At 53.8% G+C, this 57,671-nt stretch carries 49 protein-coding genes and 1 riboswitch (1 of these 50 running past the window's edge); of the genes, 9 read left to right on the plus strand and 40 right to left on the minus strand.

Annotated features, from left to right (window positions below; genetic code table 11):
• From tnpA to IDH45_RS03610, 3 genes are all read right to left on the minus strand, one after another.
• The coding region (tnpA, locus tag IDH45_RS03600; protein WP_190924784.1) for an IS200/IS605 family transposase at positions 1 to 215 on the minus strand (215 nt) is incomplete at its 3' end.
• Between the two features lie 210 nt (positions 216 to 425).
• Positions 426 to 2,675 (minus strand): DEAD/DEAH box helicase, encoded by a 2,250-nt coding sequence (locus IDH45_RS03605; protein ID WP_190925398.1) that lies wholly within the window; start codon positions 2,673 to 2,675, stop codon positions 426 to 428.
• A gap of 445 nt (positions 2,676 to 3,120) precedes the next feature.
• A complete protein-coding gene (locus tag IDH45_RS03610) occupies positions 3,121 to 3,327 on the minus strand; it encodes a hypothetical protein (protein WP_190924786.1) in 207 nt (68 codons plus the stop codon).
• 371 nt (positions 3,328 to 3,698) lie between these two features.
• Between IDH45_RS03610 and sufU the strand changes: the two genes are divergently transcribed.
• Complete coding sequence (gene sufU, locus IDH45_RS03615) at positions 3,699 to 4,133, plus strand: Fe-S cluster assembly sulfur transfer protein SufU (protein ID WP_190924788.1); 435 nt, start codon at positions 3,699 to 3,701, stop codon at positions 4,131 to 4,133.
• 107 nt (positions 4,134 to 4,240) lie between these two features.
• Here the strand turns inward: sufU and IDH45_RS03620 are convergent, their stop codons facing one another.
• Together IDH45_RS03620 and IDH45_RS03625 are read right to left on the minus strand one after the other, a co-directional pair.
• Entirely contained in the window at positions 4,241 to 4,933 is a 693-nt protein-coding gene (locus IDH45_RS03620; RefSeq protein WP_190924790.1) for an LrgB family protein, read from the minus strand.
• A complete protein-coding gene (locus tag IDH45_RS03625) occupies positions 4,930 to 5,274 on the minus strand; it encodes a CidA/LrgA family protein (protein WP_190924792.1) in 345 nt (114 codons plus the stop codon). The genes IDH45_RS03620 and IDH45_RS03625 overlap by 4 nt, the downstream gene beginning before the upstream one ends.
• 95 nt (positions 5,275 to 5,369) lie before the next feature.
• On the opposite strand from IDH45_RS03625, the gene IDH45_RS03630 reads away from it, so the two are divergent.
• Both IDH45_RS03630 and IDH45_RS03635 read left to right on the plus strand, forming a co-directional pair.
• Positions 5,370 to 5,684, plus strand: a complete 315-nt coding sequence (locus IDH45_RS03630) for a heavy metal-binding domain-containing protein (protein WP_190924794.1) — start codon at positions 5,370 to 5,372, stop codon at positions 5,682 to 5,684.
• A 306-nt stretch (positions 5,685 to 5,990) separates the two neighbouring features.
• The gene (locus IDH45_RS03635) at positions 5,991 to 7,901 is read left to right on the plus strand and encodes a sensor histidine kinase (protein WP_190924795.1); all 1,911 of its coding nucleotides are present in this window, start codon (positions 5,991 to 5,993) and stop codon (positions 7,899 to 7,901) included.
• On the opposite strand, the gene IDH45_RS03640 is transcribed toward IDH45_RS03635, so the two are convergent.
• The 4 genes from IDH45_RS03640 to murC form a co-directional block, all read right to left on the minus strand.
• On the minus strand, positions 7,902 to 8,144 hold the full coding sequence (locus tag IDH45_RS03640) for an NHLP leader peptide family RiPP precursor (RefSeq protein ID WP_190924797.1): 243 nt from the start codon (positions 8,142 to 8,144) through the stop codon (positions 7,902 to 7,904).
• Between the two features lie 78 nt (positions 8,145 to 8,222).
• Entirely contained in the window at positions 8,223 to 9,158 is a 936-nt protein-coding gene (locus tag IDH45_RS03645) for a hypothetical protein (protein ID WP_190924798.1), read from the minus strand.
• Positions 9,155 to 9,946, minus strand: coding sequence for a class I SAM-dependent methyltransferase (locus IDH45_RS03650; protein WP_190924800.1), 792 nt, complete (start codon positions 9,944 to 9,946; stop codon positions 9,155 to 9,157). Before IDH45_RS03650 ends, IDH45_RS03645 begins: the two co-directional genes overlap by 4 nt.
• Positions 9,947 to 10,080: 134 nt before the next feature.
• The gene (gene murC / locus IDH45_RS03655) at positions 10,081 to 11,379 is read right to left on the minus strand and encodes a UDP-N-acetylmuramate--L-alanine ligase (protein ID WP_190924802.1); all 1,299 of its coding nucleotides are present in this window, start codon (positions 11,377 to 11,379) and stop codon (positions 10,081 to 10,083) included.
• 241 nt (positions 11,380 to 11,620) lie between these two features.
• Here murC and tlp point away from each other — a divergent pair, with 241 nt between their 5' ends.
• Entirely contained in the window at positions 11,621 to 11,836 is a 216-nt protein-coding gene (gene tlp / locus IDH45_RS03660) for a small acid-soluble spore protein Tlp (protein ID WP_190924804.1), read from the plus strand.
• 97 nt (positions 11,837 to 11,933) lie between these two features.
• On the opposite strand, the gene rnz is transcribed toward tlp, so the two are convergent.
• Positions 11,934 to 12,851: a ribonuclease Z gene (gene rnz / locus IDH45_RS03665; protein ID WP_190924806.1), complete on the minus strand. Its 918-nt coding sequence runs from the start codon at positions 12,849 to 12,851 to the stop codon at positions 11,934 to 11,936.
• Between the two features lie 331 nt (positions 12,852 to 13,182).
• Between rnz and IDH45_RS03670 the strand changes: the two genes are divergently transcribed.
• Positions 13,183 to 13,725: a 1,2-dihydroxy-3-keto-5-methylthiopentene dioxygenase gene (locus IDH45_RS03670; protein ID WP_190924808.1), complete on the plus strand. Its 543-nt coding sequence runs from the start codon at positions 13,183 to 13,185 to the stop codon at positions 13,723 to 13,725.
• Between the two features lie 166 nt (positions 13,726 to 13,891).
• Here the strand turns inward: IDH45_RS03670 and metH are convergent, their stop codons facing one another.
• The 8 genes from metH to IDH45_RS03710 all read right to left on the minus strand — a co-directional run bounded on the left by metH (position 13,892) and on the right by IDH45_RS03710 (position 24,384).
• Positions 13,892 to 17,332 (minus strand): methionine synthase, encoded by a 3,441-nt coding sequence (gene metH, locus IDH45_RS03675; protein WP_190924810.1) that lies wholly within the window; start codon positions 17,330 to 17,332, stop codon positions 13,892 to 13,894.
• Positions 17,333 to 17,556: 224 nt separating this feature from the next.
• Entirely contained in the window at positions 17,557 to 18,354 is a 798-nt protein-coding gene (locus tag IDH45_RS03680; RefSeq protein ID WP_190924812.1) for an HAD family hydrolase, read from the minus strand.
• A gap of 25 nt (positions 18,355 to 18,379) precedes the next feature.
• Entirely contained in the window at positions 18,380 to 18,895 is a 516-nt protein-coding gene (locus IDH45_RS03685; protein ID WP_190924814.1) for a hypothetical protein, read from the minus strand.
• Positions 18,896 to 18,911: 16 nt separating this feature from the next.
• Complete coding sequence (locus IDH45_RS03690; protein WP_190924816.1) at positions 18,912 to 19,118, minus strand: DUF896 domain-containing protein; 207 nt, start codon at positions 19,116 to 19,118, stop codon at positions 18,912 to 18,914.
• A gap of 230 nt (positions 19,119 to 19,348) precedes the next feature.
• The gene (locus IDH45_RS03695; protein ID WP_190924818.1) at positions 19,349 to 19,735 is read right to left on the minus strand and encodes a LysM peptidoglycan-binding domain-containing protein; all 387 of its coding nucleotides are present in this window, start codon (positions 19,733 to 19,735) and stop codon (positions 19,349 to 19,351) included.
• 109 nt (positions 19,736 to 19,844) lie between these two features.
• On the minus strand, positions 19,845 to 22,799 hold the full coding sequence (locus tag IDH45_RS03700) for a hypothetical protein (RefSeq protein WP_190924820.1): 2,955 nt from the start codon (positions 22,797 to 22,799) through the stop codon (positions 19,845 to 19,847).
• Between the two features lie 25 nt (positions 22,800 to 22,824).
• The gene (locus tag IDH45_RS03705) at positions 22,825 to 22,968 is read right to left on the minus strand and encodes a hypothetical protein (RefSeq protein WP_190924822.1); all 144 of its coding nucleotides are present in this window, start codon (positions 22,966 to 22,968) and stop codon (positions 22,825 to 22,827) included.
• Positions 22,969 to 22,992: 24 nt separating this feature from the next.
• Positions 22,993 to 24,384 (minus strand): extracellular solute-binding protein, encoded by a 1,392-nt coding sequence (locus tag IDH45_RS03710; RefSeq protein ID WP_190924824.1) that lies wholly within the window; start codon positions 24,382 to 24,384, stop codon positions 22,993 to 22,995.
• Between the two features lie 347 nt (positions 24,385 to 24,731).
• On the opposite strand from IDH45_RS03710, the gene lexA reads away from it, so the two are divergent.
• Entirely contained in the window at positions 24,732 to 25,355 is a 624-nt protein-coding gene (gene lexA / locus IDH45_RS03715) for a transcriptional repressor LexA (RefSeq protein WP_190924826.1), read from the plus strand.
• 192 nt (positions 25,356 to 25,547) lie between these two features.
• Here lexA and IDH45_RS03720 read toward each other — a convergent pair whose 3' ends face one another.
• A complete protein-coding gene (locus IDH45_RS03720; RefSeq protein ID WP_190924827.1) occupies positions 25,548 to 26,993 on the minus strand; it encodes a hypothetical protein in 1,446 nt (481 codons plus the stop codon).
• Positions 26,994 to 27,349: 356 nt separating this feature from the next.
• Here IDH45_RS03720 and IDH45_RS03725 point away from each other — a divergent pair, with 356 nt between their 5' ends.
• Complete coding sequence (locus IDH45_RS03725; protein WP_190924829.1) at positions 27,350 to 27,607, plus strand: hypothetical protein; 258 nt, start codon at positions 27,350 to 27,352, stop codon at positions 27,605 to 27,607.
• Positions 27,608 to 27,708: 101 nt separating this feature from the next.
• Here the strand turns inward: IDH45_RS03725 and glnA are convergent, their stop codons facing one another.
• The 7 genes from glnA to IDH45_RS03760 all read right to left on the minus strand — a co-directional run bounded on the left by glnA (position 27,709) and on the right by IDH45_RS03760 (position 36,445).
• On the minus strand, positions 27,709 to 29,046 hold the full coding sequence (gene glnA / locus IDH45_RS03730) for a type I glutamate--ammonia ligase (RefSeq protein ID WP_190924831.1): 1,338 nt from the start codon (positions 29,044 to 29,046) through the stop codon (positions 27,709 to 27,711).
• 15 nt (positions 29,047 to 29,061) lie between these two features.
• On the minus strand, positions 29,062 to 29,472 hold the full coding sequence (locus IDH45_RS03735) for a MerR family transcriptional regulator (protein WP_190924832.1): 411 nt from the start codon (positions 29,470 to 29,472) through the stop codon (positions 29,062 to 29,064).
• An 80-nt stretch (positions 29,473 to 29,552) separates the two neighbouring features.
• A complete protein-coding gene (locus tag IDH45_RS03740; RefSeq protein WP_190924834.1) occupies positions 29,553 to 30,806 on the minus strand; it encodes a methionine gamma-lyase family protein in 1,254 nt (417 codons plus the stop codon).
• A gap of 2 nt (positions 30,807 to 30,808) precedes the next feature.
• Positions 30,809 to 32,125, minus strand: coding sequence for a GTPase HflX (gene hflX, locus IDH45_RS03745; RefSeq protein WP_190924836.1), 1,317 nt, complete (start codon positions 32,123 to 32,125; stop codon positions 30,809 to 30,811).
• A 79-nt stretch (positions 32,126 to 32,204) separates the two neighbouring features.
• Complete coding sequence (locus IDH45_RS03750) at positions 32,205 to 34,238, minus strand: diguanylate cyclase domain-containing protein (protein WP_190924837.1); 2,034 nt, start codon at positions 34,236 to 34,238, stop codon at positions 32,205 to 32,207.
• Positions 34,239 to 34,368: 130 nt separating this feature from the next.
• Positions 34,369 to 34,461, minus strand: a riboswitch (cyclic di-GMP riboswitch).
• 183 nt (positions 34,462 to 34,644) lie between these two features.
• Positions 34,645 to 35,310: an HAD family hydrolase gene (locus IDH45_RS03755; RefSeq protein ID WP_190924839.1), complete on the minus strand. Its 666-nt coding sequence runs from the start codon at positions 35,308 to 35,310 to the stop codon at positions 34,645 to 34,647.
• 166 nt (positions 35,311 to 35,476) lie between these two features.
• Complete coding sequence (locus tag IDH45_RS03760; protein WP_190924841.1) at positions 35,477 to 36,445, minus strand: AAA family ATPase; 969 nt, start codon at positions 36,443 to 36,445, stop codon at positions 35,477 to 35,479.
• Positions 36,446 to 36,801: 356 nt separating this feature from the next.
• Between IDH45_RS03760 and IDH45_RS03765 the strand changes: the two genes are divergently transcribed.
• Complete coding sequence (locus IDH45_RS03765; RefSeq protein ID WP_190924843.1) at positions 36,802 to 38,088, plus strand: polysaccharide deacetylase family protein; 1,287 nt, start codon at positions 36,802 to 36,804, stop codon at positions 38,086 to 38,088.
• 1 nt (position 38,089) lies between these two features.
• Here IDH45_RS03765 and IDH45_RS03770 read toward each other — a convergent pair whose 3' ends face one another.
• From IDH45_RS03770 to IDH45_RS03825, 13 genes are all read right to left on the minus strand, one after another.
• On the minus strand, positions 38,090 to 38,743 hold the full coding sequence (locus tag IDH45_RS03770; RefSeq protein ID WP_190924845.1) for a YdcF family protein: 654 nt from the start codon (positions 38,741 to 38,743) through the stop codon (positions 38,090 to 38,092).
• An 87-nt stretch (positions 38,744 to 38,830) separates the two neighbouring features.
• Positions 38,831 to 39,484 (minus strand): alpha/beta hydrolase, encoded by a 654-nt coding sequence (locus IDH45_RS03775; protein ID WP_190924847.1) that lies wholly within the window; start codon positions 39,482 to 39,484, stop codon positions 38,831 to 38,833.
• A 298-nt stretch (positions 39,485 to 39,782) separates the two neighbouring features.
• Positions 39,783 to 40,328 (minus strand): DUF402 domain-containing protein, encoded by a 546-nt coding sequence (locus tag IDH45_RS03780; RefSeq protein ID WP_190924849.1) that lies wholly within the window; start codon positions 40,326 to 40,328, stop codon positions 39,783 to 39,785.
• Positions 40,329 to 40,412: 84 nt separating this feature from the next.
• Positions 40,413 to 41,066: a peptidylprolyl isomerase gene (locus IDH45_RS03785; protein WP_190924851.1), complete on the minus strand. Its 654-nt coding sequence runs from the start codon at positions 41,064 to 41,066 to the stop codon at positions 40,413 to 40,415.
• Between the two features lie 166 nt (positions 41,067 to 41,232).
• Positions 41,233 to 42,126: an ABC transporter ATP-binding protein gene (locus IDH45_RS03790; protein ID WP_190924853.1), complete on the minus strand. Its 894-nt coding sequence runs from the start codon at positions 42,124 to 42,126 to the stop codon at positions 41,233 to 41,235.
• Between the two features lie 3 nt (positions 42,127 to 42,129).
• Positions 42,130 to 45,021: an ABC transporter permease gene (locus IDH45_RS03795; RefSeq protein WP_190924855.1), complete on the minus strand. Its 2,892-nt coding sequence runs from the start codon at positions 45,019 to 45,021 to the stop codon at positions 42,130 to 42,132.
• A 65-nt stretch (positions 45,022 to 45,086) separates the two neighbouring features.
• Positions 45,087 to 46,112: an efflux RND transporter periplasmic adaptor subunit gene (locus IDH45_RS03800; RefSeq protein WP_190924857.1), complete on the minus strand. Its 1,026-nt coding sequence runs from the start codon at positions 46,110 to 46,112 to the stop codon at positions 45,087 to 45,089.
• Positions 46,096 to 46,827, minus strand: a complete 732-nt coding sequence (locus IDH45_RS03805; protein ID WP_190924859.1) for an ABC transporter ATP-binding protein — start codon at positions 46,825 to 46,827, stop codon at positions 46,096 to 46,098. The genes IDH45_RS03800 and IDH45_RS03805 overlap by 17 nt, the downstream gene beginning before the upstream one ends.
• 952 nt (positions 46,828 to 47,779) lie before the next feature.
• Positions 47,780 to 48,397: a metallophosphoesterase family protein gene (locus tag IDH45_RS03810; protein ID WP_223836386.1), complete on the minus strand. Its 618-nt coding sequence runs from the start codon at positions 48,395 to 48,397 to the stop codon at positions 47,780 to 47,782.
• Positions 48,398 to 48,409: 12 nt separating this feature from the next.
• Positions 48,410 to 48,508 (minus strand): metallophosphatase family protein, encoded by a 99-nt coding sequence (locus IDH45_RS33825; RefSeq protein ID WP_223836364.1) that lies wholly within the window; start codon positions 48,506 to 48,508, stop codon positions 48,410 to 48,412.
• A gap of 15 nt (positions 48,509 to 48,523) precedes the next feature.
• A complete protein-coding gene (locus IDH45_RS03815) occupies positions 48,524 to 50,914 on the minus strand; it encodes a bifunctional diguanylate cyclase/phosphodiesterase (protein ID WP_190924863.1) in 2,391 nt (796 codons plus the stop codon).
• A 132-nt stretch (positions 50,915 to 51,046) separates the two neighbouring features.
• Positions 51,047 to 52,588, minus strand: coding sequence for a response regulator (locus tag IDH45_RS03820; RefSeq protein ID WP_190924865.1), 1,542 nt, complete (start codon positions 52,586 to 52,588; stop codon positions 51,047 to 51,049).
• Positions 52,589 to 52,590: 2 nt separating this feature from the next.
• Positions 52,591 to 54,333, minus strand: a complete 1,743-nt coding sequence (locus tag IDH45_RS03825; RefSeq protein ID WP_190924867.1) for a sensor histidine kinase — start codon at positions 54,331 to 54,333, stop codon at positions 52,591 to 52,593.
• Positions 54,334 to 54,541: 208 nt separating this feature from the next.
• Between IDH45_RS03825 and mgrA the strand changes: the two genes are divergently transcribed.
• Positions 54,542 to 55,531 carry an L-glyceraldehyde 3-phosphate reductase gene (gene mgrA / locus IDH45_RS03830; protein ID WP_190924869.1) on the plus strand — a complete coding sequence of 330 codons (990 nt, stop codon included), beginning with the start codon at positions 54,542 to 54,544 and terminating at the stop codon, positions 55,529 to 55,531.
• A gap of 540 nt (positions 55,532 to 56,071) precedes the next feature.
• Here the strand turns inward: mgrA and IDH45_RS03835 are convergent.
• Positions 56,072 to 57,671 carry the 3' portion of a transglycosylase domain-containing protein gene (locus tag IDH45_RS03835; RefSeq protein ID WP_190924871.1) on the minus strand. It continues 1,118 nt past the right edge of the window, so 1,600 of the gene's 2,718 nt are visible here — the last part of the coding sequence; its start codon lies off the right edge, out of view; the stop codon is at positions 56,072 to 56,074.

The raw sequence follows: 57,671 nt of genomic DNA on the forward strand, positions 1-57,671 counted from the left end.
TGCTGTGGTGTACAGTCCACTAAGAGATGAATGTGATCGGAGTCGCTTTTAATTTCAGATATAGTGAAGTTGTTATCGGATGCAATCTGAACAAGAATTTCTTTTAGTCTTACGTCGATTTCTTCCACAAGTATCTTGTGTCGGTACTTTACGCACCATACGATGTGGTACTGAATCGCATAGACGTAACCACGACCACGCTTTATTTCTGACATATAATCACCTCTGATTACAGGGTAACATATGTCAGCGTGGTTCACCTATAGAAACCTTGACATTAAAGGGATTGTTGTAATAGTCACCTAAACATGTATCGGATAGTTAACGTGGCATAAGCCACGCCCTATCCGATGTTTTCTAACTCATGACTAAAGTCACGAGTTTGCGAAAACTATGCATCAATGGGGTCATCCAACCATGACTATTCATATTACCCCCAACAATTCTATGCTTTTTTGCTTCGCATGAAAGCCTTCTATTTCCGTACCGATACACGACGGGCAGCCATCTTCGCAGGGACATTTTCGAATCAGATTTCGCGCAGACGCCTTTATTTCATCGAACCGCTTGTAGACGTCTTCGGCCAATCCGATACCGCCCGGATAATGGTCATAAATGAAAATCGTAGGCAGTTGCGTATGTTCGGCCCTTATTTGAGAAACTACGTGAATATCGCTGCGGTCACACATGACATGAATCGGGACGATATGCCTGAATACATTGGATATTCCCACTAGCAGTTGTTCCAGCGTTTTCGTCCCTAGAGTTGGGTCCACCTCTTTTAATTCGATCCAGGTCGCGCTGGTATGCAATTCTTCTTCGGGCAAGTTGATAGGACCGTACCCGATATTTTCGAAAGTGGTCAGCCGAATTTTCTTAAAAATCGTCGGCATAGCATTTACCTGGACTTCGCCGTGGTTAATGGAACCCACTCGCCTGGTTTCCGTTCTGTCAATATCTAAGACTTTAAGCTTTACTGCCAGGTTTGCGTCGGTGTAATATTCTACGTCTACTTCGCGTACAAAGGCTTTTTTATGGTCCCAGTCCAGCTTCTCGACTTGATATTGTACCCCTTCATGCAAATATATGGCTTCGTCATGCAGCAAGGTCATAGCGCTAAAGCGGTCCATCTCGCCGATAATTTTAACGTTTGCTATGTCTGACTGGTCTACGATAACTACATTTTCCTGTGCTGCCGAACGCAGGCTTACTTCGCTAGCCGGGAACGATTGATTCGCCCAGTAAAACGTATCCCCGGCCTGGTGCAGCACCTTTTGTTCTACCAGGTATTCTAAAAGATCCGCAACTTCCAGCGGCCCAAATTCTTCCCCTCTTTTCATCGGGAGTTCATAAGCCGCGCAACGTAAATGGTCCACCAGAATGATGAGATTTTCCGGGTTGATCCTGGCGGATTCCGGCGATCTGTCGAAGAAGTATTCGGGATTCTGGACGACATACTGGTCTATTGGCGTATTGCTGGCTACCATCACTACCAGGGCTTCGCCATGCCGTCTGCCAGCCCGGCCTGCTTGCTGCCAAGTACTAGCGACGCTTCCGGGATAACCTGTCATGATGCAGACTTGCAGCTGTCCGATGTCTACGCCGAGTTCTAAAGCATTCGTACTTACAACTCCAAGAATGTCGCCGCTCCTCAAGCCTTTCTCAATTTCGCGCCGCTGTTGCGGCAAATAGCCGCCCCGGTAACCTCTTATGGATTTCGATCCAATGTCATTTTTAATAAGTTCCTGTAAATGACTTAGTATGATCTCAACTCTTACCCGGCTTCGGGCAAAAACGATCGTTTGTACTTTATTCGCCAAAAATTCCTTGGCTAGGTTATTTACCGCTACTACAGCGCTTTTACGGATATTTAGCGCTTTATTGACAACTGGCGGATTGTAAAAAACAAAGTGCTTCCGTCCTCTCGGCGCGCCATTGTCGTCAATTAACCGCATCGGCTTCCCAGTTAACTGCTCCGCCAGCTCCTTCGGATTCGCAATTGTTGCGGAAGTGCAAATAAATAGGGGATTGCTGCCATAAAATTCGCAGATTCTGTTGAGCCTTCGTATCACATTTGCTACATGGCTGCCGAATACCCCCCTGTACGTATGCAATTCATCAATGACTATAAATTTTAGATTACTAAACAAGCTCACCCACTTCGTATGGTGCGGAAGTATGGCAGCGTGCAGCATATCGGGGTTAGTAATTACGATATGGCCTACTGTCCTTACAAGTTGACGTATAGCCGGGGAAGTATCGCCGTCGTAAGTAAAACTCTTAATGTCGATCCCCATTTCGGTAATGATTTCGTTTAGTTCGCTTTTTTGGTCTTGTGCCAGAGCTTTCGTCGGGAACAGGTAAAGGGCGCGGCTGCCGTCGTCTTCCGCAATCGCTTGTAGGACGGGAAGGTTATAACAGAGCGTTTTTCCCGAAGCTGTCGGGGTTACGGCTACAATATTTTCGCTTTTACGTACTGTTTCGTAGGCTGTGTATTGGTGCGTATACAGCTGTTCTATCCCCCGGTTGGTTAACGCAGCTTTTATTCTCGGGTCTACGCTGTCAGGCATAGGTTTAGATTTAGCTTCTACCGGCTCGACTTCGTGCCAATTGACTATGTTTTCATCTGCCCTTAAATCCTGGATCAGCTGCGTAAGCTGCTTCTTTTTTAACATCATGGGACACCTCTTAATTGACGCTTGCTATATCATTAAACGTAATCCACAATAGGCTCGATCGCGTGCCAATACGTAACCTGGCTCATCAGCTCAGGCGTGTTTGATTTTGTCGATCATCTCTTCGATGGAGGCACTTTACCGGTAGCCGGTTCATACGGTTTTCCTCACTTAACGTTTTATTATTAATTGTACAGAATATACGTTCGTATGACAACTGTGATTCGATGATTCACGAAGGATGACCGCCGCTCATCTATTCGGCTAAAAACGGGAGCGAACGACAAAAAACCGCCTGTTCGGCGGCGATTTGTCATTCCTAACTAAATTATCAGACTATTGCAAAAAGAATCGTATCGGCTCTTGTCATTTCCTGCGCTTTCCCGGAAAATATTATTATTTCCTCACCCGGGACGTCCATTTTTCCGGCTTCTTGCGCCAGCAGTCAGTACTCCGAGGCATCGTCGTAATCGAAACGGAACCCGTCGGATTCGCCTTTGTATCCTTCATCCGGATATTCGGCCACGCTTCCGTTCGCAAGCTTTGCCAGCACTTCCCGGTAGCTGTAAGACGCCTGTTGGTTGTCATCTTGCTCCATCGCCACTTTCAGCGCTTGCCTGATGACGGCGTAATCCCTGTTTTTGAGCTGCATAGCGGTTCCCCTCCCTGGCTGCAATCCGTAACCCATCTCCTAGTTTGTCCCCTTCGAGCAAAAACATCCGATTTTGGTTAAACTTCATTAGCCCAAGTCCCTCTCGAATCTGATAAAAATGCCGGTCCGAATGAATCCGAAAATGAAGCATACAAATAGTTGAGGAAACCGGAGTTCGTCTGCAGGGCGAATATCCGCGCAAAGGCGTATCGGAGATGCCGCTCCAAGGGTTGCATTCCTCCGGGACGGGAGGGCTTGAAGCTCGTTGTCGCCGCTCTTGCGCCGTACTTGTTTTCAACGAACCGAAATTGGTGTACAATAAAAGGAATGAGTTGTACTTATCCTGATTGTCCAAACGTGAGGTGAATCTTTTGCTGGAAAATTTATACAAACAAATCGTCATGGATCATTACAAAAATCCCCGGAATAAAGGTAAGCTCGAGGGGGAGGGCTCGATCCAGTTCCCATATAAAAACCCTACTTGCGGCGATGTTATGGTGCTGTACATGACGGTGGACGACAACCAGAAAATTAAGGACGTAAAATTTGAAGGGGAAGGCTGTTCAATCAGCATGGCGTCCTGCTCGATGATGACCGGTCTCGTGAAGGGCAAAACGTTTGCGGAAGCGCAGCATCTGATCGAAGCGTTTACCGCTATGATCAAGAACGGCGAGATCCCCGAAGACGAAGACGAGCTCGGCGACGCCTTGTCCCTATCGGGCATTCATAAGCTGAGAGCCCGCCATAATTGTTCGCTGCTCGGTTGGAACGGGCTGGATAAAGCGATGAAACAGCATACGCACTAATAGCGGACTCTCGTCCGTTACTAAAAACGGGTGACCTTTGATCCTTCGGATTGGATCGGGTCACCCGTTTTTATGCATTCCGTTATAACCGCATCCAACTTCGCTGATTACTGCAAGAACGAGTAAAGCGGAATAGCCAGCAAAGACGTTACGATTCCCGCCAGCCCCATCGCAAAACCGCCCGCGCTCCCCTGCAGCTCCGATTCCCGAATAATTCTCGCCGTCCCGATCCCATGCGACCCGGTGCCGATTGCCGTACCAATAGCCACATCGCCGCGGATACCTACGGCTCTCAGAAAACCGGGGCCGATCATGCTCCCTACCAGACCGGTTAAGACGGTCAGCACCGCTCCCAGTTCGGGAACTCCACCCAGCAGTCTGACGATTTCAATCGATATCGGCGAACTGACCGATTTGGGCAGCGCCGTAAGCAACAGTTCCTTGCTCCCTCCGGCCAGCCATATGAAAAACGCGCTGCTCGTCATCCCGCACAAGCTGCCGGCGATCACACCTGCGGCGATTGCGCGAAATTGACGCTTTAGACGGGTTGTGTGTTTGTACATCGGGACACCAAGCGCCACTGTCGCCGGACCGAGACAAAACACGAGCAAATCCCCGCCGACCCGGTAAGATTCGTACGGAATGCCGCTTACCAGGAGCAATACGATCAAGGCAGCCGAGCAGACGAACAACGGATGCAGCCATCGTTTCACCGCGTGCAGCCGAAGGGCGGCCGCATAGGCGACTACCGTGACCGAGACTCCAAATAAAGGATTACTCCACCAATCGTCCCCGCTCACCCGCGCTCCTCCTTTCCCGAGAGCCAGGTCGTAACCGCGCCTGTTATGAGCAGAACGAGCAGCGTTCCCATCACGAGGCTAAGCGCCATTCCCAGCGCATTTTCCCCGATCACTCTACTGAATACGACCGTCCCTACTATAAACGGAGCGAAAAACAGCATCATATGACGAAGCAAAAATTGGGCCGTATCCTCCACCCACTCCAGCTTCACAAGACCGGTAAACAAAGCCGCCACAAATAAGATCAGACCGGTTACATTCGCCGGCAAGGGCAGGTGAAGCAGTTCTTTCAGCAAAAATCCGGAAAAATGAAAGGAAAGCAGGATTGCAAGCCCTCTCATTGATATCCGCCCCTCGTAAAATTTCCCTTTTTAAAGTTCATGGAAAAGTATATCATAAATAAGAATAGGCTATCGCACACGAGGAGGATTTACACATGATTCTGACAACTACACCTTCCATCGAGGGAAAATCAATCGTCGAGTACATTTCAGTCGTAACCGGAGAAGCGATTATGGGCGCCAACATCGTGCGCGATATTTTCGCCAGCATTACCGATATCGTCGGCGGACGTTCCGGAGCATACGAAAGCAAGCTGAAGGAAGCGCGGGACATGGCTTTTGAGGAAATGCGCTCGATGGCTTCCCGATACGGTGCCAATGCGATTGTAAGCATCGACATCGACTACGAAGTGGTTCGCGAAGGCATGCTCATGGTAGCGGTCAGCGGCACAGCTGTCCGGGTTCAGTAATCGGACGGATGAACACCCGTTCCGCTTGACTTTATGCCCGACAAAGATCATCTTCCTACACATCGCGCCCCATCCTTTGTTGGGGTGCCTTTTTATGCCGGATGAGCACTCTGCGTATCCCCAAACCTCTTAGACCTCCTTCATCCCTGTATCCTACACGCCGGAAAACCGTCCGAATAAATCACGCGGGTCAAAATATGTTGATTCTTCTCGAAATATGTCATATTTTAGAAGGTGTTCCATTCTAGCAAGTCGAATTTAGTCACAACGTGTTTTTTACTATGTATGTAGGCTTGAGGTGCTATCATGAAGGTCGTATGGAAACTGGTTGTAACGGGACTTGCCTTGCTGATTCTCCCCCTGCTGTCAGCAACTCCCGAAGCTCGAGCAGAGATAACGGAAAGCCATGACATTCGGGAGTGGCAGTTTCGATGGGAACCTACCCCTTCCTTCGGCCCCGGCGTCGATCCCAAGGGCATAACGGATCAATGGGTTTCCGCCGATAAAGACACCCCCGTGCCGGACATCCCGCATAAATTTTCTGCCGCCTGGATTAAGTTCGACCTCCCCAAGCCGGATCAAGCGGCCTGGAAACAGCCCGGGCTGTTTATCGACAAATTGTACGGGCATCATATTGTCATCTATGCCGGAGACCGGGTGTTGTTCGAGTCTTCCCGTCCCTACTCCTACGATGTTTACAAGCTGGCGCTGCCGCTTGACCGGGACGATCTGGGCGAAACCGTGTATGTGTTGGTCGAAACGCTCAGCGACCGGATCGGGCTTCACCAGACGATCAAGCTGGCGGACTATGAACGGACGCTCCCGGGATTTTTCAAGAACGATCTGTTTGATATGATGCTGGGCGGATCGCTTGTTTTCTTCTCGGTCATTATGCTGATCTGTTCCCTTATTTTGAAAAAGTCGCTTTTGTCCAAATGGCTCTCGCTGTCGATCGTCATTTTGACGATTGGCGTCTTGATCGTGACGTATTCGCCGTTTGTTTATACGTTTTTGGGGAAATACGGACAGCTCAGCCTCACTTTGTTTGACTTGGCTTTGTTTATTTTCCTTCCGACCTTGACTTTTTTTATTGAGAAAGCTTTGGAAAGCTCCTGTCAGTCTCTGTTATCGCGTTACCGAAAGCTATTGGTGGCATACTCGTGTTGTTGTCTAATTTGTATGCTGCTCAATGAATTAACAAACGCAAAGTATATAAAAGTTTACTACTTTGTCACAGTAACTTTACTCGGCTATGTTATGCTTGTTCAGTTTATCATTCTCATCACAACTACTGTAATAAGAGCGTTTAAAGGTAATAAAGATGCCGTCATTATGTCTACCGGATTTGCGGTATTTGCTGCTACCGGAATCGGGGAGCTAATATGGTTTTATGTTCGTTCCAAAAACTACGAGCTGTTCTTCTGGAAATGGGGGGTCATTTGTTTCGTAGTTGCCTTTATTATTATTCTAGCCCGGCAATTTGCCAGAGATCACGAGAGGGTTGTTAACTATACGAAGGAGCTTGAGCTTTACAACAACCGGCTGCAAAAGCATGAAAAGATGGAGATCATTAGCGAGCTGGCCGCATCCGTCGCTCACGAAGTGCGCAATCCGCTTCAAGTCACCCGCGGTTTCCTTCAGCTTCTTAGCAAGAGAGCGGAGAATTCGGAGAAAACGTATATGAATTTGGCTTTGGTCGAGCTGGACCGCGCTTCCGATATCATTACCGACTTTTTAACGTTTGCCAAGCCTCAGCTCGATGATATCAAGGTGTTGAACTTATCGGAGGAATTCAAGCATATCGTGGGGATTTTAGCGCCGATGGCGCATCTTCAAGGTGGAGAAATCCGGCTGCATATCCCGGAACATCTGTACATTCGGGGAAATTCCGCAAAGTTTAAGCAAGCGTTCGTTAATATCATTAAAAATAGTATAGAAGCTCTGGAGCGGGAAGGGTTAATCGAAATCCAAGCCCGCACGGAACGCGAGACGATTATCGTTCATGTCCGTGACAACGGTCAGGGGATGGAAGACGAAGAGCTCTCCCGGCTGGGAGAGCCCTACTTCTCTAGCAAAACGAAAGGAACCGGCCTTGGACTTATGGTTACTTTCCGCATTATTGAAGTGATGCAAGGAAAGATCGAGTTCAAAAGCGAAAAAGGCATAGGAACCGAAGCAATTATCCGGTTCCCATCTGTCGCAATTGATTCCGAATAATTACCAGGCGCCGTTTGTCCCGGCGCCGTCATCGTCCTGCGACTCGGAAGGATTAGGCGGAATTACAACATAAAACTCCGTAGGCGATTCTTCAACTGCTTTCAGCTCAATATGATCTGGAACATTTACACCGAACGCTTCGCGTAGCGCAGCTTTCGGGTCGCTCAATAACCTTTGCTTAAAGGAAGCATCTTCCCAAGCTTTCTCGATAATCTGTTTTTTCAATAATTCTTCTGACGACATCTATGACACCCTTTCCCATTAATTAGTGAGTCTTACGAACTAATAGTATCATGAAATTCATGACAAATCTACCTTTCATTAGGCGTTTTTCGACATCCAATGATAGAATCCACCCGATAGTAGTCGTCTCTTCTCATCTTCAATACGAACCGCATCCATTAGAAGTCCAGATACTAAATAGCGATGAAAGTCATCGAGATGTGGCGTTCCGATGTCATTCTTCATTAGTATCTCATGCCTATTGGCTGCCGCTGCTGCATATCGGGACAATCCGCATTGAACATACAGAAATGTTCTCACCACATTACTATTTAGCTGCGTTTTATCCATCAACTGTCTTTCGTACTGAATAAAGGTAAGCAGACCATTAGCATTTTGATTTTGCTGTTGCAGGTCTTCCTCCCAATCCGCCCAGTCGTCAGACATCTGCAGGGTAATGAGCACCTGGTCAACCCGGTCCGATACTCGTTGTATTTCCTGCAGGCCCCTTGATTTAATTAGAATACCTGTTGATGATAACTTAACTGGACTTGCCTTATGTGCGATCCTAACCGGATTATTGAAATAGTCGGTGTTGTTCTCCTGAGCTACACTCGTCGCCCATTCAGTCATATACTTCTGAAAATACTTCCAGAAGGGGGAATCCACTTCAAAATGCTTCCTGTAAACTTCGAGAAATTTCAATTGGAACATACTTGCTAATGCTAGTTGTTGCTTCATTTCCGTTTGAGGTTCATCCATACAATCGTCTTGCACGAAAAAGTGCAGCATCACAAACACTCCGGCCAGAGCCATATCGCGGCACGTCCGCTCGTTTACCCGATCCAGTTCCTTCAACCAAAACGGCAGTAAATAACAGATGTAATTTTTGGTGCTGCCCTCTTTATACGGATGAAATTTGTATAAATAGGCAAGTCCGCGCTCATGAAGCGGCGGCGGGAATCCCCCGATCATCTGCTCTGCATCCCTGAATACGTCTCTTAACTCAGCTTCATAATCCGTGAACCAGTTCATGAGGAAATCGCCTCCTTCGCTCCTGAACCCTCGACAGGAGACCGGGCAAAGTTCATCCCGAACATCGGAATCTCCATGTCCGCATCCGGATCGTGTAACCATTCGTCCAGCTCGTCCGCACGTTCCGCCGATAGGGGCTCGCCCAGCAAATATTTCGTCGATAGCTTCATATAGCTGTACAACGCCGCTTTCTTGGAAGGCGAATCCGCCCGGACCGCATATCGTTTTGTCCCGACAACCGCGAGCCCTCCGTATTGAAACTCCAATTTTAGAACGTCCGGCAATTCAAGAAACGTTCTGCGGCCCCGTAAAGACTGCCGTGCCTGTCGATACAGCGAGAGGAACAGCGGCAGACGATCGTTTCCTTGCAACCGCGCGTCGTCGAAATCGATGATTATAACTCTCGAAAGAGGATGAAGACGGTTGCAAACCCATTTTACAAATCCCCCGACGTCCTCCATATGCAAGATGACAAGTCTGGCCATGATCAGATCCCATGCGTTCTGCTCGTCCAGCCGCTCATAGCTGCCGTGGATCAGATTCATCCCCCGATCGTTTCGAAGCGCGGCTTTCATGTACATCGGCCGGTCCAGCTCAACTCCGGTACAAGCGGCGGATGGATAACGCTCCTTTAAATTCGCTAAATAAGCACCGTTGCCGCATCCGATATCCAGGATAGTAGCAGGCGCCTCCGGCAAATCGTCGAGCAGCAGGCTGGACTCCGCCTCAAAAAATAAATCTGTCGTAATATGCAGCATCTGATCCAGCAAATCAACCTTGTCGTTCAAAGCCAAACCCCTTTCGACAAAATACATTCCCAACAATACCCATTATAGCACGAAAGTCCTGGGTTTTGGGCATAACAAAAACCCTCTATCCGGGATAGAGGGCGGCATTTGGTGCAACAATTCATACTTCTGCCTTATCTGGCTTCATACCACGACTGATACTTCTGAATATCCCCCGCTCCCATGAACAGCAGGACACAATCGCTGTATCCGTCCAGTTGTCCGATATTGCTCTCGGTAATGTGACGGGAGGTCGGGATTTTTTCCATCAGCGACTCGATCGATACTCCGCCGTTGTTTTCACGTGCAGAACCGAAGATGTTGCATAAGTATACTTCGTCGGACCCGGACAACGAGTTCGCAAAATCGTCGATAAACGTTTCCAGTCGCGAATACGTATGGGGTTGGAAGACGGACACCACTTTTTTGCCTGGATACTTGGCTCTTACCGCATCCAGCGTCGCGGTAATCTCGGTCGGATGATGCGCGTAATCGTCGATCACGACATTGCCCCTGACCTGTTTCTCGGTGAACCTCCGTTTGACTCCGCCGAATGTGGCAAGCCGGCTCTTGACCTGGTCGATGTTCAAATCCTCGAGGAGAGCGACGCCGATGACCGCAAGCGCATTAAGAACGCTGTGCCGTCCGTACGCCGATACGGTAAAGGTGCCTAAAGGATTGTTGTGCATAAACACCTCGAACGTCATCCCGTCCGCCCCCGCACGCACTTGCTCCGCACGCAGCTCGTTATGTTCGCCGAATCCGTAGTAAAGCACCGGCACTTTGGGCTTCGCCATTCGGCGCACTTGCGAGTCGTCCCCGCAGGCGACCAGATGTTTCTTGACACGCTCCGCCATCTCCTGAAATGCCGAAATGACGTCGTCCATGCCGCTAAAATAATCCGGATGATCAAAGTCGATGTTCGTAATAATCGCGTAGTCGGGCTCGTAGGCGAGAAAATGTCTGCGGTATTCGCAGCTCTCGAATACGAAGTAGGTGCTGTCCGCAACCCCGGCGCCCGTTCCGTCCCCGATCAGGTAAGAGGTCGGTTGCACCCCCTCGAACGTATGGGCGAGCATCCCGGTCGTAGTCGTTTTGCCATGTGCCCCCGTAACAGCGATACTCGTAAACTGACGAATCCATCCGCCGAGAAAATGATGATACCGCTCTACCGGTATGCCGGCTTCGCCGCATTTGGCGATTTCCGGATGATCGTCCTTGAACGCATTCGAAGCGATGACGCGAATCTGTCCCTGTCCGAATTCGCTTTCACCAAACCGGTACATCGGAATGCCCCTGGTTTCAAGCGGCTTCTGGGTAAACAATTCGGTATCCACGTCGGATCCCTGAACCGGATATCCGGTATCATGCAGAACTTGCGCGAGCGCGCTCATCCCGGCACCCTTTATTCCTATGAAATGAACTTTTTCCATGAAGGATACCTCCCCACATTATGCTGGAGCTTAACTCGACCTGACGTACTTCCCATTATATGAGACGAAATGGAAACTGTGCTCCCGCCTATGGACGGGGCGGGGATAACAGCTCCGTATTGGTAAGCATTCCCGGAACTTCTCCGTCTTATAGCAGTCCGGCTGAACGCACATGTATATTTTTTGATAAAAGTGGCATCTTATCCGGGTATGGATTCCACCCGGAAAGGAGGGACTGAGAATGGCCAAACCGGACGATCGTTCCGACAATGCGGAAAAGCTGCAAAATATGAAGCAAAATACGATCGGCAACTTGGAAGAAGCCGAAAATTATTTAACGGAGCACGCTGACGAAATATCCGCTACTGAAAAACAGGATATCGAGCAAAAAAACGAAAACCGCCGCGCAAGCATCTCGGGATTCCAATCCGAAATGGAAGACGAGATGAACTCCTGATAGTCGCCAAAGCGCGGATGAATAGTGAGGTTAAGCCCTTTTCAGCGTAAGGCTGAATCGGGCTTTTTTCTCCTTGAGCCGTCCCGTAGACCGCGCACTACCCGATCGTATAACTCCAATGGTCGCGGGCGATGTGCGTGTCGTCGAAGTGCTCCCGGGCATCCTCCAGCAGCCGGGTCACCTCATCTTCCTGGTAGCGCGAGCTGATGTGGGTCAGAATGAGCGACTTCGCCCCGGCGCTGGCCGCCGTTAAGGCCGCATCCTTGGCGGTAGAATGATAATACGTCTGAGCCAATTCGTCAAGCGTCGCATCAAACGTCGCTTCATGGACAAGCACGTCGGCCCCGGCCGCGAGCCGAACCGCGGCTCCGCAGCGCCGGGTGTCTCCGAGAATTGCGATTTTTTTGCCCGGAATCGGCGCACCGATGCACGCGGCTCCGTCCACTATTGTCCCGTCCGGCAGCTCCACTATCTCTCCCCGCTTGATCCGGCCATAGAGCGGTCCCGCCGGAACGCCGAGCTCCTTCAGCCTGGAAGCGTCCAGCTTGCCCTGCTTGTCCTTCTCGACAATCCGGTAACCGTAGCTGTCGATTCGGTGATCCAGCAGCTCGCAGCCGATCTCGAACCGGTCGTCTTCATAGACCGTGCCTTCGTGAATCTCGCGATAGGTAAGTTCGTAGGACAACCGGGCTTGACTAAGCCGGAGTACCGGCTCAAGAAGCGACTCCAGTCCCGGCGGACCGAACAGGACGAGCGGCGTCGTACCGCCCTGATTCGACCGACTGGTCAGCAGCCCGGGCAAACCGTAAATATGATCCCCGTGAAGATGAGTAATGAAGATGAACTCCAGCCGGCTCGCCTTGAGCGGAGAGCGCAGCATCTGGTGCTGCGTCCCTTCGCCGCAGTCGAACAGCCACATCGTCCCCCGTTCGTCGTAGAGCGTTAACGCGATGGATGTGACGTTGCGTTCTTTGGAGGGCATGCCCGCTCCAGTACCTAGAAAATATAGCTCCATACTTCTCCTTCCGCCGGTTGCGCTTGGTCTGCATCGAAGACGCGCCTCCGGGTGAGACAACAAGGACTCCCCTTGGAGACGGACGCTTCCGGCTTTCTCCTGCATCTTTATGTAACTTCGTGGCGGGGTAGCATTCCGCCGGATTCGAAGCGGTGTCGTGTATCCGTATCTGTTAGTCTACCAGAAACGGCCTGTTTTCGAAAGAGAACTAATTCTCATGTTTTCTTATCGGAATTTAAGAATTAAATTGTCCCCGTCCATCGACACGGCGCCCAATTTCGAATATAATACTCTAATAATAAGCAATCATCTAATGAAAAGAGGGAGACCGATGGCAGAGATTCGCATCCGCAATACGAATGAACGCATCCAGGGCGAACAAAATGTGAAATCGTTTCTGGAGAAGCAAGAGGTGCTTTACGAGCACTGGAATCCAGGCAAGCTCCCTGCCGAGCTGCAGGAGAAATTCGTCCTTTCCGACGAAGAAAAGCAGCAAATCCTAAGCACGTTTGACTCTGAAATTCGCGATCTGGCCGGACGCCGCGGTTACCGGACCTGGGATATCGTCGCCCTCTCCGACGCCACGCCGAACCTCGAGGAGCTGCTGAAAAAGTTCGAGCAGGTGCACACGCATACGGAGGATGAAGTTCGCGCAATTACGGCGGGTAAAGGGATCTTTATCATTAAAGGTACGGACGATGTCGGTTACTTCGACGTTGAGCTGGAAGCCGGCGACGTCATCTCCGTTCCGGAGAACAAGCCGCACTTCTTCACGCTTATGGACAACCGCAAAATCGTCGCCGTCCGCCTCTTTATCGAAACCGAAGGCTGGATCGCGCATCCGTTCGAAGACCCTGCCTTCCAAAAAGCTTAATCCGCTTAACAATTGCCGCCGTACAACTTCCGGCCTTTCACCGTTCGTTTCGAACCGGCGATCCGCTTTTGCAGCGGCACGCCAAAAAGCCCGGCGCTTTCTTACCAGAGAGCGCCGGGCTTTTTATTGTTTTGTATTTGAAGGCCCGCTTCCCGACGGATGCGGCTTAAGCCTTATCTACGTTAAAGTAACGCGCCTCCGGATGAGCGAACACCATTGCGGAAACGGACGCCTCCGGCTCCATCATGCAGCCTTCGGTTAATTCCACGCCGATATCCGCCGGATTCATCAGACGGAACAGCGGCTCCTGATCTTCCAGATTTGGACATGCCGGATAACCGAACGACACGCGGATTCCCTGGTATCTCGCTCCCCACCGCTGCTGCATCGTCAGCTCCGGCGAATCCGGATAGCCCCACATATCGCGCATCATATGGTGCAGACGCTCGGCGAAGCCTTCCGCCAGCTCGATCGCAAACGACTGCAGCGCATGCGAGCGCAAATAGTCGCCCTTCTCCTTCATCTCTTCCGCTCTCGCCCGAATGCCTTGGCCCGCTGTAACGACGAGGAAGCCGACGTAGTCCATCGTGCCGCTCGAGACCGGCTTCAGGAAGTCCGCCAGACACAAGTACGGCTCCACCTCTTGACGCGGGAACGAGAAGCGGTGCAGCACGACGCTCGTATCCGCCGGATCGTAGATCAGAATATCGTTGCCCTCCGACTGGGCCGGGAAAAACCGGTACATCCCGTTCGCCGTAATGAGGCCGTCCGCCTTCGCTTCCGCGAACAGTTCGTCGACCGTCGCCTTCAGCTGCACCGCTTTCGGATTTTTCTCCTCCAGCAGCTTCTCCACCTTGCCGCGCAGCCCCAGATGGTGGCCGAGCAATGTCTGCATATTCACATACGGGTAAATATAGTCGATCGGATAATCCCTCAGTACGTGCCGGTCCAGATCCGGCGGAATGTATACCGGCACATCCTGCGACACGGACGATTTCGCAGCGCGAGTCAGCTTGACGTCTTCAGCCGCTTTCCCCGACTCCATCACGACCGAATCCATGCTGTCCCGCAGCTCCTGAATCAGCTTCTGGCGCTGCTCGGTATCGCTCAGCTTGTTGGCGATATCGAGACCGTCCATCGCGTCCTTCGCGTACAGCACCACGCCGTCGTACTCCGGTGCGATCCGCGTCTTCGTGAACTTGCGGGTCAGCGCCGCTCCTCCGACCAGAATCGGCACCTCGATGCCCGCCGCGCGAAGGTCCTGAGCCGTAACGACCATCTGCTGCGCCGATTTGACGAGCAGCCCCGACAGTCCGATCGCGTCCGGCTTCTCTCTCCGGTACGCTTCGATCAACTGCTCGGGCGGTACCTTGATCCCGAGGTTGATGATTTGGTAGCCGTTGTTCGAGAGGATAATCTCGACGAGGTTTTTGCCGATGTCGTGCACGTCGCCCTTGACCGTGGCGAGCAAAATCTTTCCTTTCACCGCGCTCTCGGAACGCTCCATGAATTGTTCCAGGTAAGCGACGGACGCTTTCATCACCTCGGCGCTCTGCAGCACTTCCGCGACGATCAGCTCGTTGTTGTTGAACAAACGGCCAACCTCTTCCATCCCTTTCATCAGCGGTCCGTTAATGATCTCAAGCGGCGCATACTTCTTCAGCGCTTCCTCCAGATCGGGGATCAGACCTTCCTTCGTTCCTTCCACCACGTAAGAGCCGAGACGTTCTTCCAGCGACAGGTTGGAGATTTTTTCGCTTTTCTCCACCTTTTTCTCCCGGAAATGCGCGACAAACTCCGCCAGCGTCTCATCAGTCGTATTGTAGATCAGATTTTCCGCCAGGCGCCGCTCTTCCTCAGGAATCGAAGCGTATCTCTCGAGCTTCTCGGTGTTGACGATCGCATAGTCGAGACCGGCCTTCGTACAATGGTACAAATAAACGGCATTAAGCACTTCGCGTCCCGCATCCGGAAGACCGAACGAAATATTGCTCAATCCGAGAATCGTCTTACATTCAGGATACTTCTCCTTGATCAGCTTGATGCCTTCAATCGTCTCCACGGCAGAACCGATATACTGCGGGTCCCCGGAACCGACCGGAAACATGTTCGGGTCGAAAATAATATCGTGAGGCTTCAGCCCGTAACGGTTCGTCAACAGATCGAAAGCGCGGTCCGCCACTTCCAGCTTGGCCTGCCGGGTTACGGCCTGACCGCGTTCGTCGATCAGGATCATAACGACGGCAGCCCCGTACTTATGAATGAGCGGAACGATGCTCTGGAACTTCGACTCCCCATCCTCCAGGTTAATCGAATTGATGATTGCCTTACCTTGCGAATACTTGAGACCCAGTTCGATGATGTGATCGTAAGTCGAGTCGATCATAAGCGGAGCTTTCACTTTCTTCACGACGAACTGCAGGAAGTTCTCCATCGCATACGCTTCGTCGATATCCGTATCCTGCAAGTTGATGTCGATGACGTGCGCCCCGTTTTTCACCTGGGCGCGAGCGATTTCGGAGCCTTCCTCGAACTTGCCTTCTTTTATTAAACGTTTGAACTTCCGCGATCCCGAAATATTCGTGCGCTCCCCGACCATGATCGGCCGATTTTCGTCCTCCAGGTATACCGTCTCGATGCCGGAGACAGCCGCCGGATGATTGCCGTACGTGGTGCGCGGTTGGATGGCGCTCATCGTCTCGGCGATCGCCCGGATATGGTCCGGCGTCGTTCCGCAGCAGCCGCCGGCGATATTGATCCAGCCCTGCTCCGCAAAATCGCCGAGCTTCTTCGCCAGCGAAGCCGGCGACTCATGGTAATGCCCGTTCTCGTCCGGCAAGCCGGCGTTCGGGTAACAGCTTACCGCCGTGCCCGCAATCCCCGACAGCGTACGGATATGGTCCTTCATAAATTCCGGTCCCGTGGCGCAGTTCAGTCCGACCGACACCGGATTCAGGTGTTCGAGAGAGATGTAAAACGACTCGATATTTTGACCGGCCAGCGTCGTTCCCATCGGCTCGATCGTACCGGAGATCATAATCGGCAGCTCGATGCCTGTCGTTTCGAACGCTTGGCGAATCCCGATGCTGCCCGCCTTTACGTTCAGCGTATCCTGCGACGTCTCCAGCAGCAGGGCGTCCACACCCGCTTCAATAAGCGCAACCGCCTGCTCGTAATAGCTTTCTATCAAACCTTCGAACGTAACGCCGCCGGTAACGGACAACGTCTTCGTCGTCGGACCCATCGCACCCGCCACATACCGCGGCCACTCCGGCGTCGAATATTTATGGGCCGCTTCTACCGCCAGCTTAGCAGCCGCGAGATTGAGCTCGCGCGAACGCTCGGGAATGTCGTATTCGGCCAGTACGACGCTCGTCGTGCCGAACGTGTTCGTTTCCAAAATGTCCGCGCCCGCTTCCAGATACGCTTCGTGAATTTTGGAGATAACATCCGGACGTGTAACCGACAATATCTCGTTGCAGCCTTCCAGCTCTTCCCCGCCGAAATCGGCAGCGGTCAAGTTTTCCTGCTGCAGCATCGTCCCCATCGCGCCGTCCAGTATTAATATTTTATGCTTGAGCCGTTCCGCCAAAGCTTGTTTGTGCATACGCCCACTCCTTATCTGTACCGTACATACCTGATAGTCTACCAGATGCCGCACGTTTTCGGAAGAGATATATCCATAGGTTTCTTATCGGAATTAAAGTGCTTATCCGAAATGTACGAAATCCGCCGTTCTTTATGGCCCATCCTATCACAAAGGAACCCGCCGCTCTCTTGCGAGAAAGCAACGGGCCTGTCTATTGCGCTTATGTTTATGCCGGCGAAGGATCAGCCGCGCAGTTCCTCCAGTACGTTGCGGATGCCGTACAGGCTGTCGATCTCGTAAGCAGGAATAATGTCGTCGTTACGCTCCATATGATGGCGGTTGATCCAGACCGACTTCATGCCGACCCCGTTCGCTCCCAAAATATCCGTAGTCAGCTTGTCGCCGACCATGATGCCTTCTTCCGGACGAATCCCCAGCCGTTCCATCGCATGATGGAAGATCGAAGCGGCCGGCTTGCCTTCGCCGAACGCCCCGGAAATGACGATATGATCGAAATAGCCGGCGAGCTCCGGCACCCCGGCGAGCTTCTCCTTCTGCAGGTCGGGAGAACCGTTCGTGAGCAGCAGCAGCTTGTACTTGCCTTTCAGCTCATCGAGATAGGCGAACGTCTCTTCGTATACGATCGGCCGCGCTCTTCTCTCCTCGGCGAACTTGTCCCCGAGCTTGCAGCCGAATTCCGGGTCGTCGATTCCGAGCGACTTCAGACCGCCCGTCCAGGCGGCCGCCCGGTATCCCGGAGCGAGCTGCTCCAGCTTGCGGAATTGTTCTTGTTCGCCTTCCGTGAAGTTGGCCCATAACCCTTCAAACGGGTTGATCCCGATTCGTTTCGTGAACGGAAACGTTTCGTACGATTCGTATAAAGCGCGAGCGCACTTCCGGACCTCTTCCACCAGACGGGCCGGATCTACCGGGTGTACGTTGGCCGCCGCCTCGCACGTCGCCTGGAACGCTTCCTTGACGCTCCGGTCGTCCCACAATAATGTGTCGTCCAAATCAAACAATACCGCTTTGATCCCCACGTGTGCTCTCTCCCCTGTATATCGCTTAAGCCGATTCTTCTTTATAGGATATGCCGTTAGTCTCCGCAAACTTTTTAAGCCGGGCCGACAGCGCCGGTATGTCGTACAAACTTTGGAACTTGGACAGCACCCATCTGGTTTTCTTGCCTTTCATCTGAATTGCGATGCTGCCGCGCTGAACGGAGATCTGCTCGATCTCGTCCGCTCCGAAAAACTTCTCGATGCCGAGCCGGCGTGTGGACAGTTTGTTTCTGCCTACCTTCACATAAGGTCTGCGCAAAAAGTACATAACGCCCAGCACCAAATACCCGAGTACCGTTATCCAATAAAACGATTGCGTCTCGGCCAACGTGGAGGAAACTACGGCGAAGAACAAGGAGCAGGCGACGAGAAGCGCCGGCAAAAACCAGCTTCTTCCTTTGAACACGTCCATCTGCTCCTGATCCGCCGCAGCCGAGATAGGCTGAGCGCCCGTCTTCTTCCGCCGCTGATTCAGCTGTTTGCTGTTTTTCTCTACCATCCGCTCCCACTTACGGGACATGACTGAATCCTCCGTTCTAATGACGCTTTTTATCGGTTTCGTTCGGTTGATCCCCATCAACGAATTCAATCGAATCGAGCTGCGCCCGAAGCGACGTCTTAAACGCTTCGATATAACGCTTGCGCAGCTCGGCGCGTTCCTGGACTTCGTTTTCGGTCAGTCCGACGGTGTTCGCCTTTTTCGCCAGTTCATTAATGCGGGCGATCATTTGTTCGGTTACCATACGCGTGTTCGTCCTCCTCGTGTCGGTTATCTCTTACTTTGACATGCGCAGGATACGGTTGTCAAGAAAACCGGGACGAAACGGCAAATAACCCGGAGCATGCAGCTCCGGGCGTAATAGATCGATTGGATATTAGGGGAGAAGCATGAAGCGTAAATCAGTCGTTGAGCCAGAATACCGGCCGGACAGCAATAACGCATAGTATACGAACAGAACAAAGCCCGGCATCGTTACTGCGGCAATTGAAGAACTTGGCCTGGAATCAGCGTCGATGAGGTCATCCCATTCGCCGTCTTCACTTTCCGTATGTAATCGCGGATGTCTTCTCCTTGCCGGACGTGCTGACCGGCGATCGACCACAAGGTGTCTCCCGGTACGACGGTGACTTCTTCCTTAATCTGAATGGCGGCAGCCTGCACTTCATTGTTCCCCGGCCATTCCAGAAATAACGCTCCGAGACCGAAGCAAGCAAGCATAACAAGCGCGGCGGCAGCCATGCGCAACCGGGTGCCGGAGGATGCTTTCTTCTTGTTCGCATCGCTGTCCGGATTTGCCCAGATCGATTTATAAGAACCTTGGTGCAGCACAGTACGGTGGAAAGTGGTAGACGACATCATCGAAATGACCCCCAAACATTTGTTCTGTTCTTAAATTAACACGAACACACATTCGTGTCAACAAGAATTTCGAACAAGTGTTCGCAGTTCATGTTCGCACTTTGTTCCCCTATTCCTCGTATTCCGCGAACAGATCGATGGTCGCATACGCGTCCGCCGGCAATCCCGTCGAGACTCCGTTCAGGCGGATTCCGATAAGATCTCCTTCCTCGAACGCCGCATCCGGAGCGAACAGGACCGCGCCCGGCTTCTGCGCCGGAGAAGGGCTGGTCAGACCGCCGATCCAGAGCGCTCCGTTTTTCCATACTTCAAATACGAACGAACCGGCCGCACTGGACGAATGAAACAAGACGATGTATCTTAGCAGCTTGCCGTCGCCGGGCATAACGTACGTCTGGGAAGGATGTCCCCCCTCTCTCTGGAAGGCAGCGCCCGGGCTCGCTGTCGCCAGCTGACCCATATAATAATGGAGCGTCCGCTTCTCTTTATCCGCCTTGATCCAGCGCGTTCCGTCCCAGACGACGATCCGGTTCAAGCTTTCGTCGAAATAGGCGAAGCCGGGCTCGTTCTGGAAAGCGGCCGGAGCCGGACGGCCCGCCGTCGGTCCTCTGCGTCTTGCCATCAGCGTGCTTTCCGTGACATGATGGCTTTTCAGCATCGCATAAAATTCGGGTGCGACCGGTGTTCCGATTCCTGCGTAATAATCGATGATTTCTTTCGACAGCGCCGTATTCAGATGGTTGTGCAGCAGCTTATGGTTCACATCGATAAAATCGTACCGCGCCACCAGGTCCGGTCGGCTCGTTCCGTCCAGAACGGGAGCGTGAATCGTACAATGGAGAAAGGATACGCCGTGTTCAACCGCCGTCGAGTACAGCAGTTTACCGTCGTCGACCGCGTCGGCCTTCAGATGGCAGCTGTCGAACACGATCCGTCCCCGCATGCGGCCGCCTTCATAAGCATCCAGACAATTGACGGTGCACCCTCTGAAGGACACGTCGGCGACGCTTCCTTTAAAGTGGCCGAAGAAATCTCCGCAGTTTACAAATTCGAGCTTCGGATACAGCGCGTACGAGTCTTCATAGGCGGCGGTCGCGAGAGCGTTTAACAAAAAGTTGACATGGGTCGTCGACTGCGAGGTTTGAGCCGGAACTTTCTCCGACTGAATATTAACAAACAACATGTGGCAGTTCGGGGCGACACGGCTTGCGTCGTATCCGCCCGGCTTGCCCAGATGAAAGCTGAGCGGATTCGGAATCTCCAGCATGCGTACGCCCTTCTCCCGGCCGACGACGGTCACGTCTCTGAACTCGATCGATTGCGGGAAAAACAGCCTTTGGGAGGTGGACGATATTTTGGAGAAAGCGGCAATTTTCATAATCCGGCATATGCCGGTCGGATTCGGAATGCCAGTATAGTCGAACACGAAGTCTTCGATCTTAATCGAGCGGCCGTATCCGATCGGATATTTATAATCGAAATTGGCCGGAACGCAATGAAGCGCGACTGCTTCCGCCGGTCCGTTCGTGACGATCAGTCTGCACTTGGTGAGCCGGATGCTGCCGTCCCACTTGGCGCCGTAATCGACGCGAAAATCGATGAACCGGCTGCCGAACCGTTTCGTATTCTCGATAAATAAATCTCCGCCGCCGGTCAGCGTAAAGCCGCGATACCCGATCTCCGAGTCTTTCACGTACAAGTTCCAGCAGTGGAAATGGACGTCGACCCGGTTCAGGCGGCAGCCTTCGATGCTGAAATTTTTGAACAGGTTCGTGCCGAAGACACCCCAATGGACCATCCCGCCTTCGGACGTGACGTTGCGGAACGTCGCGTTCAGCACCCTCGCTCCGCCGATCCCGTACGTGCCGGCGGGCACGTCGCGATCCGTCCCTTCTCTGTCCTGCTCCCACGGAATGAGTCTCACGTTCTCCAGCGTAACGTCGAACACATAGTTGAAATAATAAAATCCGATTCGCGGATCAAGCGACGTATCGCTCGCCCCCTCCTCCAGCCCGACCCACTGGTTGCGGATGATCGTACGGCTGCGCCGGACCAGAATTCCGTTGTGCAAATAAGCTCCGCCCGCCCCGGGACTGTTGCCCGACATGTAAAAGGTGCCTCCGTCGAGGATCAGGTAGTTATCGTCGCACGGGTATGCGACCAGGCTCGTATAATTGTTGAAGGTCCAGGCAATGTCCCCGATCAGCCGCCCGTGCTCCTCGACATAGAAGAACTCTTCTTTGTTCCAGCCATTGTGATTGTATCCTTGTCTCACACCGATTTTGTCGTTGCTGTCGGTAATGAACACAAGACAGTTCTTAAAGGGAGCCAGCTCCGGGACAAATGTCGTGCCAGGCTTCATTTTGTCCAGAAATGAAGCTTTCGCCGCCGCGTCGAACTGGATATTCACCGTGTTTTTGCGGCTCGTCACCCGGAACCGGGGATTTGATTTGGAGTTCAACCCTTCGTCGATATGAAACTTCGTGTGACCCCAGTTTACATTCGTCTGAACGATAATATCGTTTGTCGCTTTGATCCAGTACTCGCCTGTCAGATTCTGTACGGGCAAATCACGGGCGTTCGCATATGCATGCGTCCGCTTGATCTGAACCCCGTCGTCATTAACTCCGTCCCCGACCGCGCCGAACTGCTTGTAGTTCACGCTGTCCTCCGCAAGCAGGATCGCCTGCAGCCCTCCGCTCAGATTCACGACACTGCCCAAGTCCTCCGGCAAGGTGCCCGGCTTGACGATGTAGTCCGCGCCGCCGCCGTCCCCCGGCTCGTAATACCCGGCAGTCCGGACGATCATCCCTTCCCTGAGCATCGTCTCGCTTTTCATCTTGGCTATGTTCTCCACATAACGGAAGCGGAACATCGCAAACGGAAAATTCCCCATATCCGGACCGAACCCGTATGTGGCCAAATTCACCGAATCGCCCATAACTCCCTCCTTGATGAACGACTGTCCCGCTACCGCAACTCCGGCTCCTCCAAGGGCCGCAAGCAAGCTCCTTCTAGAGATCCGTTTAGGTGGCCGCGCATGTTCTCCGTTCCGATCTTCCATCCCTGTTCCCTCCTCGAATCGATCGTTATCCAGCTCCGACGGGCTGCCTGGCCCCGAGCTGTTCGTTCCCGGTTACCGCGAGCAGGACGATCGCCGCTGCTGGTCCCGTTCCCCCATGTACCGGTTCGCCCGCCAACCCGGTTATGCCGCCTGATCGGCACGGCAGCATCGAAGCTCCATCATCCCATCCCTTTTACCCGGGAACATGCTCTTCCCTCTCCGATAACGCTTCGGCCATACGCTCGCACAGCTCGCGCTCGTCGATCAGATCGGCCCAATAAGCCCGCACATGCTTGAAAATATGCGAATACGACAGTGCCGGGATGCCGAGCGAGGCGTGCGTCCGGTACGAAAACATCATTTCCCGGTACATCGAATATCGGCCGGGCACTGCAAACGCCTTCTTATTCGGGGACGAATCCGCTCCCCAGTGGCTCGGGATGCTGAGCGTATGGCTGCCAATATATTGCTGGCCCGGCAGCGACGTGAGGAAGTCGGCAAGCAGCATCGCTTCCTCCGGATGCCCAGTTTGCTTGAGCACTCCCACGCCTTGAGAGATCATCAAAGTGATCGGCTCGTTCATGTAAGGAAGCGGAGACACGTCGTATTCCAGACCGGGAGACTCCTGCCAATCGTTCATTCCCATATAGCTGTTGATAACCATCGACAGCCGGCCTTCCTGAAACATCGCATTGATCTCCCGGTTGTTCTCCGATAAGAACATCGGGAAAAAATCGCGGTTGCTGATAATACTTTTGCACAGTCTCACCGCGTCCATCAGACGGGAGTGCCGGAGCGATTCCGGGCTGCGGCCTTCTTGCCGGAGATCTTCCCCCGCCTGGAGCCAGAAGAGCGGCCAGCGGTTTTCATTCAGCAAATAAAAGGCGAATCCGAATCTCCCGTTCCCGTTCGTAAGCTCGATGGCGTTGCGGACCAGGTCGGACCAGGTCCAACTGCCGTCCGGCTCGGCCAAGCCCCGTTCGCGGAAATGCCGCTTATTGTAACAAAGCACGATCGGGGAAAAGATGATCGGGTACACATATTGCATCCCGCCGTCCTTGAACAATCCCGAAAGGAACGGGTAGATCTCCCGCTTCTCCGGCAAAGGGGCGAACAGGTGAAGATGACCGCTCTCTTTCATCCGCTGAAATTGAAGGTGGTTGATGACGATCGCATCGAATTCCGCCAGCTTCCGCTGGTCGCCCGGTCCGCCAAGATCCGATACAAACGGCACAAACTCAAGCTCGATCCAAGGATAGCGCTTACAAAAAAGCTCGGCGAGTCCGGATAATTTCATATTGACCTCATCCGTACGGTTAATCCCGACGGTCAGACGAACCGTCTCCCGCTTCGCCAGCACCCGGCTGCCAACCCGCGGGATCTTCTCGATCCAGCCTTCCGCATTCAGTATGTCCAGCCCTTTGCGAACCGACTTGTTGCTTAATCTGAACATCTTCGCCTGCTCAAGCTCTGAAGGCAAGTAGTCGCCGGTTGCATACTTCCCTTCCAGAATGTCTGCTCGCAGCGTCTGTACCATATAGTCCAGCTGTTTCTGAAATTGCTCATGCGTCGGTTTTTTCTTCAATCACCGGTCCTCCTTTGCTACACCGTATATCTCCCTTACATCCGTCTTATCCCATCCGGAACACATCCTCTCCTTCGGCGATCGACCCTGATGTATATAACAATTACAGAAATATACATTACAAGTTGCTATAATTGTTATATTTTTCTTGATCTCATTATAAAATGGCCCAATATAGGAGTCAACGATAACATGTACACTACGAACGAATACTTTATATACATCAGAACGACATGTTACCGGATGGTTGAATTGTTCAAGACCTATACTCGAACTTATGTTTGTACGAACTCGAGTTCTGTGGTATAATTTACCCATATAAAATGTCCGTAATGGGAGTGATGATCGTGAGCAAGGTTTCCAATCGCCAACAAGCGATACTGGAATTTATCAAGAACGAAGTACGCGATAAAGGCTACCCGCCTTCCGTAAGGGAAATCGGCGAAGCCGTCGGGCTTGCGTCCAGCTCTACCGTACACGGTCATTTGGACCGGCTCGAGAAGAAAGGTTACATTCGCAGAGACCCGACCAAGCCTAGAGCGATCGAGGTGCTCAGCGCCCATGACGAATCCGCCTCCGTATTTTCCTTCTCGATTGCGCGTGTACCAGTAGTCGGCAAAGTAACGGCAGGTATGCCGATTACGGCAACCGAGAATATCGAAGAGTATTTCCCGCTTCCGAGTCATTTCGTCGGCGACCACAGCGTATTCATGCTTCGCGTCGTCGGAGAAAGTATGATCGAAGCCGGCATTCACCATAACGACTACGTTATCGTTAAGCAGCAGCCGACCGCGAACAACGGCGATATCGTCGTCGCCATGACCGAAGATGACGAAGCGACCGTCAAGACGTTCTACAAGGAGCGCGACCATATTCGGCTCCAGCCGGAGAATCCGTCTATGGACCCGATTCGTCTCCGCAACGTAACGATCCTGGGGAAAGTAATCGGATTGTTCCGCGACATTCACTAGTCTTTTGTTGGCTCGCCCCTCTTACGGGACGAGCCATAATCCGTACGCCAAGAGAGCCCTGCCGGATATCCGGTCAGGGCTCTGGCTGTCTAATCGCACTTACAGCTGTCTTACGCACCTTGTATTCGTGATACATGCGCTGTCCGGCCGCAGCCAGATCCCCCCCGACCGGCTCGCTCGGGGTAGCGGGGATCAGTGTACTTTCAAGATCGCATAGCCATGGCCGGCAGCAATACTGAAGGTAATACCGTCGCTGTCTACTATATCGTTATGAAGCGTAAAGTTTACGTGATCGATCACAGATACGGTTTTCCCTATATGTTCGGGGAGCTTGAGATTCGCTCCGGTAACGGGGACGTGGTAATCGATGTACACATATGTATCTTTCTCGTCTTGAACTACGCTTAGATTGGTGGCTTGCCCCGCCTCAACCGGCGACAAGTAGTTCCGGTATCCCATGAACGTTTTGTAGTCCCCGGCATTTAAGATCAGTCCGCTCATCGCGATCGGATAGCTTTTCCTCGTGCTGCGCATATCCCAGCCTCTCGATGTTTGAGCCGCCCGATCGGCGTTTTTGCTGTTCGTTTTGTCGACGATATATCCCATTGTAAAACCGACCTTCCCCAACCCGCTGCCGTCCCGCAGCCAGTCGACATATCGGTTGGGAGGCTTGGCCGGGTCAGCATAATCGGATGGGCCATATACGAGATTCATACTGTAACCGGTCATATCCACTATATTTTGAAAATCCTGCCCGCTTTTGATCTTCACATCCGGCATATAACGGCTGAGCGTATGACCGGACAGACTCATCGGCATCGACTGCAGAAAGCCGCAGTCCATGACTTGCAGCTTCTGCAAAGCCTTGAAATTATGGGAGATATGACAGCGGCCGCCCTTCCTGAACGTATACACGATCGAGAGCCGAACAGCCCCCGCTACCGAATCGTTCACATAACTCACTCCCGGATGGGATTGCGCGAAATCTATGATCGCCCTATAGTCCATGATGTTATAAGATTCGTGCACCTTCAGAACTGTACCCGAGAACATCCCGTCCTCCGTAATTTCCTTGCCGTCCAGCAAATATTGCACCTTTATGTTGTTGATGGACGGATAGAGCTGAGCCCCCGGTACAAGGACGCTGACGTTCACCGGCTGTGTATGGACGGCACCGCTTACAGGAGTGAGATCTTGCCCGGGTTGGGCAAGCAAAGCGGATACGATCCCGTTCGTCACCGTATACGGGCACCCCCATGTAAGATGATCGCCGTTTACGTCCAGCAGCGTGTAGGTTGTCTTACCATCCGTCCATTGCGATCCCAGATCGTCCGCCGTTTTGTCGTGTCCGGCCATGGACACCTTCACTACACACGTATACCCGTGGTTCGCCCCTACCGTATTGAATGTACGAACAGGCGTAATATCGTCATGGTTGGCATGGATGATCTCAGGCCCGATTCGAGTCCGGATAAAGTTAAAGCTGCCATTTCGGGAACCGCTCCGCGACGTCTCGATCGTAATCGTATGTGCATCGTCAAAGCGGCTTGAGATATGAAAAAACTCCCCGCTTTTGGTCACCCTGATATCCGCGTTCGAATCATCCAAGCCGGCTGCAGAAACGGGCACGGAGCTCATGGGCGCCAATCCGCCTCCCGGACGTATCGCTTCACTACCGGCAGAAGCCGCGCCAGTCCCCGGTTCTGTACTAATTCCTGATGAATCGGTCCAACTCATTCGTTCGTTTACCTCCATTCACAGGAGCTCCGATTTCTCGGGCGGGATGTTGCGTCAGAGTTCATCGTAACATGGGATCATCGGGTTGTGTACTGTATTCCTGAACACTTTTACAATATATCCGATCCGCTCCCCGGTTACTTCGAGCCTGATCCCCTGGCGAGCCGGGCAACCGCCGTGTCCCCCCGGTGCTTCTCTTCGTAAACTGTCGTTGCGGGTTACGATTGCCGCGAATTGACCGATAGGAGAGAGATGACATGTCTAAGGAGATACAAATAAATTCGGGCAGACGCGTGTCTCCCGCCACGCAGAGAAGGATTAGAAGAAACGCCCTGCGTCTGGTAGGAAGAGTTGTTGTCGTGCGGACCTTATTTAATACGTTCACCGGTTGTCTGGTAAGCGTCGGGGCCAACTCGATCCGCTTGCGCATCTATAGCGGTGTAAACCGGGTGTTTATTACGATCCGTATTCCGATCGGCATCATCCTGGACATCTTCCGGTTCCGCTGCTCCTGAATTCCGCGTGACGCATGACACCAGTTTAACACGTGCTGCCGATCCGACGCCGCAACCCAAAAAATCCCCGCCGGCCATTACGCCATGCGGGGATTTTACGATTAATACAACGTCATATACTGATCGCGTTCCCAGGAATGAATCTGGGTCCGATACATATCCCACTCGATTTCTTTCAGCTCGATAAAGTGAGTGAGCGCATGCTCGCCCAAAGCTTCGCGGATCACTTCGTTATTCATCAGCTCGACGATCGCTTCGTGCAAGTCGGACGGCAAGCTTGGAATTCCTTGTTCTTCGCGCTCTTCTTCGGACATGACATAAATGTTGCGGTCGGTCGGAGCCGGCAGCGGAGTTTTGTTCTTCACTCCGTCAAGACCTGCTTTCAACATAACGGCCAAAGCCAGGTATGGATTCGCCGCAGGGTCCGGGTTGCGCACCTCTACCCGTGTACTCAGTCCGCGGGAAGCCGGAATCCGGATCATCGGGCTGCGGTTGCTCGCCGACCATGCGACGTAACAAGGCGCTTCGTAGCCCGGTACGAGCCGCTTGTACGAGTTGACCGTCGGGTTCGTGATCGCCGCGAAGGCGCGGGCATGCTTCAGCACGCCGGCCATGTAGTGACGAGCCGTGGTGCTGAGGCCGAGCTTGTCGCTCTCGTCGTAGAACGCGTTCTCGCTGCCTTGGAACAACGATTGGTGGCAATGCATACCGGAACCGTTCACCCCGAACAGAGGCTTCGGCATAAAGGTAGCATGCAGTCCGTGCTGGCGGGCGATCGTCTTGACGACGAGCTTGAACGTCTGGATCTGGTCGGCCGCTTTAACCGCGTCGGCATATTTAAAGTCGATCTCGTGCTGACCCGGCGCCACTTCATGGTGCGATGCTTCGATCTCGAAGCCCATTTCCTCCAGCGTCAGAACGATCTCGCGGCGGCAGTTCTCGCCAAGGTCGGTAGGCGCCAGATCGAAGTAACCGCCCTGATCGTTCAGCTCCATCGTCGGATTGCCTTTTTCATCGGTCTTGAACAGGAAAAACTCCGGCTCAGGCCCGACGTTCATCGCCGTGTACCCCATCTCGGAAGCCTCTTCCAGCGCACGCTTCAGAATGCCGCGCGGATCGCCCGGGAACGGACGTCCGTCAGGCAAGTACACGTCGCAGATGAGACGGGCAACGCGATCTTCCGTGACCCAAGGGAAAATAACCCACGTATTCAAATCCGGATACAAATACATATCGGATTCTTCGATCCGCACATACCCTTCGATCGAGGAACCGTCGAACATCATTTTATTGTCGAGCGCCTTCTCCAATTGACTGCGCGGAATCTCGACGTTTTTGATCGTGCCGAGCAAGTCGGTGAACTGAAGACGGATAAAGCGGACGTTTTCTTCTTTGGCAATGCGTAAAATATCTTCCTTCGTATAATGCGGCTGAGACACGGAATAATTCCTCCTTTATTTAGTAAAAAAACGGGACAGCTCCCCTTGGATAAGGGAAACCTTGCCGCGGCGGTTGCCTGTCAGCAGATCCTGTTTCAACATTTTGTGCAGTTGGGAATCGGACAGCTCCTTGCGTTTTACCTGCGTCTCGTCCGTGATGACCGTCGCCTCTTCGGAGTCCTTATTCACCGGATTAAGCACCTGCTTAATGCCCGCGATGTTGACGCCCTTCTCGATCAGCGCCTTAATCTGGAGCAGACGTTCAACGTCGTTAAATGAAAATAAACGTTGATTCCCGTCCGTCCTAGCCGGAACGATCAGCTCGTGCTGCTCGTAGTAGCGTATTTGGCGCGCAGTCAAATCGGTCAGTTTCATGACGCTTCCGATTGCGAATAAAGCCATGTTGCGGCGAATTTCGTCGCTCATTGTATACCACTCCGACATGTAAAGGATATAAGTTCATTGTACATATCGAACATAAACATGTCAATGCGTGTAAGGTTTAATTACAACAATCCTTTATTTATCATATTGGAAAGGGCCATCACGACGCCCCACTTGACATGGGCATAAGTAAGTCCGCCCTGCATGTACGCAATGTACGGCGAACGGATCGGCGCGTCTGCGGACAACTCCAGACTGCCTCCCTGGATGAACGTTCCCGCCGCCATAATGACGGGGTGTTCATAGCCGGGCATCTCCCAAGCTTCGGGGACGACATGGGAGTCGACCGCCGCCGATTTCTGAATGCCTTGAACGAATGCGATCAGATGATCCGCGGACGTGAACCGGATCGCCTGAATGAGATCGGTACGCTCATCGTTCCAGCGCGGATGGGTATCGAAGCCGAGCCGCTCGAACATCGCGGATGCGAATGCGCTCCCCTTGAGAGCTTGTCCGACAAGATGCGGCGCGAGGAATAGGCCTTGGAAAAAGTCTCTCGTCACCCCGAGCATCGCTCCGACCTCGCCGCCGATCCCAGGAGCTGTGAGCCGGTACGCCGCCAGCTCCACTAGCTCCTTTTTGCCGACAATATATCCGCCGGTCGGAGCGATTCCCCCGCCCGGATTTTTGATCAGCGAGCCGGCCATCAGATCGACCCCGACTTCGGTCGGTTCGGCTTCCTCCGTAAATTCTCCGTAGCAGTTGTCGACGAATATGATCGCAGAAGGAACAAGCTCTTTGACGAACCTCACCATCTCGGCGATTTGGGCGACCGTATAGGACGGTCGCCAGTCGTACCCCCGTGAACGCTGGATACCGACCACCTTGGGCGGGGCCGTCCTCAGCTTGTCCGCGAGCCGGTTCCAGTCCGGCATCCCGTCCGGGGACAACGCCACTTCATCATAGCGCACTCCCCAGTCTTGCAGCGATCCGGTCCCGTCTCCCGGCTTGCCGATCACTTTATGCAGCGTATCGTACGGCTTGCCGGTCATATACAGCAGCAAGTCGCCGGGACGCAGCAGGCCGAACAGCGCCGTGCCGATCGTATGCGTGCCGGAAACGAAGTGCGGCCGGACAAGGCCCGCCTCCGCTCCGAACACTTCGGCGTATACGAGATCCAGCACTTCGCGCCCCCGGTCGTTATAGCCGTAACCGGTCGAGCCGGCGAAATGATAATCGCTTACTTTATGCTTCTGGAAAGCGCGGATCACTTTCCACTGGTTGTGGTCGACCCGCTTGTCGATCTGTTTCAGCTTCGGCTCCGCAAGCGCTTCGGCTTCCTCCATCAGCGCGCCGATTTTGTCAGGTACGTTCATGTTCAGTAACTCTCTCCCTCTAGCTGTATCGCTTCCTGCGCTATAAAGGCCTGAAGCATATATCCTTGTTTCTCGAATTCGGTTTGTTTCACACGCACGTCAAAGCGGATGTCATCCCCTTCGATTTCCTGCTCCAGCACATCGCCTAGTCTGTAGACGAGCGAGATCAGGTCGCCCCGGGCGGCGGGAATCAGAAACCGCTTCGTCCCGCCCATCAGCTTCTCTTGAATCGAGAGCTTCAGCAGCTCCAGATCCGTCTCCGAGAACGCGGACACCTTCAACGAATCGCCGTCTGCGCTTAGCAACGCGCCGCTTCCATCCGCCGCCTTATCGATTTTGTTAAACACGGTAATGCGCGGTTTCCCCTGGGCTCCAAGCTCGAGCAGCACATCGTCGACAACGGCCATCTGCCTTTCTCTCATCTCGCTTGCGCTATCGACCACGTGCAGGATCAGATCGGCTTCGTTCACTTCCTCCAGTGTCGCACGGAACGCAGCGACCAGGTCATGCGGGAGGTTTTGGATAAAGCCTACCGTATCGGTAAGCACGACTTCCTGCCCGCTGGGCAGCCGCAGCGCTCTGGACGTGGGGTCCAGCGTGGCGAACAGCTGATTCTCGGCGTATACGTCCGCTGACGTCATCCGGTTCAGCAGCGTCGATTTGCCCGCGTTCGTATATCCGACCAGTGCCACCTGGTACACGCCGGTTTTTTTCCTCCGCTCGCGGTGCAGTTCCCGATGCCGTTTCACTTCCTGGAGCGAATGACGCAGCTCGCTGATCCGGTTGCGAATATGCCGCCGGTCCATCTCCAGCTTCGTTTCCCCGGGACCTCGCGTGCCGATGCCTCCGCCAAGACGCGACAAATTCACTCCGTGTCCGGACAGCCGGGGCAGCAAGTAGCTGAGCTGCGCCAGCTCCACTTGGAGGAAGCCTTCGCGGGTTTTGGCCCGCTGTGCGAATATATCGAGAATCAGCTGAGTGCGATCGATGATCTTCAGGTCCAGCGCGTGCTCGAGATTGCGGACCTGCGCCCCGGACAGCTCCTGGTCGAAAATCGCCGTATTGGCTCCAAGCTGCACGGCAAGATCGCGCACTTCCTCCGCTTTCCCTTTGCCGATAAACCATTTCGAATCGATCGAGTCCTTCGACTGTACGACCGAATGAAGCACTTCGACTCCGGCGCTGTCGGCCAAACGGATGAGCTCATCCAGCGAATGCTGGACTCTGTCGTCGGATAACCGGTCCCCCTTCAGCACCAGACTGACTACGATCGCTTTATCCAAAGCTTGACCGGCTACTTCGTGAACCGGTGGTTTCATGCCAACACTCCTTCGCAAACCCTCAATTGCATTATTGTACCATACTTCTCCAGTACCTTTCATATAGGAAAATGAAAGGCTATACTCGGACCAGCCGGTCTTCTTGCGCCGCACCTTCCCGGATCGGGAGCTCGACTTCCACCGTAGTCCCTTTGCCCGGAACGCTTCGGATCGTCAACCTTCCACCGTGGTTCTCCATAATGTTATTGCACACCATCAGGCCAAGCCCCGTTCCTTTATCTTTGGTCGTGAAAAAGGGTTGTCCAATCCGCGAGATCAGCTCATCCGATATGCCGTCGCCTTCGTCCTGCACGCGTACGACAACGTCCTGCTCTGACAATAACGTCGTAACGGTCACTTCGCCGCCGTCCGGCATCGCTTCGATCGCATTTTTCAGCACATTGACGAACACTTGCTTCATCTGGTTCTCATCGCAGCGGATGACTGGGAGATCCTCCTTCTCCACGATGACGATCCGCACCTTGCTGAGGATCGCTTGCGTATCGAGCAGCGTCACCACATGACGAATGACTACCCGAATATCAGTATCCCCAAAAAGCGTCGGACGCGGCTTGGACAGCAGCAAAAATTCATTAAGAATCAAATTGATCCGGTCGAGCTCCGTCAACATGATCGGATAATACGACTTGTTCTCCTTCGGGGACGATTGCAGCAGCTGAATAAACCCTTTCAGCGCAGTAAGAGGGTTGCGAATCTCGTGCGCCAAACCTGCGGCCAATTGCCCCATCACCGCGAGACGGTCGGAGTTGCGCAGCAGCTCTTCGGATTTTTTTCGGTCCGTAACGTCTTTGGCCACTCCGTATATGCCGACGATTTGAAGATCGGCGATAATCGGTATGTTCGTCACGTCCACTTCGACCGTATAGCCTTCTTTATGTATGAGCCTCAGCTCCAGATGCACGGAGTTGCCTTCCATCGCTTCCTGAAAAGATGTCAACGCTTTCAATCGGTCTTGAGGATGAATGAGCGCGACGAACTGGCGTCTGGTTAACTCCTGGGCAGAATATCCGAGCAGCCCGGAGACGGCGGGATTAATCGCCAGCAGCTTGCCTTTACGGTCGAACGTACAGATCGGCGCCGGATTATGCTCGATCAGGTCGGCCGTTTTGCCGAGATACGCCGGCAGCTTATGCTGCAGCTTGTATTCATACATATTCAGATCGGCACCGTGCAGCAGTTCCTCGATATGTACCGTCTCTTCGGTTGACGATACCGCTACGCCGACCGAAAAGGACAACGATACCGGAGGCAGCCCGTCGTCGGGGATAAACGACTTGCCGTTCAGCTCGTCCAGCAGCTTTTGCCGCATATTCTCAAACCGGGGGGCATTCTCGACGATGACGACAAACTCGTCCCCGCCCAGCCTCCCGGCGATACCGTTTACATCACGAATCATCTCCCGCAGGTAGTCGGCGACAAGCATAATGACGCGGTTTCCGATCATGTGGCCGTAGGTGTCGTTGATTTGCTTGAAAAAATTCAGATCGATCAGCAGCACCCGGACCGTCCTGCCGTCGTCCAGCAGTCTTTGACCAAATTGCAGCGTCTGTTGCAGCGAAGCAAGGCCGGTCAGCGAGTCGATTCCACTCAGGTGGCGGTATTCGTTTCGCTCCTGCTCCAGATGTTTAATATAAGAGGCGAGGAGAATATTGGCCAGAGCAATAAACGAGAAAAAAACCAGGTGGGCGATCCGCGCGAATGGTTCCGAGTCGTCGGTGACGGTATACAGATGGAGGCCAACCGCAAGCGCGGCCACTAGCATATACAGGGGATTGGGCATTAGGAGAGCGTACATAAGCAACAGCGGGTAAGCGATGAACAATTCGGCATACCATACGTCAAGCTGCAAGGCTGCAGCGTAAACGAATAAAGCAAGCCCCGTCAGCACATAAAAAACGGGCGGCTTCCCCCGAAAAATGACGGAGGCGAGCAGAAAGCCGGCAAATGTACACGAGGCCGCCACGCTTGCGGCATCCGCCTTACTAAACAGAATCGCGCAGACGCCGACGACCAGTGCGAGCGCGACGAACAACCACTTCTCGCTTCGGTACACGGATTGGAGGCACGCCCGTATTAAATCCATACGCTGCATAGGGTTCTTCCCTTTCAACTGCATATTCGAATCCTGCAAACGAACTGCTGCGGAGAAGCCCGCCATATATAAAGCCGCCCCTGAACAGGGACGGCCGATCACAGCAATACTTATCGCTGAAGCGAACGTTGTCGGCAGCCCAGCTGTCATGGCTCATCGAGCGTGGAGCGTTAGACCTGAAGCTTTGTGTCCCTGCCTTTCGGCAAGTTTGCCATTGATATGATAACGAATGTGACGTTGGTTGTACTCGAAATTTAATATACCATACCTTACCTTTTTTTGAAACTAGAAAGTAAGCGGTACAAGTGCCTGTCGATTCAGGGTGAAAAGTGTCGCAAATCTCTCGTTTCGGCCCGGCATGCGAGCCGCCGGTTCTACCGGAACAAAGGCCGAACCGCCGCATTCGCTAGACCGCTGGCAGCTCGGAGATCAACTCCGCCAGATCAAGCCCCTCCATCGTCGTCAGACGTTTCCGGTGCTCGCCGAACAGCAGCGCCTCCGTGACCGGATTCGGCACGATTACGCAGTGCAGTCCCGCCCGGTGGGCAGCTAGTGCGCCGTTAGCCGAATCCTCGAACGCGATCGCTTCCCCGGGCTGGACTCCGAGGCAACCGACGGCCTGTACATACAGCTCCGGGTCCGGCTTCACTTTCAACACGTCGTCCTTGGTTCGAATGCACGAGAAACGGTCCAGCAACCCGAACTTCGTCAAGTACCCGGTCACCCAGCTCCGGCTCGAGCTGGAGGCCAGCCCGACCGATAGCCCGAGCTGTGCAGCCTGATCCAGCACCGATATGACGCCAGGCCGAAGCTGCTCCGTCTCCATCCGCTGCAGAAACAGCTCTCTGCGCATCCGGCTGAACGCGTCGCGGTCAACCGGCTTCCCGGTCTGGTCTTCCAAAAATTTGTACGGATCGAATACGTCCGTCATGTCCGTTCCGATGACGCTGGACCATACCTCCAGCGGGAGCTCCGCCCCATGCTGCCGGTACACGTCCTGATATGCCCTGAATTCATTGGTTTCCGTGTCGAGAATAAGTCCGTCAAAATCAAACACAATGGCTCGAATCATCGTTCAGTATGCCTCCATCCGCTATTTAGCTCTATAAGGATATGGACTCCTATCCCTCCATTATAGCGGAACTTCACCGGCAGCGTAGCTTCAAACCGAAAAAAGCCGCAGCCTGCGGCTCCTTCTACACATTTCCTTCAGCTTGCCGTCGCGTACGCGCCGGGTTTTACAGTCCAAGTCCCGCACGCGGCTCAGTCCGCATATCCTCGGGTTTAATCGTCATCAGTTCCTGACGCCCCGGCGAACTATTTTGATACTGGCCGAGCAGCCGGACCGCTTGATGACGCATCGACTTCTCCATCACATTGCGCACGTAACGGGCGTTGCTGAAGGCAGACAAGCAGTTGTTTTTCTCGGCGATCAGCATCTGCCTCAGCTTCATGATGCTTGCCGGAATAAGCGTATACTCCCGTTCCTTCCCCATTAGCTCGGCAATTTGCACCAATTGGTCGATAGAATAATCGGGGAAATCGATCGCGATTGGGAACCTCGAAGGCAATCCCGGATTTTGGGCGAGAAAAAAATCCATCTCTTCCGAATAACCGGCCAAAATGAGCACAAACTGGTTCTTGTGGTCCTCCATCGCTTTGACCAGCGTATCGATCGCTTCTTTGCCGAAATCTTTCTCGCCGCCCCGCGCCAGACTGTACGCTTCGTCAATAAACAAAATGCCGCCCATCGCCTTCTTGACCAAATCGCGCGTCTTAAGCGCCGTGTGTCCGATGTATTCGCCGACCAGATCGGCCCGCTCGACTTCGATCAGATGGCCTTTCTGCAGCAGTCCCATCGACTGGAACAGCTTGGCGACAATTCGTGCGACTGTCGTCTTGCCTGTTCCCGGATTTCCTTTGAATATCATATGGTACACCTGCTGGCTGGCAGCAAGTCCCGCTTCCGCCCGGTATTGCCCGATTTGCAGCAACGCATAAATTTCGAACACCAGTTCCTTTACGTTGTCCAAACCTACCAACTGGTCCAGTTCCTTCAGCATCTCCGCGAACGGCCCTTGTGAAGGCACCGGCTTCCCGCCGGCCGGCTGCTCCTGCTCATGGACGGCCGCAGGTTCCGGCGTTCGGAGCACGACATTGATTTGTCTGGACGATTTGGCGGCACCGCTCACGACTCGACTGCTCATCGGATTCACCTCTTTCCTTCGGTGGTGCAGGCTTGGATCGATTCGCCCGTGTCGGGAAAACCAGCTTGTAACGGCCGGAATTACCCCTGCCTATAATGTACAGGATTAGAAGTTGTCCTATGATCGAAGTGCGTGTCCCCATCCAAAATTTCTTTTACATCCAAACGTGTCAACTGCATACAATAAAGAGTAGTTTTTTCGGTATTTTTTCACTTGGCCTCGCGATTCGGGTATGGTAGACTTCACGTAAAAGCGCTGCTTGCAAGGCGCGGCAGGTCATCCATTCCCGTTGAACTGCAGTTTGGCACCGGATTGGGAAGTTTGGTTTGACGGATTGAATAGCGAGGAGGATTTCCATGAAGGAACGTCTCTTATTGTCTTTCACTCTGCTTGTTGTCGTATACACGCTCGTTCCTTGGGTGGTGACGCGAATATTCTCGATCGGCGTATTCCGCAAGGGATCGGCCGGCAACCGGATCGCGCTGACCTTCGACGACGGTCCCGACCCGAAATACACGCCTCTTCTCCTGGATCTTCTAAAAAAACACGACGTGAAAGCGACGTTTTTCGTCCTTGGCGCCAAGGCGGAGCGGCACCCCGATCTGATCGGGCGCATCCATAGGGAAGGCCACCAGATCGGCATACACAACTACAGCCACAAGTCCAATTGGCTGATGAGCCCCTGGTCGGTACGGCGGCATCAGGTGGAACGGTCGGCCGATATCGTTTCTTCGATTACGGGCTCCAAACCCGTTTATTACCGGCCGCCGTGGGGCATATTGAACGTCTTCGACTTATTTACCCTGAAATCTTATAACATCGTCTTATGGTCGGTTATGCCCAAAGACTGGCGGAGCCGGATCGCCCGCAAGAAGCTGAAGTCCAGACTGGAAACCCGAATTCGCGAAGGATCGGTCATCCTCTTGCATGACAGCGGGCAGACGTTCGGAGCTGATCCTGACGCCCCGGCCCATATGCTGACAGCGCTGGACGAAGTGATCGCCGGAATGCTGCAGAAAGGACTGATTCCCGTGCGTGTGGACGAACTTCTTGAGGAATCGGCAGAGTACAGATTGGGGATTTTCAAGCGGGTGCTGGTCTCGATCTGGATGGGATGGGAATGGTGCTTCGTCAAACTGTTTCGTGTCAAACCGATCGATTCGATGAACCCTCTGCTCAAAATTCGCATCCGCGAATACCAGGGCAGGCAGGCGATCGCGCTTCCTGACGGGGAACAGATTCGAAAAGGGGACCGGGTCGCTGAGCTGCATCTCGATAATTACACGCTGTACCAGCTCGGTCTTCATTCGCGCAGCCCGGTCCAGTTGGCCACCCAGTTGATCCGGCAGACGAGGCTGCTCATGCCGGAGATCGGAAAGCTCATGCTAACCGATCCGTTGTACCGGGACGTCAAAGGGCTGTACGCCATCACCATGATCCACAGAGGGTCCAGACAGCTCGGATTCACCGTCATCGATCTGCCGAACGGACTGTTCGCCCGGGTTACCCGTACGTATTTGCGGCTCCTGCTCTATGTAGTGCATCCGAACGGCAAGGATCGTCTAAAAGAAAAAACGGCGCTGCTGGAACCGAAAATCGTCGCGATCTCCAAAAATGAATTAAAGCTCCGCTATACCGCCTGAATCAGTCCACCGGCCGCATCAGCCATTTGTCCGCGATCCATTTCGTGTAAGCTAGCGTCTCCCTCGCTTTGTGCCAGGGCATCCACATGACGTTGGACTTCGTCAGCGAAACTGATGCCTCCCGAATTCCGACGTAGCGGGCGATATCCATCGCCCGTGCGCCATGGTATTCATGAGTGACGATCACCGGAACGCTCCAGCCTTCCCGTTCCATAATTCGCTTACTGAACCGGAGGTTCTCGTAAGTGCTGGTCGATTCCCCTTCCTCGTATACCGCTTCCGGCGGCACGCCGCGTTCAGTCAAATACCGCCGCATCCCTTCCGCTTCGGTAATCGTAGACCCGTTCGCACCCAGACCGCCTGAGACGATGATCCGGCTCACCTGCTTCGTTTCGTACAAGCGGTAAGCCTGATCCAGACGTTCGCGCAGCGCCGGGCTCGGCCGGTCGTTCCACAGAGCGGCTCCAAGCACGATCGCCACATCCGCCGTCTGGACAGGAGCGCGGTTTTGAACGTTATGGATCAGCCACTGCACATACACGACCCATAGGATTCCTATGGCGATCAGCGCCAATACGATCGTTCGGAATAGCCGGTAACGTTTGCGTTTGCGCTTTTCCCCGCTGTAGGGAACCGCGCCAGTAAGCCGGTTCATACACTTCCCCCCTGATACATCGCCGCCCGTGTGAGTCGGCCTACTCGGATACAAGCAGAGAGCGCCATCACCCGTGATGGCGCTCCTTCATTCGGACAAAAAATGCTCCACGGTGTTAAACAGACTTTCCGCTTCTTGGTCGAGACAGATCAAATGCTTGGATTCGGGAAAGATCCGGACCTGCTTCGGCCCGGGAATTTTGTCGGCAAGCACGAGCGCGCTATGCGGATGAATGACCGGATCTTTTCCGCTCTGGGCGATCAGCGTCGGCACCTGGATGCCTGCCCACATCGGCTTGGCCGAACGGACCACCCGCATAAATTGCAGCGTCGCATTCAGCGGCGTTTGCTTGATCTTGACGAGCCGCCGCCACTCCTGATCCCGGAACGCACCCGCCACCTCCTGCAGAAATCGCCGCGGACTTACATAGATAGCCGCTGCGTTAAGCAGGACAAGTCTGCGGACCGGATACCGGTTCGCGATGTGGGCGGCGAGGATGCCGCCCATCGAAAATCCGATCAGATCGAATTCCCCGTGCTGTCCGGCAATGATCCCCGCTTCTTTTTCTGCGGCTTCGATCCAGTCGATCCAGCTAATCCGCCGAAGCTGATCCGGATCGTCGTGACCCGGCAAGGTGGGCAGCACGCACGTATATCCGGCCGACCTCAGATGCAGGGCAAGCGGCTCCAGCTCGAACGGCCCGCCTGTAAATCCGTGAAACCCTAAGCATATTTTGTCCATTCTCGTTCCTCGCTTGCTTATGTTCCTATAGAGGTTGTTCAAATAGTCCACTTTTGATCACGAAGCCGATCAGGAAGCCCGCTCGACATCGAATATGGAATTCAGCCGGAACTTCCGGTGCTCACGTAGCTTCACTATGCTCCGCTCCTCATTTCCTTGCTTCATCCCATCTTCTCGGTGCTGAAAACCGGACTTTTTGAACTCGCACTATTAGAGGTTGTTTCAAATAGTCCACTTTTGATCACGAAGCCAATCAGGAAGCGTGCTCGACATCGAATATGGAATTCAACTCGCACTATTAGGATTCTTCGTTAAGCTCCTGCAAATGCATATCCGCCAGCAAAAGAAGGTCAAACGAACCGTTGCGGTACTCCTCCACCACCTGATTGCATGTCTTCCAGGCCAGCTTGTAGTCGCTCTCGTTCAGCTCCCCGCGCTCCAGAGCTTCCTCCAGACGTTCCTGATGAAGCACGTACAGCTGGCCGTCCGGCAGAATGACGATATTCAGATACAAGTCGTCATACCAGGGAATGCCGGAATCGGTGACGCCCTGACATTTGCAGATGTCGACAAACCATTGTACGACGCGATCCTCCTGATCGTACATCGAGGACAACGTGTAATGGGCGTATTCGGGAAAATGCTGCAGCCATTTGTAGCCGTCCGAGGCAATGCATATCTCTGGCTGCTCCGGGCTGTACCGCTTATACAGCGGCGATTTTACTTTCAGCATCTCACATAAGGTGACCGTACCCGAAAATCCGATCGTTCTTTTCGATACGACCGTAACTTGCTTCTCTACGATTCTCCCCCAATCGGTTCGATCCGCGTATTTTCGAATCAATGGAATCCCACCCTCTCCCGGGAGTTCAGGGCCGGCGCGACGTTCCCATCAGCTTCACCCGGTCCGCGCGCCGCCGTACCCGATTTATTTCTCGCTGATTTCGATCGTATTGATTTTAACTTCCTTGATGGGCGAGCTCATATCGCCATCCGCGCCGAGCTTGACCGGTACTTCGGAGATTTTCGTGACGACATCCATTCCGGACGCCACTTGTCCGATGATGGTGTAATCGGGCTTCTGATTCAGATTGGAGCAGGAAGAGCCGGAACAGATAAAAAACTGACTGCCGGCGGTGTTGCGCCCTGAATTCGCCATCGCAACGATTCCCGGCTCATACTTGCGGGTCGTCTTCAGCTCGTCCTCCAGCTTGTAGCCCGGACCGCCCCTTCCGGTTCCCGTCGGGTCGCCGGTCTGGATCATGAAGCCTTTAATGACGCGATGAAAGATGACGTTATCGTAAAACTTTTCCTTGGACAAAAAAACGAAGCTGTTTACCGTCTTGGGCGCCGTGTCGTTAAACAGACTGACGGTAATTTTGCCTTCTGTCGTGTCGATGACGGCCTCATACTTTTTATCGGATTTAATCGTCATCGGCGGCGGCGAGCTCCAGCTTTTGGCTCCTTCGGCCGCTCCTTCTCCCGCGTTGCTTGCAGGCTTCTCCCCGCATCCGGCGATCGTAAGCGCAAGCGCACCAACGATTGCCATCATTCTAAGCGGTTTAACCGGTTTACCCCACATGTGTCCCACTCCTTGGCTTAACCTTTTCTCGCCCCAAATTATACCACTGGTGCCTAACTTGTATCAAATCGGGGATTTGCCCGCCGCCTTCTGGTACAGCCGCACAACTAGCCAAATCGTGAAAAAACCCCGTACGGACGGGGTTTTAACGGTTTCGATCAGCCGGTCATTTGGAGACCGTCTCGTTTTGCGGCGGCAGCAGGACGATTTTCCCGTCCTCCAGCGTTACGACCATCTTATTCGAATTTTTGACCCCGACCGCTTCCAAATAGTTAGACGGGATTTGCAGCCGTCCGGCTTTATCCAATATCGCGTATTCCACATGCGTCTCTTCCTCGACCGCCATCCCCTGCTCCAGCTCGGCCAGCTCATCCGCATAGGAGCGGCTGCGGATAAACTCCGAGGACGTTTTGCCGTCGCGGATCGCTACGACGCGATCGACCTTCTTGGCGAGCAGCGGATCATGGGTGACGATAACAACGGTCAGACCGAGTGACCGGTTCAGCTCCCGGAACAGATCCAGAATCTGGTTCGACATCTTCGTATCGAGCGAGCCTGTCGGTTCGTCGGCGAGCAACAGACGAGGATGGTTGGCCAGTGCGATCGCGATCGCAACCCGCTGCTGTTCGCCGCCTGACAGCTGGTTCAGCTTGTTTTTGGTCCGATGCCCCAGCCCTACCGCTTCCAGCAGCTCCAGCGCTCTCAGCCGGCGTCTGCGGCCTTGCAGCAGGATCGGCAGCTCGACGTTCTCCAGTGCCGTCAGATAGGGGATCAAGTTCCGGGCGTTGTTTTGCCAGACGAAACCTACCGTCTCGCGTTTGTATTTGACGATGTCCTTCTCGGTAAATTTCAACAGATCTTTGCCGTCGACGACAAGATTGCCCGCGGACGGGCGGTCGAGACCGCCCAGCATATTAAGCAGCGTCGATTTCCCGCTTCCGCTGTTGCCGATAATCGCCATCAGCTCGCCGGGCTCGACATGCAGATCGAGACCTTGCAAGGCGACGACTTCCAGATCGGCCACCTTGAATATTTTGACCAGATTCTCGCAATGAATCATCGATTAATCCTCCCCCAGCTTGACGGCCTGATGAATTTTGATTCGAGAGAGAAGATGGCCCAAGATGACAAGTCCGATGATGATCATGCCCGTTACGATCATATACAGCCTGAACGAGTCGGACGGATCGAACAAAACCTGGAACGGCGGAACCTGCGTCGCCGGGTTAAACGAAAGCTGGAACAGCGGCACGAACAGAACGCTGGTGACGTTCCCGATGCCGGCTCCGAGCAGAAAAGCCGCTCCGGAAGTAAGCACCTGCTCCGTAATGAGCATGCCGATCAGTTGCATGAACGAGATCCCCATTGCCCGCAGTATGCCGTATTGCAGCACCCGGCCGTTGAGCGACAGAACCCAATACAGCAGGAAGCCGAAAAAGCTGATGACGACGCTGATCAGAAAACCTAATGTCATGACGCCGTTAATCGCCATCTGAAACGGATCGTTTTTGGCCTGGGTCAGCTCGTAACCGGTATCGATAATATTCTCAACCGGTATTTCCTTCTCGTTGATCGCCTCGTTAAATACCATTCTCGCATTCGGCTCATCCTTCAAGTCGATCCATACCTGATAAGGCTCCAGCGCGATCGTACTCTGAATATAGCTCAGATGCCCGACGACGAGCTTGGGCAGCTCCGGTTTCTTGTTGGCGGATGCCGGCTGCTGCGGGTTTGGATTGAACGTCGGCCAGAAATCGATAATGCCGTATACGGTGAACGGCTTATACGTCACGTTGTTCCAGCCGATGTAGATCGAGTCCCCTTCCTTGACGCCGGCTTCCTGGGCCATCGAGCGGGACACCAGGACGGCGGAAGGCTCCGTCGATATCAAGTTGAGATAATCGTAAAAATGATGCTCCAGCAGCCGGTCTTTCAAATAGGCGGTTTTGCCGAACTCGTCGGTATCGACGCCCATCAGCTTAATCCGCGACGTCGATTTCCCGATCTGTACGTTGGCGTCGTCCTTGACGAACACTTTGGCGGCGTTCTCCACGCCCGGAAGCTCCGTAAACACCTGGAACGGCGGCTCCGTATACTGAATCCGTTTCGGCCCGGTGATCGGCAGGGCGGACGTATCCGCAGCTTCCTCCCCGCCGGCTTCCTCCATGCCGCCCATCGAAGGCGGAGGCGCATCGTTCTCCCACTTGATGTTCATGATGACGTCCGTACCATTTTTGTACCTTACCTTCTCCAGCGTATTGCTGTTCATCGTGCGGGCGGCGCTGGCGCTGAACAAGCCGGTCGCAAGCGTCACCATCAGGAAGACCATCAGGAAGTTGTACTGCGTGCTCGAACGGCCGACCTGAATCAGCGTCGAGTACAGCGAAGGCGGCCACACCCTGCGTCCGATCCAGTAAACGAGCCGGATAAAGAGCGGGTAGATCCGCAGCAGCAGCAAGCCGAGCCCTAACGTAAACAACGCCGGAACGAGGAACAGCAGCGGATCAACCTTGAAACTGGCCGAGTCGAGTCCGAGCGACTGCAGATCGCTCATCCGCCGTTTAAACGATTGCAGTCCGTAGATCGATATTCCAAGCAGGACGATATCGAGAAAATATTTGTGCCAAAAGCTCAGCTTCGTCATCCGCGCCATCTGCTGCTTATGTCCGACGATGGAAGTACGGGTGGCGAGAAACGCCGGAATCAGCGTCATGATCAGGGAGAACGTAACGGCGTATAAAGCATATTTATAAGCGGTCGCGTTCAGCTCCACAATCAGAGCGGACCTCTGGACAAACTCCAGGAAGCCGTTGGACGCTCCGAGCAGCTTGGTGATCAGCATTCCCACATAAGGACCGATAATGTAGGCTACGACTCCGAGCAAAATCCCTTCGATCACGTAGCTGAGCAGCACTTGAAGGCGGCTCGCGCCGCGGCTCCGCAAGACCGCAATCTCCGTCTTCTGCCGATCTACGATCAGGTTCGATACCATGAACAGGTAAAACCCGAGCATGATCATAACCGGAACGTTCAGCGACCACAACATGACGCGCAACTGCTCCTGGCGGTCCAAATATTTCGAGATGACGCTCAGCGCCGGCGCCTTGATCGATTGGCTGTTGAACGTGTTCGTCACATACCCCTCGATCCGGTTATGCGTACGGATGAACGATTCGATCGACTGCATATTCATTCTCGAATAGTCGAACGCAAAAAACCAGAAGCCGGAGCGCATCGAGATATCGGTTTCGCTGCTATTCGTGATCGTCTTCTCGAACAGCTCGAAATCCATCAGGAACGATCGGCTGTAGCTTTCGACCGACGTATACCAGAACAGATCGTGCTCGTCCTTCGGATTAATAATACCGACCGGCTTGACGGTGATCGGCTTTTTGATCCGCTCGTCAGCAATAATAAATTCGTTGCCGAGCACCATTTTCAGCTGGGTAAGAGCGCTCTCCACGACGAGAACTTCGTATACGCCGTTTACCGGCTCCTTGGCCGGCATCACACCGTCCACCAGCTTGATATGCTGTTCCAGATTGGAGAAGGCGACCAGATCCGCATTCCGCCGGACCTCGGGATCGACCCTTTCCGTATCGATCGGCTTGAACGAGAACGTATCCGTTCCGCGCTCCGTCACCTGTTCGAGAATCGGCAGGGAGAACCGGTCTTTGACCGATTCCATAAATGCGTCCACCTGACGCGTGCTTTCCCCGTTTTTCTGCGGATCGTCGTCCGTCAAGTACAGACCGGTGCGATGGGTGACCGGATAGGCGCCGGAGCTCACCTGATAATTTTCCAGTTCCTTCACAAGCATCCGCTGCAAGATCGCCTCGGTGTAGATCGGCATGCTGCTGACCAGCGCCACGGACAGCACGAGCCCGAACAGCAGGCTGAGCTCCAGCCATTTGTTCTTGAGCATTTTGCGAAAAATCATAACAAGTATGGCCACGAAAACGGATCCTCCTTCCGAGGGGGCGCTTCATATCGGCGCTAGAGCGCAACGGCTCCTATATGCTATTGCAGGATAAGCTTTTGCCCTTCTCTAATGCCTTTAACGATCTCGATGCCGCTGGTCGTTTCCAGCCCTTTCTCGACGTCCACTTCTTTGATGCTGTCGCCTTCGAGCACCTTGACGAAATTACGTCCCAAATATTGCGACAATGCGCGCGGAGGAATGATCAGCACGTTATCCTTTTGCCTCGTTACGATGTTGATATCCGCATTGGCCCCCAGCTTCAGCTCCGGCGGATGGTCCTGGACCTGAATAAATATCGTTTTCGAATACCGTTCGGCCAGCTGCTTGTTGTCGGTAGCCGGCGTATTGGACGGCGACTGTACGACTTTTCCTTCCAGCTTTTGGCCTTTGATTGTCACTTCCACCGAGACGCCGGCTTGCACCTCGAGCATATCGGACGTATTGCCGGACGTGTAGGCCAGTCGCACCGAGTTCGGATCGGAGACAATGACATAGGTTTTATTCGCCTGCACCGAATCGCCCGGCTTGGCCGGATCGACGAACGTGATCATCCCGTCCATCTCGGCGCGCAGCGTTTTCCCCTCCACCGCTTTCCTCGCGTCGCTCAGCCGCAGCTCCGCTATATTCAGCTCCATGAGCCGGATTTTCATCTTGTTCGTATCCTGGGTTTGCTTGGCCTGTTCCAGGTTGTACACCGCCTGCTCGTAATCGCGCTCTTTCTCCTTCAGCACGATGGCCGAGTCGCCCGGATCGAGCACGATGAGCGGATCGCCCTTTTTGACCGGCGTGTTGTTGAGTACGAGCACTTCCTGGATTTTACCGGATACGCCTTTAAACTCATGATTTTTAACGTTCGTAGATTCGACTGTCGCCACACCCGAAATTCGTTTAATAATCGTACCGCTTTTCACTTCGACGATCTCATAATTTTCTTTGACCGGCTTCACCAGCGGCGGCTTCAACGGTTCCTCCTCCGCCGGTACGAGGGAGCAGCCGGCACAAGCGGCGGCGACGAGTACGGAGACCATAACGCGGCGAGCGTAAGCTTTACCCCTGATCGACAATTTGCCCATCCTCCAATGCGTAAACTTGATCGACGATTTCCATAATGGCAGGATCGTGCGTAGTGATGACGATCGTCATCCCTTCCATCTGTACGAGATCCTTGAAGATTTTAATGATCTGCAGCCCCATCTTGCTGTCCAGCTCGGCTGTAGGCTCGTCAGCGAGCAACAGCTTGGGACGGTGCGCAATCGCTCTCGCAATAGCGGTCCGCTGCTGCTCCCCGCCCGACATCTCGAAGGGCCGGTGACTCATTCTGGCTTTGAGCCCCACGCTTTCGAGCGCCCGCTCCGCCATTTCCCGATGATGTTTCGTTGGCGTGCCGGCGATCCGAAGGCCGAACTCCACGTTTTCGTAGGCGGACATAAGCGGCATAAGCGCAAACGACTGGAAAATGAAGCCCATCTGTACGCGACGCAGTTCGTTGCGCTTTTTCTCCCCGAGTGTCGTAATCTCCTGACCGCCGAAGTATATCGCGCCTTCCGTAGGCACATCCAGAGCCCCAAGCAAGTTGATCAGCGTCGTTTTACCCGAGCCGGACCGCCCCTTCAGCGCAACGAGCCGGCCGTACGGAATCGACAGGTTGGCGCCCTTCAGCGCGTGGACTGCGCTTGGACCGCGCCCGAACACCCGCTTGATGCCGACCGCCTTCAGAATCGGTTCGCTGCCCTGGGTTGAATCGTACAGCGCGATGTCGGTCTTGCGAATTGTCTCCATCTATATCCCCCCACTTAGCGCTGCTGGCCGAATGCATGAAACGTCAAATACCTTGATGTACATACTGTAAACGTATTCATCCGAACATAAAAGGAACTTTTTGTTGGAAATGGGGGGCGATTTGTTCGATTTTCCTGAAAACGGGATCCGCCAAGGGGCTGCCGCTCCGTATACGGCACACCCCGGCAGCGTGCAGCGCTTGAGGAGTCGGGCTTGTGGAGTTGGGCTTGTGGAGTAGGGCTTGAGGGCTTCGTTCCACCGTTCCTGTCTGACCGTCTACCCCGTCGGCCTTTCGGCCTTTCGGCCTTTCAGCCGTTCGCTCGTTTGATCCATCATGGAGTTCAGCCGCCCCCAATAAGGGTCTTTGGTATGTTCTATTTCCGGCCGATTCACAAACCGAAGCGACATAGAGGCGGTTTGCACCCCTTATTTCAACCAACGGATGGTGTCTGCACCCTTTTCGCCGATTTTAGCAGCTTCAAACCGTTCTTATTTCGTCAGCCGAACCGGTTTTGGACAAAATAAAGACTGCAAACCACCCTTATTCCTTGCAAAACGGCGGTCGGTTGCCCCCTCCCATTCCGCCCCGTTCCTTCTCACCTGTCCACAAGCATAGGGCCGGGCGGTTACGATTCACGATTCACGAATCTGCGACACTTGCTGAACCGCTTAAGAAAAATTTCTTAAGCGAAGCCTTTGTCCCGAGGCCTGGACCCTGCGTATCAGATAGCTTTTTTTCGTACAAAAATTCGCAAACCGGCCATTTCGCTTTTTCGAAGCAACGCATTTAAGCCTACCACACTTGCGACTTTACCTTACTCTGAAACCTTAACAAACCGCGTTCCTTACGGACGCGGTCCATCTTATAGGGTCAGTCAGCTACAGGTTCTTTACAGCGCTCCGGTTTATTGTACTTGTGGCGCCCCTTCTCCCGTCCGCTCCCGGCCTCGGCTTACAGCCGTAAATGCTGGTTTCCATGGAAAGCTCTCAGAATAAACGGCCCGTCTGGAACGTTCAGCGAGGAGTAGGATCGCAAAAACAAACTGTTATCGTATGGCGCTTCCTTCAGCTCGATCGCGACTTCCCCATCCCGAACCGTGACGACTCCGTATCGGGCGACCGGCGTATCGCTGCAGCCGAGGGCTCCCGGATTCATGTACTGTCTGCGGACTGTTCTAAACAAATGAACAGGGTGATGGTGACCGAAGCAGACGAGATCATAACCGCTATCTCCGTACAGCTTATCGAGCTTGACGCCGTCCGGGTCGGGGTCGATCGCCGCATATTGGCCGTCGTTCCCGAGATGGTAATGCGTCAACAAGATTCGGCGTCCCTCGTGCCGCACCTCCTCCTGAAGCGGCAGCCGGCTGAGATACGGGACAAACTTGGAATCCAGCCGTCCCGCGATCCACTCATGATGGGCAAATGCTTGCTCGTGCCCCGGCAAACACCCGTCGCCCCGAATGATACGCAGCACCGCCTGCTCATGATTGCCGGTGATACAAAACATGTCGTTACGCGCCGTCAGTTGCTCCAGCACTTCGTTCGTATCGGGACCGATCCCGATCAGATCGCCGAGGCACTAGATCCGGTCGAAATCGCCGGCTGCGTCGATGTGCCCAAGCGCCGCTTCGAGAGCCGGGCTGTTGCCGTGAATGTCGGTCAGTATCGCCGCCTTCATTGCAGTCCTCCTTGTTTAAGCTTGGATCGGCGTCCAAAACGTCTTCTCCAGTTCGTCCGGCGGAAGCGGTCTGCTGAAATAGTAGCCCTGGATTTCCTTGCAGGCGTTCGCTTTTAATATTTCCAGCTGGTCCTCCGTCTCGATTCCTTCCGCGATAACGTTCATATTCAGATGGCGGGCCATCGAGATAATGGTCTCGACGATCGCTTTATCGTTGTCGTTCATCGTGATGTCGGCAATAAACGACCGGTCGATCTTCAGCTTATGAATCGGAAACTGCCTCAAGTAGCTTAGCGAGCTGTAGCCTGTGCCGAAATCGTCCAGACTGATCCGGATACCGAGCCGGGCCAGATCGTCCAGGATCGCCTTCGAAGTGGCCGGGTCCATCATCATGCTCTCCGTAATTTCCAGCACCAAATATTCCGGCGCCAACCCCGTTTCTTCGAGAATGCGGGTCACATAACCGACCAGGTTGTTCTGGTGAAACTGCAGCGAGGACAGATTGACGGATACCGGAATCCGCGGCCCTCCTCCGTCGTGCCAATCCTTCATTTGCCGGCAAGCTTCGCGCAGCACCCACGTTCCGAGATCATAGATCAGTCCGGTTTCTTCGGCGAGCGGGATAAACGTTTTCGGGTACAGCAATCCTCTGGCAGGATGATTCCAGCGGACCAACGCTTCGATTCCGATCATGCTCCGGTCGGACGTGTCGAACTGCGGCTGGTAGTGAACGGTCAATTCGTCCCGCTCCAACGCTTTTCTCAGATCCGCTTCGAGCTCCATTTTCTCCGCCAACCCGGAATCCAGTTCGTGTGAATAATAACGATAGCCGTTTTTTCCGTGTTTTTTTACTTCGTACATGGCCGTATCCGCGTTGCGGAGCAAGATCTCGGACATTAGGCCGTGATCCGGATAGGCCGCGATTCCGATACTCGCGGTTACATAATAATCGTTGTCCTTGATCCGGTAAGGAACTTGCACCGACTGGATGATCCGATCCGCAAGCCGCGCCGTATCTCCGCTATATTCCTGACCGCTGCGGCACAGAATCGTAAATTCGTCACCGCCCATTCTGGCGATTGATACGTCGAACCCTTCCGCGCTAAGGAGCAGCCGCTCGCTTACTTCTTTCAGGAACATATCGCCGCATGTATGGCCGAGCGAATCGTTAATGAGCTTGAACCGGTCGATATCGAGAATCATAACCGAAAACCGGCTACCCCGCCTCTCCCCGTCCTCGATCGCTTCCGCTAACAGCTGGTTAAACTTTCGCCGGTTCGGCAGCCCGGTCAGCTCGTCATGATAGGCCAGATAATGGATCATCTGTTTGGAACGTTTCTCTTCGGTTATATCTTTGATTAACAGATGGGTGCCTGCCGCTTCCCCGTCGATCTCGACGGGAACGGGATTCACGCTCAGCTCCACGCGGCTGTTATCGTTTCGTACGAAGGTCGTTTCATAACTCGAATCTGCCGAGAGGCCCCCGGCGATTCCGCTGCCGAGCGACGCGATGGGCGCATCTTTGTATTCCGCCTCGGTGAATCCGGTAAGGATCGAAGCCGCCGGGTTGAAGCTGATAATCTTCCCCTGCGTATCGATCGATATAATTCCGTCCGAATTATTTTCGTACAGCGACCGGTACCACCGTTCATGCTGTTTGATCGCCGAATCTTTTTGCGAGAGCCGCTTGTTCACATACACGCTGAACAGCGTGAAGCCAAGAGTAAGCAAAATGCCTGCCGAGATAATCAAAGCGAGCATACCGGGCTCAATCCGCATCCCCCCGCTGGTCGGACCGTCGCCGGATCGGAAAGTAGCCGCCGCCATCCCCGTGTAATGCATGCCCGCAATCGCTGCGCCCATTATGGTGCCGCAGCCGAGCTTGTACAGGACGACGTAACGGGACTGGTTTTTGCGAAAAACGTACAGCAGCCATAAGGCTGCAAGCGAAGCGGCGATCGCGATCGCGACCGACAGGGCGACGAGCATCGGATTGTAGGTGATCTGAACCGTCATCGCGGCCATCCCGATGTAATGCATCCCCGATATTCCCGCGGCCATCAGAGCCGAGGCGGCCACCAGTTGCTTGGCGCCGAAGACGGTTCCGCTGACCGTATACAACGCTACACTGGAAACGGCTATAGCGAGCAGAACCGACATAACAAACGGCCCGAACTTATACGACACGTCCATCGGCAAGGAAAAAGCGAGCATGCCGACAAAATGCATCGACCAGATGCCAAGTCCCATCGATACCGCTCCGCACCCAAGCCAGATCGAGCGAGCCTTCCCTCTCGAGGTGACGATCCTTCCGGCCAGATCAAGAGCCGAATAAGACGCAGTTACAGCGATAATATAAGATAACGCGACCAGAAAAAGGTTGTACGAGCCGTGCACATGATCCATCGGTTTCCCCTTTCCATCCGCATTGATTATGTAGGTTATACGCAAGAAGGCCGGCTGCGTTGCGCGGCCCCGATATCGCAGGATGCCAGTGAAAGCTTCGCGGCGTCCTGAAAATAGACACCCTGTAGGTGTCTATTTGTGCGTCGCCTCGAACTCTTTCGGCGTACAGCCGACAAGCCTTTTAAACGTCTTCGCAAATGATTTCGGGTCGGAGAAGCCGACCGCTTCGGCAATTTCGTACACTTTCATCTCGCCGGAAAGCAGCTTTTTCTTCGCTTCCTCGATACGGATCCGGGTTAACGTCTCAGTCAGCGACTCCCCCATCTCCTTGCTGAACAAATCGCTGAGATAGCTGCGGCTCAGCTTCACGTGATCGGCGATATCGACGGTCCCGATGTTGCGCCGGTATTGCTCGCGCATGAATTGGACGGCTTTTTTGATAAACGGATTGTTCGACGCTTTGGAGCGCTCTCCGCCGTACGGCCTTCCCCACAGCTGCTCCGCTTCCTCGACCATGAACGAACACAGCAAGTCGGCCCGCGGGATGGAGCGGATCTGCTCCAGCGACACAGATTCGGGCTCGTCTTCGCTTCGCCGGGACTGCTGCCTGGCGAAGCCGGCCGCCAAGCCCAGCATATCGCATACGAAGCTTTGAAGCTTGGCGACGTTCGGCTTATAGCGCCGGATGGACTCGGCAATCATCTCGATCCAATGGCCGGCCGCTTCTTTGTTCCCGTTGGATACGGCCCGCAAAAAGTCGTTTCGCTCCTGAACGGGTAGCGGTGCTTCTTCCGCAGCGGGAAAATCGTCAACGATCAGCGGTCCGGCTTCTCCATAAAAGTACCGGTGCCCTTGCCGGCGATGAACCGCGAGCGCATGAACGAAATCTTGTGCCTTCGGGATCACCGGGCCCAGCCCGACAAACCAATCCGCTTGCGGTGGAGCGGCTTCCTTCAATTTCGTGTACACGCTTTGCGCGCATCCGAACATCCATTCATGACGTTCCTTCTCGGACAAGCTCCGGTCGGTGCCGCCCATCACGATCCATACTTTGTCGCTCCATTTCAATACGGCCTTACTGTGCGGGATCGTCCACTCCTCCAAGGAAGGGCGAAAGACGGAATCGGTCTCGACCCAGATGCTGAACGTCCCCGCCCCCCGCTGAAACAGCTCGGCCTCCAGTCTTGCCTCGCCCACGCCGGCCTGCACGTATTGACGCAGCCAATCGGCGAGACGATACGCTTTCGACTGCTTGAGCTGCTCCTGCCATTCCGCGATAACCCGCTTCGTATGGCGCTCTTCATCCAGCTTGGCGCGCACCGACCGGAGAATGTCGACCAGCCCGTCCGGCTCCATCGTCGGCTTCAGGATATAGTCCTGGGCGCCGAGCTTCATCGCTTCCTTCACGAGCGAGAAATCGTCGAGGCAGCTGAGGACGAGAAGCCCTACGTCTTCCTGCAATTCCTTCACTTCGCGCATCAGCGCAAGGCCGTCCATTCGTGGCATCCGAATATCCGTTATTACAATATCGATCTGTTCCTTGCGGAAACATTCCAGCGCCTCTATGCCGTCGGAGGCTTCGCCGACCAGATGGAAGCCGTGCTCCTCCCAGTCGACCAGCGTTCGCAAGCCGATCCGGATAATCGGCTCATCGTCGACGATCAACACATTCATAATCAGGACTCCTCATTTCGGTGAATAGGCAAAGACAAACGGACGGTAGTCCCCACATTCAACTTGCTGAACACATGCATCTTGTAATCCGGCCCGTAGTACAGCTTAATTCGCTCCCGGATATTGCGCAAGCCGATGCCGCTCATTCGTTCCTTGCTGCTCGCAGGGTTATGCTGCGGATTCACAACCCCGTCCGGCTCGGCTATGCCTATGCCGTTATCCTGTACCTGGCACAGCAGCATATCGCGGTCGAGCCAAGCCCGAATCGTAATCTCCCCTTCGCGGGGACTGTTCGCAAGCCCGTGAATGAGCGCATTTTCGACCAGCGGCTGCAGCATCAGCTTCGGCACGAGACAAACGGAGGCAAGCGGATCGACATCGAGGTTCAGCTTCACCAGATCGCCGTAACGGAACGACTGGATCGCCATATAGTCGCGCAGCAGCGCAATCTCTTCCTTCAGCGTAAGAAAATCGCCCTTCTTGCCGAGGCTCGCCTGCAGCAGACGAACGAGCGCGCTGACCGCGTCGGATATTTGCGGCGTTTTATGGATTTTGGCCACCCATTTGATCGTATTCAGCGTATTGTACAAAAAATGCGGATTCAGTTGATACTGCAGCGCTTCGATCTCCGCTTCTTTCTTAAGCGACTCCTCCAGCTTCGCCTGCTTGATCGTCTCCTCCAGACGATTCAGCATCTGGTTGTAGCTGTTTCCCAGTTCGTCGATCTCACGCACGCTACCGGAAGTCCAGTACGCCTTCAGATCGCCCGATTCGGCACGTTTCATAAGCCGGCGCAGCGAGTGCAGCGGGCGGGAGAACAAAGCGGAGAATAATACGGAGCTAACGATAGACACCGCGAGAACGATAGTGAAAAAGACGATCACCGTGTTGCGCATCGTTGATTTCAGCGCCATCCCGTCCGTATTCGGGACTTCAACATAACTCATCCACGTCTGTCCCGGTACCGATAACGGCCTCTGGGAGACGATCACATCCGGTCCCGCTCTCAAGAAAGCGTCTTTCTCCGAAAGAAACAAGGACGTGCCTTGCTCCATACCGGGCTGCCGGGTTCCGCTCTCGAACAGCACGGAACCAGTATCCGGATCCCACAGCGCCAGATTGGATAAGCCGCTGTCGCCGCGTATCTCGTCGAGTATGCGGGTCATATCCGCCAGGATTCGAATGGAGCCGTCCACATAATAGTCCGAACCGTACAAAGGACCGACCCAAGATATCCGGTTGCGTCCTTCTTCGCGTACGAAAAAGTCGGAGCGGTTAACCGGCATCTTCGAAGCGCGCGATTCGTAGTCCAGCGGGCTGCCGGCCGCGCAGAACGAGCTGCCCCCTTCGATCGCAAAGCAAAAATCAATTATATGTTTCCGGTACTCCAGCCGGTACGAGGCTGAATGCACGATCGATTCCTTCACTCTGCGCATCGCGGCGTCTTCCTCTTCCAAGCCGATCTTGCCGGATTTGAGCCACAGTTCCAACCCGGGGGTTTCCAGTAGCGATCTATATACATATTCGAGCTCCCGCATTTCTTTCTCCAGCTGGCGCGTGACCCGGTCATGCTTGGCCGATACCGCCGCTTTCCATTCCGCTTCGGTACGCTCCGCCGATTGGACGTAAAAAAACGTTAAGGCAATACAAACCGGAACAGATCCGATTATAATCAAATAAAGGAACATACGCACCTGAAAGCTTTTGAACGGCTGTGCGGCGAATAAGGAAACCAGTCTCTGCATGTCGTCACCTGTATGGTTGATATTGCCGAATCGATCCTGACTTACTTCGACAAAGGTGCTCCGGAATCCTACTTGAAGATGGAAGCGAATCGAATGCGCGCCTGAAAATCGGCGTACCGAGATCCGTTGTTGCAGCAGGACGGACGAAACCGTTATGATGAAGAGGTAATAGCGAGGATCTCTACATAGAGGAGGCGTGACAACAACAATGACCTACACTCCTGCAAGCGACCGGTACGAATCGATGGTATACAACAGGTGCGGACGTTCCGGACTGAAGCTGCCGGCGATCTCGCTCGGGCTGTGGCACAACTTCGGCGGAGTCGATTATCTGGAGAACATGAGGGCGATGCTTCGCCGTTCGTTCGATCTCGGAATTACGCATTTTGACTTGGCCAATAACTACGGTCCACCTCCGGGAAGCGCGGAAGAAAATTTCGGCCGGATTCTCAAAACGGATTTTGCCGGTTATCGCGACGAACTGGTCATCTCGACGAAAGCGGGCTATCATATGTGGCCGGGGCCATACGGGGACTGGGGTTCGCGGAAATATCTAGTTTCCAGCCTCGATCAGAGTCTGAAGCGGATGGGCGTTGATTACGTCGATATTTTTTACTCGCATCGTCCTGATCCGGACACTCCGCTGGAGGAAACGATGATGGCGCTCGATCACGTAGTGCGTCAAGGCAAAGCGCTGTATGTCGGGATTTCTTCGTACAATGCGGAGCAAACGGCCCGTGCCGCCGAAATTTTGAAGCAGCTCGGCACGCCGCTGCTGATTCACCAGCCTGCCTATTCGATGCTGAACCGTTGGATCGAAAGCGGTTTGCAGGACGTGCTGGACGAGACAGGGGCAGGCACGATCGCCTTTTGCCCGCTCGCCCAAGGGCTGCTTACGAGCCGGTACATTTCGGGAATTCCTGAAGATTCGCGCGCGGCCAAAGTGACCGGATTTCTGAAATCCAAAGATGTGACCGACGACAAAATCGCGAAAATACGCGCTCTGAACGAGATTGCCGAAGGACGCGGCCAGACGCTTGCGCAAATGGCGCTGGCTTGGGTGCTTCGAAGAGGCAAAGTAACTTCCGCCCTGATCGGCGCCAGCCGGGTATCCCAGATCGAAGAAAATGTCGCGGCATTAAATCGCCTGGGCTTCAGCGACGAGGAATTGGCAAAGATCGATTCCATATTGGCTTAAATGGCACAAAAAAGGCCGGCAAGGGGAACTGCCCTGCCGGTTTTTCTTGTCGCCAGAATGATTAAGTTCTCTAAGGCGATAAAGCATTGAAGTGAATCAGTGAATCCAAACATTCTGAATCAAGAAAAGCTGCCTCTTATGCAGGATCGTTTAGCGTGGTAAAGGCTTCGTTTAAAAGCTTGTCTTTAGAGATCAGAATGTGTATGTTCTTCTCCGCATTAAAACGGAGATGAGCCCGGAATGTAAGCTAAACCATATTCTAACGGACATGTTGAAGGTTATTTCGCTGAAGAACAGTTTTTTGAAATGTAATGGTCACCACAGCGCTTATTTCCTCCGAACCACCTCTAAAAGTAACATTTCTCCTCAATAGTTGCATTCATGTCCGTTAGAAATCAAATGGATCGAAATTCACCGTATTAACGACCGCTGTGTCCGTTAGAGTTTTTGTTCTTACACACCGTTCACAGCGGCATGTGCTTCGCGCCGATTCAATAGGGATAGAGTATAGCCGATTAATCAGATCGTATCCGATACCGTCTATTGGGTCTGATTAGGAACTTGATTCGGATTTGGAACCGGCTGCTGCGTACTTCCGCCTCCTGTACCGGCGGAGCCCGTCGGGGTCTGGTTGCCGCCGGATGTACTGCCCGTGCCGCTTCCCCCTGGGGAAGTACCGTCCGAGCCGCCGCTTCCAGTGCCGTTGCCGGTGTTGTTACCTGTGTTGTTGCCCGTGTTATTTCCGGTGTTGTTGCCGGTGTTGTTGCCGGTGTTGTTACCTGTGTTGTTGCCCGTGTTATTCCCGGTGTTGTTTCCGGTATTGTTTCCACCAGTATTTCCACTACCGTCGTTATTGCTATTGTTACCTCCGTTATTACTGCTGTTGTTTCCGTTAGTATTTCCGCTGCCGTTATTATTTCCGTTGCCGCCATTGTTGCCATCGCCATTGCTATTGCCATTGTTATTGCCGTTACCGTTGTTATTGCCGTTGCCGTTATTCCCGTTCCCCTCGCCGGGGCCTTGATTGCCGCCTGCCGGAATCTCGACCGTAACGACATTGGACTTCTCCGCTTCTATGCTCGTTGCCGAGTTGTACGGAACTACATAATACTCGTACTTGTCGCCCGGAATCGCCATATCGCGCAGCTCCGGCGTCGCCGAGCTGGCCAGCAGCTTCGGCTCGCTGTCCTTCGTTCCTTTGCGGAACACTTTATATACGATATTGTCGCCTTGGACCGGAGACCAGGTCAGTTTGACGGTTTGTTCTTCCTTGATGTAGGTGCCGGCCAGATCGCTGACGGTTGGCGGCGGTGCGCTGATATCCTCGATGCCCTTCGGCTTCACGAACTGCGAAGGCTTATAATTCACAAGCGCCTTCGTCATAACTTCCTTGAACAAAATAGCGGGCCGCGCGCTGCCGTCCTTCACGTAATGCTGCGTGTCGGTCGTATCGAAGCCCATCCAGATCGCCGCCGACCATTCCGGCGTATACCCGGCGAACCAGACGTCGCGGTTATATTTCTCCAGCCCTTTCAAATCCAGCTGGGTCGTGCCCGTCTTGCCGGCTACCGCCCGGTTCATCTTGGCGCTGGCTCCCGTGCCGTTATCTACGGCGTTTTTAAGCATCTCGGTCATATACCATGCGGTTCTCGCGCTCATCACTTGTTCCGGCTTCGCCGGCTTGTACGTGTAAACCTCCGAGCCTGCACGTTCGATTTTCAACACCGAATGGCTTTCGTTCAGTTGACCGTTGTTGGCAAACGCGCCGTAAGCCGCAGCCATCTGGAGCGGAGTAGCGCCTTTGGTCAATCCGCCGAGGGCGATCGCGAGATTCCGGTCTTTCGTTTCGTCAAGCGGGATTCCGATCTTTTTGGAAAAGTCCATCCCCCGCTTCACACCGATTTCGTTGAGCAGCCATACGCTGGCGACGTTGCCGGACTTCTGGATCGTTTGCTTCATGCTCATTTGTCCCAAGTACACGTTATCCCAGTTGGAAGGGGAATAACCACCGAACGACATCTTCTCGTCCTTCAGCATCGTATACGGATTGTACTTGTTGAAGTCGTACTCCATCGCCGGGGCGAACACAGTAATCGGCTTGAATGACGAGCCCGGCGCCCGCGGACGGACGGCCCGGTTC

The organism is Paenibacillus oceani (genome assembly GCF_014705615.1).
Classification (GTDB): Bacteria; Bacillota; Bacilli; order Paenibacillales; family NBRC-103111; genus Paenibacillus_AB; species Paenibacillus_AB oceani.

What these genes read in the sequence shown, in the direction of transcription:
- IDH45_RS03605 (WP_190925398.1), bottom strand. Translation starts at nt 2,675, where the DNA reads ATGTTAAAAAAGAAGCAGCTTACGCAGCTGATCCAGGATTTAAGGGCA.
- IDH45_RS03610 (WP_190924786.1), bottom strand. Translation starts at nt 3,327, where the DNA reads ATGCAGCTCAAAAACAGGGATTACGCCGTCATCAGGCAAGCGCTGAAA.
- IDH45_RS03625 (WP_190924792.1), bottom strand. Translation starts at nt 5,274, where the DNA reads ATGAGAGGGCTTGCAATCCTGCTTTCCTTTCATTTTTCCGGATTTTTG.
- IDH45_RS03630 (WP_190924794.1), top strand. Translation starts at nt 5,370, where the DNA reads ATGATTCTGACAACTACACCTTCCATCGAGGGAAAATCAATCGTCGAG.
- IDH45_RS03635 (WP_190924795.1), top strand. Translation starts at nt 5,991, where the DNA reads ATGAAGGTCGTATGGAAACTGGTTGTAACGGGACTTGCCTTGCTGATT.
- IDH45_RS03640 (WP_190924797.1), bottom strand. Translation starts at nt 8,144, where the DNA reads ATGTCGTCAGAAGAATTATTGAAAAAACAGATTATCGAGAAAGCTTGG.
- IDH45_RS03645 (WP_190924798.1), bottom strand. Translation starts at nt 9,158, where the DNA reads ATGAACTGGTTCACGGATTATGAAGCTGAGTTAAGAGACGTATTCAGG.
- murC (WP_190924802.1), bottom strand. Translation starts at nt 11,379, where the DNA reads ATGGAAAAAGTTCATTTCATAGGAATAAAGGGTGCCGGGATGAGCGCG.
- tlp (WP_190924804.1), top strand. Translation starts at nt 11,621, where the DNA reads ATGGCCAAACCGGACGATCGTTCCGACAATGCGGAAAAGCTGCAAAAT.
- rnz (WP_190924806.1), bottom strand. Translation starts at nt 12,851, where the DNA reads ATGGAGCTATATTTTCTAGGTACTGGAGCGGGCATGCCCTCCAAAGAA.
- IDH45_RS03670 (WP_190924808.1), top strand. Translation starts at nt 13,183, where the DNA reads ATGGCAGAGATTCGCATCCGCAATACGAATGAACGCATCCAGGGCGAA.
- metH (WP_190924810.1), bottom strand. Translation starts at nt 17,332, where the DNA reads ATGCACAAACAAGCTTTGGCGGAACGGCTCAAGCATAAAATATTAATA.
- IDH45_RS03685 (WP_190924814.1), bottom strand. Translation starts at nt 18,895, where the DNA reads ATGTCCCGTAAGTGGGAGCGGATGGTAGAGAAAAACAGCAAACAGCTG.
- IDH45_RS03690 (WP_190924816.1), bottom strand. Translation starts at nt 19,118, where the DNA reads ATGGTAACCGAACAAATGATCGCCCGCATTAATGAACTGGCGAAAAAG.
- IDH45_RS03695 (WP_190924818.1), bottom strand. Translation starts at nt 19,735, where the DNA reads ATGATGTCGTCTACCACTTTCCACCGTACTGTGCTGCACCAAGGTTCT.
- IDH45_RS03700 (WP_190924820.1), bottom strand. Translation starts at nt 22,799, where the DNA reads ATGGAAGATCGGAACGGAGAACATGCGCGGCCACCTAAACGGATCTCT.
- IDH45_RS03705 (WP_190924822.1), bottom strand. Translation starts at nt 22,968, where the DNA reads ATGCTGCCGTGCCGATCAGGCGGCATAACCGGGTTGGCGGGCGAACCG.
- IDH45_RS03720 (WP_190924827.1), bottom strand. Translation starts at nt 26,993, where the DNA reads ATGAGCTCCGTGCCCGTTTCTGCAGCCGGCTTGGATGATTCGAACGCG.
- IDH45_RS03725 (WP_190924829.1), top strand. Translation starts at nt 27,350, where the DNA reads ATGTCTAAGGAGATACAAATAAATTCGGGCAGACGCGTGTCTCCCGCC.
- IDH45_RS03735 (WP_190924832.1), bottom strand. Translation starts at nt 29,472, where the DNA reads ATGAGCGACGAAATTCGCCGCAACATGGCTTTATTCGCAATCGGAAGC.
- IDH45_RS03740 (WP_190924834.1), bottom strand. Translation starts at nt 30,806, where the DNA reads ATGAACGTACCTGACAAAATCGGCGCGCTGATGGAGGAAGCCGAAGCG.
- hflX (WP_190924836.1), bottom strand. Translation starts at nt 32,125, where the DNA reads ATGAAACCACCGGTTCACGAAGTAGCCGGTCAAGCTTTGGATAAAGCG.
- IDH45_RS03750 (WP_190924837.1), bottom strand. Translation starts at nt 34,238, where the DNA reads ATGCAGCGTATGGATTTAATACGGGCGTGCCTCCAATCCGTGTACCGA.
- IDH45_RS03755 (WP_190924839.1), bottom strand. Translation starts at nt 35,310, where the DNA reads ATGATTCGAGCCATTGTGTTTGATTTTGACGGACTTATTCTCGACACG.
- IDH45_RS03760 (WP_190924841.1), bottom strand. Translation starts at nt 36,445, where the DNA reads ATGAGCAGTCGAGTCGTGAGCGGTGCCGCCAAATCGTCCAGACAAATC.
- IDH45_RS03765 (WP_190924843.1), top strand. Translation starts at nt 36,802, where the DNA reads ATGAAGGAACGTCTCTTATTGTCTTTCACTCTGCTTGTTGTCGTATAC.
- IDH45_RS03770 (WP_190924845.1), bottom strand. Translation starts at nt 38,743, where the DNA reads ATGAACCGGCTTACTGGCGCGGTTCCCTACAGCGGGGAAAAGCGCAAA.
- IDH45_RS03775 (WP_190924847.1), bottom strand. Translation starts at nt 39,484, where the DNA reads ATGGACAAAATATGCTTAGGGTTTCACGGATTTACAGGCGGGCCGTTC.
- IDH45_RS03785 (WP_190924851.1), bottom strand. Translation starts at nt 41,066, where the DNA reads ATGTGGGGTAAACCGGTTAAACCGCTTAGAATGATGGCAATCGTTGGT.
- IDH45_RS03790 (WP_190924853.1), bottom strand. Translation starts at nt 42,126, where the DNA reads ATGATTCATTGCGAGAATCTGGTCAAAATATTCAAGGTGGCCGATCTG.
- IDH45_RS03805 (WP_190924859.1), bottom strand. Translation starts at nt 46,827, where the DNA reads ATGGAGACAATTCGCAAGACCGACATCGCGCTGTACGATTCAACCCAG.
- IDH45_RS33825 (WP_223836364.1), bottom strand. Translation starts at nt 48,508, where the DNA reads ATGAAGGCGGCGATACTGACCGACATTCACGGCAACAGCCCGGCTCTC.
- IDH45_RS03815 (WP_190924863.1), bottom strand. Translation starts at nt 50,914, where the DNA reads ATGGATCATGTGCACGGCTCGTACAACCTTTTTCTGGTCGCGTTATCT.
- IDH45_RS03820 (WP_190924865.1), bottom strand. Translation starts at nt 52,588, where the DNA reads ATGAATGTGTTGATCGTCGACGATGAGCCGATTATCCGGATCGGCTTG.
- IDH45_RS03825 (WP_190924867.1), bottom strand. Translation starts at nt 54,333, where the DNA reads ATGCAGAGACTGGTTTCCTTATTCGCCGCACAGCCGTTCAAAAGCTTT.
- mgrA (WP_190924869.1), top strand. Translation starts at nt 54,542, where the DNA reads ATGACCTACACTCCTGCAAGCGACCGGTACGAATCGATGGTATACAAC.